Origin of the sequence: Salipiger bermudensis (assembly GCF_017309175.1) — a bacterium.
Lineage (GTDB): Bacteria > Pseudomonadota > Alphaproteobacteria > Rhodobacterales > Rhodobacteraceae > Salipiger > Salipiger bermudensis.
In genome coordinates this window covers 338,836-386,593 of record NZ_JAEKJV010000003.1, presented here as the reverse complement: position 1 = coordinate 386,593, position 47,758 = coordinate 338,836, and the positions used below count along the sequence as shown (strand labels likewise).

The window sequence follows — 47,758 nt, the reverse complement described above, 5'->3', positions numbered from 1 at the left end:
CATCGTCGCGATCAACAAGGACGAAGAGGCGCCGATCTTCCAGGTCGCCGATTTCGGCCTCGTGGCGGACCTCTTCGAAGCGGTGCCGGCGCTGACCGAAAAGGTCTGAGCCCCGCGCCGGAGACAGCGAAAGGCCCGTCGGAAACGGCGGGCCTCTTTCGTTGCAGGGGCGTGGCGAAAGGCTTTGCCACGCCCTCGAGGCAGACGCGCCGGCCCCTCAGGCCCCGGCGCGCAGCCCGAGGATCAGGCCTTGTGCAGGATCACCGGCACGCTCTCCCAGGTGTCGTGAAGGTTGTCATGCGGGCGCTGTGGCGGGTTGTCCGGGTCAAGCTCGGCCCCGAGCTCATACATCGCCTTGAGCAGCCGCACCGCGGTGCCGTGGGTGCCGTGCTTGGCGTCGCCCTTGTTCATGATCCCGGTCACCAGGTTCTGGCCGATGCAGGAATGCTTGCCGATGCCGAAGGTCATGCCCCAGGCCTTCTTGCCCTTGGGCACTTCGCGATGGATGTTGAAATAGCGACCGTCCTCGCCGAAGGCCTCGACATTGGCCACCGGAGCATGGATCGCCACCATCTCGCCCGATGCAACCTTGCGGCCGGTGCTCAGCTCGACATCCTTGGTCGCCTTGCGGAAGCGCGCGGGCGTGGTCTGGTGCAGGCGGAAGGCCTCGGCGATGGCCCGGTGCAACCACTCCGGATCCGTGAGATTGGGACGGTCCTCCGGGTGTTCCTTGATCCACTCGTCGATATGCACGAAGGCATGCGGAAGCATGTGGCTGGTGGTCTTGATCGAGCCGGTGAGGAACTGCGCGCAGTGCCGCCAGACATAGGGGACGCGCTTGTCATCGTCCGGGCGCGACAGGTCTTCGGCAAGGCAAAGCGACATCAGCACGTCCCGCGGCAGGTCGGCGGCCTCGATCTCGCCCGCCTTGTGCTGCTTGGCCAGCGCGATGCGGCGGTCGAGCGAGGCCTGCATCCACTCATCGGCCAGCGCCTGCAGCGCGTCCTTGCCCTTCTGGATGATGGCGCCGGGATTGGTGGCCGAGGAATAGCTCGCCGTCGTGGCGGCGCTCACCGCCAGCACCATGTCGCGGAAGCGCTCGGTCGCTTCCTTGCTGTCAACGCCGTCGACGCCGGTCACCCGGGCCGAAATCCGCGTCAGCGCGGCGTGGATCAGCGGCACCACGTCGGCGCGCACCTTGCCGTCCTCGCCGCGGGTCGAGGTCATCTCGGCGATCGAGTCCTGGATCGCCGGCTCGACCAGCTGAAGCTCGTAATAGGCCACCGCCTGCCGCGACATCAGCGGCGCGAACAGGCGGGTCAGCTCGGAATGCTGCTCCCCCTCGGCCATGATCAGCGTGTCCTCGAGGAAGATGAAGCGCTCGTCGGCGCCGGCCATCACGAAGTCCTGCGACTTCATGATTTCCTCGATCTCGTCGTAGGTATCGATGCGTTGAAGCTTGTTCACGAAGTCCGGCACCGCCGGATCCATCACGGGCTGCATGGGCTTTCTCCTCCTTCGGGGTCGCGGCGGGCCCTGCCGGGCGGCGCGCGATCGGCTGATGATGGCGGCAGCGCAGGCCCCTCTCCCGCTCTGCCAACAGCAAAACGCTATCCCACCCCCCGTAAGCTGGAAACGGGGCCCGCCACCGCCATAGGCCGAAGCTTGGGCGGCCATCCACTTCTGCCTCCCTGTCGCCCGGGGCCGCTTGGTGTGATCATCGTGGCGACCCGTTTCAAACGCCATCGGAAGGACAAGAGATGAGCAAAGCCACCGTTTACGATGCGGTTCCCGTGTTCGGGCGCCTGCGCGACACCGTTCTCTACGACGACGTCTGGAACCAGCCCGAGCTGAACAAGCGCGACCGCAGCCTCGTGACCTGCGCGGTGCTCGCGGCGCTTGGCAAGAATGCCGAACTCGAGCATCACATGAAGCTCGCCGTCGAGAACGGCGTGGCGGTGGACGAGCTGCGCGGGCTGGTGGTGCAGGTCGCCTTCTACGCCGGCTGGCCCTGCGGCGTGAACGCCGCGAAATCCGGCATGGCGCTGTTCGAGGCAAACCCGCCAAAGGTCTGATGCCACCGCGCGCAGCCATGACTCTCCCGCAATGCCGCGTTGCAGCATCAAGGGTGGTTCGGGCGGGGTGGGTCTCCTAAATTGGGATCAAGCAACATTATGCACGATTCAGGAGACCCGAGATGGACCACGCAAAGAACGCCAAAGTCATCGCCGAAGCCCAAGCCTACCGCAGCGCCGTGATCCGCGACTTCTTCGCGAAGCTGTTCGGCGGCCAGGAACACGGTCACGCCGTCCACCACTAAGCCCGACGCCGCGGGATCATCTCCCGCTGCAAGCCGGCACGAAATCGCCCCACAGCCTGACCGGCTGCGGGGCGTTTCTCGTTTCGGGGCCTGTGTTTTCGAGCGGCGCAAACTGGGCGCGGGCGCCCGGCGCGCCGGCTCAGGCGCCGGCCAGCAGCAGCGCCGTCACCTCCGAGGCCGGGCGGTCGGGCTTCATCTCCTCGACCATCGCCCAGAGCCGGTCGGCCTGGTCCTTACCGATGAAGGCCACCGTCAGGTCGTCGAGCTTGGTCATGTGCTCTTCGGGCGTGAACGGCTTCTTGGGCGAGCCTTTCGATTGCTCTTCGAAGATGTGCTGGCTGGTGCCATCCTTGAAATGCACCGTCACGTCGGCAACGAAATACGGGTAGCTCGCGTCGAGCTCGGGGCTGATCTCGATCTTCACCTTCTCGAGCATGTCGCGCACTTCCGAGCCGGAACCGAGATCGATCTCGCCGTCGAGGATCGCCTTGTGCGCGGTGAACCCGTTGCCCTTGCCCAGCACCGACAGCGCCATCTGCGCCGGCAGTGAATACTGCACCTCCTCGATGTTTCGAGGGGTGTAGATGTTCACGTTGCGGGTGCCGACGATGCTGTTGACCATGGTCTGCACCTTGGCATCGATGCGCTCGATCTCCCCGGCACGGTCGCGCACATGCTCCATCGCCTCGATGTAGGAGAAGGTGCAGGCACAGCAGCAATAGGCCTTGTAGGACAGGCCCGGCATGAAGTTCGGCGTCTCTGGCAGGAAATCGGCAATGGCCTCATCGCCCACGGTCTTGTCGCAGAACATCTTGTAGAGGCCGCGGTTTCCGGTGAGGAAGTTGCGCGGCCCGGTGATACCGGCGCGGGCCAGCTCGGCGGATTCGATGCCGTTGCGCACGCAGATCCCTGCATGCACCCGCTTGATCGAGCCACCGCTCGAGGCGTATTCCGTCGGCCCCGACGCGTGGCTGAGCGCGATGGCGAGCGCATGGAAGGTCTCTTCCTCGTCGAGACCGTACATCTTGGCCGCCAGTGCCGCGATGCCGAAGCCACCCCAGATCGCGTGCGGCTGCCAGCCCTCGTTGAGCACCGCCGGCGAGCCCCATTTACCGATCCGCACATAGGTCTCGTAGCCGACCACGAGCGCGGTGATCACCGTCTTCAGATCGGCCCCCATCTCTTCGCCCATGGCGAAGGCGGCGGGCACCACGGCGCAGCCCGGATGGGCGTTGCCGAAGAAATCGTCATACTCGAAGCCGTGGCCATAGGTTGCGTTGAGATAGGCCGCATCGACCGCTGCCGCCTTGGTCTCGCCGTCGCCGACGATGGTGGCCTTGCCGGGGCGCGGATCGCGGAACGCCCGGGCCTTTTGCGACCAGGGCAGCTGCGAGGCCCCGATCTGGATCGCGAACTGGTCGCGCGTCAGCATCTTGAGCGCCGCAAGGGTCGCGTCGTCGATATCCTCGTAGCTGAAATTCACCACGAATTTCGCCACCGCCCGTTCCAGCGTCAGTGTGTCGCCGTCCATGAACCCCTCCCGTTCCTGTCTCTGTTCCGTGCGCGCACCCGCGCCTTGCTGCGTGCAGACTGGCACCGGCGGCGGCAATGTTCCATCATGTCCGGGCCGGTTTACCGGCTCTCCCGGTTTGATCCGACGGCACCCATAGGCAATGACTGGTGGTTCAGTTGGACCGGACCCACGTCAACCATAGACCTCTCGCATCCCCGCCTCGGGAAAGGCCGTGTCGAAGCGCGCGCAGTAGTGCGAAACGATCTCGCGCAGTTCCGTCTCGCCGGTCTCGCGCATCAGCGCCACCGGCGGCCTTCCAAAGCGCAGCGCGAGCCTCGCGCCGGTGTCGATGTCCTCGGGGCTGGCCACGTCCTCGGCCAGTTCCTCGAGCACCGGCAGGAACAGGGCCGCGCGCAAACGATCCGCGATCAGCCGCGCCAGCGCCGCATCGGGGGCCTCGGGCGCCTCGTCGATCTGCCAGGCGTCCCCCGCCTCCCCCACTGCGATGAGCCCCGCCGCCGGGGCATAGCTCGGCCCCAGCGCGCCGAGATTGCGCACGGCGTTGAGATTGATCCGGGGCTTGATGATGTTCATCACCGCAAAGGGCCCGATGGCGAGGTCGAACACCTCGCGGGCCACCATGTCGATCTGCCCGGGGCTGGCCAGCCCCTCGTCGGCGATGCGCACGGCCTCGTTGGTGTAGGGGCAGAAGAACCGGTTGACCGCGAAACCGTTGGCATCGCGGCAGGTCAGCGGCGTCTTGCCCATCGCGGCGACGTAGTCCAGCGCCAGCGCGAGACTGTCCTCAGACGTCGCCGCGCCGCGTACCACCTCGACCAGCGGGTTGATGTCGGCCGGGCTGAAGAAATGCAGCCCGAGGAACCGCCCGGGATCAGGCAGGCAGCCGGCCAGATCGCTCACCCGCAGCGCGCTGGTGTTGGTCGCGACAACCGCCTCGTCGCCGAGATGCGGCGCAAGCCGGGTCAGCAGCCCGGTCTTCACCTCGAGATCCTCGAACACCGCCTCGATCACAAGCGCCGCACCGGCCACCGCCTCCATGCTTGTCGAGAGGCTCAGCGCCGCCCGGCTGGCCTCGGCGCTCTCTGCGCTCATCCGGCCCTTCTCGACCATGCGCGCGAACGCCTTGCCGATCCGCGCCACGGCGGCGGCAAGCGCCGTTTCGGTGGTGTCGATCAGGGTCACCCGACAACCGCCCGCAAGCGCGCTGATGGCGATCCCACCCCCCATCGTACCGGCCCCGATGATGGCAACGGTCCTGCTCATGGCACATCCCTCCTTGTGACAGCGACAAACGCCCCTCGGCGAGGGCCGAAGGCTCAGAGCCTTCTTAGACACCTATGCCCGACTTTAGGACATCATGAGCCCCCGCCCCTCGACCCAGACTATGGTTCAGATAGGAAAACCCGGTGCGGTGCGCAAAATATCCCGTGTTCAGAGGCCGGTTCTGGCATCGTGACGTCACGCCTCACACTAGGTCGTCACTTGGATCTAGGAGACCATACATGAACGGTGTTAGAGGATAGGACCCTCACCCCTCAGAGAATCCGGGAGGCCCAATGCCATCGCACAACCTCAAGCAGGGCCCGGTCACGCTCTATGCGCAGCTCGCGAATATCCTGCGCGACCGCATCCATACCGGCGTCTGGCGGCAGGACGACCCGGTCCCGACGCTCGACGAGCTGACCGAGGAGTTCAGCCTCGCCCGGGTGACAGTGCGGCAAGCGATCCAGTTGCTGGTGCAGGAAGGCCTGCTGTCGAGCCATCGCGGCAAGCGCACCTACGTCACTTGGAAAGCCCCCGAGATGTCGGACCAGCCGATCTTTTCCTCGATCGGCTCGATTGACGACACGCCGGAAACCTACACCGTCGACCGGCTCGAGTATGACGAGTTCGACCAGTTGCCGCCGCGCCTGCTCGAGGAGGGGATCGACGCGGGCCCCTATGTGCGGATCCGCAAGCGCGATCTCTACAAGGGCATCCCCTATGCCTGTTCCGAGACCTATGTCCGCCTCGCCCTCTACCGGCAGTTTCCGCCGGGCGGCGAGACCGTGTCCAAGATCACCCGGCTGGTGCGCGACGCGACGCGGCCACGGCAGATCACCGGCTCCGAGCTGATCCGTGTCTCGATGCCGACCGAGGACGAAAGCCAGCAATTGCAATGTCTACGGACCGCGCCCGTGGCACGGATCAGCCGCGTTCTGCTGGATGCCGACAAGACTGTCGCGCTGTTCGGGAACTACACCTACCGCGAGCGGGAATTCTGCCTGACGCGCGACATCACCGGGCTCTTGCGGGAATGATCGCGGCAAGGCCGGTCTTGGTAATCCGCTAGTATCGTCTCGCATCCTTCTTCGGTCAACCGTCGCCCCTCAGATCCATCCGGCGCCTATGGCAGCCCAAGTCCCGCCGACCACGCCGCGCCATTGTGCAAGGCGATCGAAGCGCGCCAAGCTGCGGCAATCCCGCGACCCACGCGCCGGCCCGGCGATCCCGGAGGCGCGCCTTGTCCTGCCCGACCGGAGACCCCATGACCAAAGACATCGTGATCCTGAGCGCCGCCCGCACCGCCATCGGCACCTTTGGAGGCTCGCTTTCCGGCATCGCGCCCTGCGACCTTGCCACGACCATCGCGACCGAGGCGATTGCGCGCTCCAGCCTCGAGGGTGCCGCCATCGGCCAGACCGTGATGGGCAACGTGATCCACACCGAGCCGCGCGACATGTACCTGTCGCGGGTGGCGGCCATCGGTGCGGGCGTTCCCGAGACCAGCCCGGCCCTCACGCTCAACCGGCTCTGCGGCAGCGGGCTGCAGGCGGTGGTCTCGGCCAGCGAGGCGATCATGCTCGGCCATTGCGATGCCGCCCTCGCCGGAGGCGCCGAGAACATGAGCCGCGCCGGCCACCTGATGTCGGCCCGGTTCGGCGCACGGATGGGCGAGGTCACCGCGACCGACATGATGATCGGCGCGCTCACCGACCCGTTCGGCAACGGCCACATGGGCATCACCGCCGAAAACGTGGCCGAGCGCGACGGCGTCTCGCGCAGCGAACAGGACGCCACCGCCGCCGAGTCGCATCGCCGCGCGGCGCAGGCCCAGTCCGAAGGCCGGTTCGACGACCAGATCCTGCCGCTCGAGGTGCGTAAGGGCCGCAAGACCGAGCGCTTCGCCCGCGACGAGATGGTCCGGACCGATGCCAGCGCCGAGGATCTCGCCCGTCTCCGCCCCGCCTTCCGCAAGGACGGCTCGGTGACCGCCGGCAACGCCAGCGGCATCAACGACGGCGCCGCCGCGCTGGTGCTTTCGAGCGCCGCGCTTGCCGCGAAGAAGGGCCTCGCGCCGATGGCCCGCATCGTGGCCTCGGGGCTTGGCGGCGTGGCCCCGTCGCTCATGGGGCTCGGACCGGTCCCCGCGACCGAGCAGGCGCTTGGCCGGGCCGGCCTTTCGGTCGCAGATCTCGACGTGATCGAGAGCAACGAGGCCTTCGCGGCGCAGGCCTGCGCGGTCAGCAAGACGCTTGGTCTCGATCCCGCCAAGGTCAATCCGAACGGCGGCGCCATCGCCCTCGGCCATCCCATCGGTGCCTCCGGCGCGATCATCCTCACCAAGCTTCTCTACGAGCTTGCGCGCACCGGCGGTCGCTACGGCCTTGCCACGATGTGCATCGGCGGCGGGCAGGGGATCGCGCTGATCGTCGAGAACCTGCGGCGCTGAGCCGCCTCACCCTCGCGCATGTCGGGCCGGAGCGCCCCGGCCGCATCGCGCATAATCTAATCACACAGGAGCGCCGCTATGAAGAGCGCGCTGCCCGGCGCTAGAGGCACAGACCGCCGCGCACCAGAACCAGAGACAGCGCCTGCTCGGGCCGTTGCGTGCCCAGCCTGCGGCACGCGCGATCCAGCAGCAAGGAGACCTCGGACTGCGGGCGCAGAAGGCGGTCGGCGATCTGCTCGCTGTTGAGGCCCTGCCCCAGATAGCAGAGAACATCGCGCTCGGGATCGCTCAGGCGCGACCACGGCGCGTCGAAGGCGCGGTCCTCGGCATAGACGAGTCCGGGCGAGCGCATTGCCATGGAGAGGATCGCGGAGACGGCGGAGAACGCCCGCTCCGTGCCCCGGCCGAACAGCTCGGCGGGATGTGCGTCGCAGGCCAGCGCGAAGGTCTGCTCGCTCGCCTCCTCGATCCAGGTGTGGTTGAGGTAGTGCCGAAACCCGTGCTCGAGCAGCATCGCATATAGGTCACGGGCGCGAGGATCGGTCTCGGTCCGAAGCGCCGCAGCAACGTCGATCCTAGGCGCCACCCGCCCGGCAATCGCGCCCGCCTGGATGGGGTCGACCTCGTAGAGCCTGGCGTCACTGAAGGCCTCGAGAAACGAGGCATCCATGGAGCTTCGGACCCAGGCAACGTGGCGGCTGTCGCGCATCACCGCACCGCAGGTCAGGGCGCGGGCGCCGATCCTGTTGGCAACCCCGGCGGCAGCGTCCCAAGTCTGATCCGGCCCCTCCGCCTCGGTGAGCCGTGAGACCGTATCCATCAGCAGATCTGCGTATCGCGTCGTCATCCTCCCCTCCGCGAAAGCGCTTCGTGTCGGATATCTATGAGCCGGAATGCGCGCGCATGCCAGCCACGTCGCAGCGTCCGGTTCAGCCATTTTCGGAGTGTGATCGACGCGGGTCACCGCGCCCGGGCAGGCCCTTGGCCCACGCCGGTCCCGCCGAACCGATCTGCAACCGCGCGCATGCGGCTACGGGTCTTCGCCTGCCCCGGTCTTCTCCTGCAACTCCAGCGCCCGCCGCGCCCCAGCCCGAAAGGTGATCCGCCCTCAGCATCTCGCGCAGCAAGGCCCCCCTCCCGGCGAAGCAACGTGTCGGGAATGCGGGCGTGTTCTTCGACCGCGCGGCAGACACCGTGACGGTCGACGGAGAGCTCGCCGACGTGCCCGAGTTCGCCGGCCTTGGACGGCTGGGCGACGGCGACGGCGTCGAGATCGGCGCGCGCGGTGCCCGACCTGTGCGAGATGACGCTGGCGGCCAACGCCTGCGCCATGCTGCCAGACCGTCCCGACCTGCACTGCCCCATCGCCCGCATCGACGAGGTCGCGACGATCCTGTGCGAGACCTCCGAGGGCGGCATCCTGTCCCGCGCCGGGGTGCTCAAGGCCGGGGCCAAGGTGGCAATGATGACCCGCGGCTTGTCGCCCAAGCGCCTGACGGACGCGCAGGTCTCTGCGCTGATCACCAAGTTCGACCTGGACTGGTAGGGCTGGCGGACGGTGCTGCGGCGCCTGCACGACCCGCGGGCCGGCCCCGGCTCGCGTCCGGGCAGGGTAGGAAGCCGCAGCCGTTTCCACCCGGGCATGGCTCCAGCCAGTGATGGTGCCGCGCAAGCGCTGTCAGGCCGCCGGCGCCATCACGTCGTGCACGGCCCGCACCAGCCACGGGATATCCTTCGGCCCAAGACGCGCCACGTTGACCCGACCACCCTTCACCACGTGAATGCCGTGTTCGCGGGTCAGCGCCGCCTCCTGAGTGTCGGTCAGCGGCAGCAGCGAGAACATCCCCGACTGCCGCCCGAGATAGGCGAGCTCGTCGCAGCCGAAGCCCTCCTGCTCGGTCCGCACCAGCGCAGCACGCACCTGCGCCACGCGCGCACGCATCTGGTCCAGCTCGCGGAGCCAGAGCGCCTTCAGCTCCGGGTCCTGCAGGATCGTGCGCACCACCGATGGCCCGTGATCCGGGGCATGGGAGGCACCCGAGCGGACGATGGCCGTCACCGCTCGGTGCACTCGTGCCCGGTCGCCGCTGCGGGTCTTCACGAAGAGCGCCCCGGCGCGGTCGCGGTAGATGCCGAAGGTCTTCGACAGTGTGATGCAGAAGATGCACTCGTCGAAGCGCTCGACGATGCGGCGGGCCATGGCGCAATCGGCCTCGAAGCCGCCGGCAAAGCCGAGATAGGCCAGATCGAGCCACGGCACGAGGCCGCGCGCCTCGAGCGTGTCGAGCAGCGCCTCGACCTGTTCGGGCGTCATGTCGGCACCGGTCGGGTTGTGGCACACGCCCTGCATCAGGAAAACATCCCCGGGCCGGGCCGCCTGAAGGCCGTCGAGCATCTGCTCGAAGGTGATCTCGCGCCGGAGCGGATCGTAGTAGGGCACGTCGGCAAAGCGCGCCCCGGCGGCGCTGAGGATCGGAACGTAGTTGCCGTAGGTCGGGCGCTGCATCCAGACCGTGGGCCTGGCCGGCATCTGTGCCAGCAGATCCGACATCACCCGCAGCGCCACCGCACCGCCTGCGGTCTGCGCCGCGACCCAGCCCTCGTCAAACCGCGGGCCCATCAGCGCGTGGCCCAGCACGGCGCAGTACTCGGCATCGCCTGTCAGCGCGAGATAGGACTTGCTGGCCTGCGTCTCGACCAGCTGCCGCTCCGCCTGCTTGACCGCCTGCATCACCGGGGTCTGGCCGGCGGCGTCCTGATAGATCCCCACCGTCAGGTTGAGCTTGTCGCTGCGCGGATCCTGCGCAAAGTACTCGGCCCCGATCATGATGGGGTCGACGGGGTAGTCCCCGACCGTCTCGAACATCTCTCACTCTCCTCCCGACGGCCCTTGCCGGCCGCCCTCTTCCCTGCCGGGGTCGCATCCCCGCGCGCAGACATCGCATTTGACAGCTGCCCTGCAAAGGCAGGTGGCCTGCCTCAGAACCGGGTGATCACCGTGGCGCCGACCGACCGGAAGCTGTCCATCGCCATCAGCGCCGCCGGCGCCTCGGCGAGGCTGATACGCTCGCCAACCAGCCGTGCCGGATCGAGCTTGCCGCTGGCAACCATGTCGAGCATCGCACCGTAGCGATGCGCCTGCATCCCGTGCGAACCCAGCAGCTCGATCTCCTGCCCGACGATCTTGGGCATCGGCACCTGCGGCGCCGCGTGCTCTCCCAGCATCAGCCCGACCTGCACGTGCTTGCCACGCGGCCGCAGGCACAGGATCGAGTTGGTCATGGTGACCGGATGACCGAGCGCATCGAGCGAGACATGCGCGCCGCCCCGGGTGATCTCGCGGATCGCGCCAGGCACATCTGCTTCGTGCCCATCGATTGCCGCGACTGCGCCGATCTCCTTCGCCAGCGCGAGCTTCACCGGATCGAGATCGACGCCGATCACGTTGGCACCGGCGGCGGCGGCGATCATCACCGCCGAAAGGCCGACGCCGCCGCAGCCATGCACGGCGACCCACTGCCCGGCCCGCACCTTGCCCTGATCGATCACCGCCCGGAACGAGGTGGCAAAGCGGCATCCGAGGCTCGCCGCTGTGTCGAAGCCCATGCCCTCGGGCAGCGCCACGAGGTTGAGATCGGCCTGATGGATCGGAACGTATTCCGCAAACGACCCCCAATGGGTAAAGCCGGGCTGTTCCTGATGCAGGCAGACCTGCTGCTGACCGGCATGGCACTCTGAACAGCTGCCGCAGCCGCAGATGAACGGCACCGTGACCTTGTCGCCGATCTTCCAGTTGCGGACATCCTTGCCCACCGCCGCGACCTCGCCGGCCAGCTCGTGCCCTGGCACGTGCGGCAGCTCGATGTCGCTGTCATGCCCCATCCAGCCATGCCAGTCGCTGCGGCAGACGCCGGTTGCCGCGACCTTCAGGACGACGCCGTGCGCATCCGGTACGGGATCCGGCACGGTGACCAGCGTGGGCGCTTCTTGGAATGTCTCGAACAGGACGGCTTTCATGGCAGGGTCTTTCCGTTTCGGCTTTGAGCGTAGGAGATCATAACCACGGGTATGGAAATAGCTCTGCCAATCTTCTTGAGATCCGGCTATTTCGAGAAAGAGTCTTCCCCCGAAGCCCGCAATTCGAGAGCTTTCTGCCCATGCCCGAGATCGACGCCGCGAGCGCCCGCATCCTCACCCTGCTGCAGGAGGATGGGCGGATGACCAATGCCCGCCTCGCCGACACGCTCGGGATGAGCGAGACCCCGTGCTGGCGGCGGCTCAAGCGGCTCGAGGAAAGCGGCGTCATCGAAGGCTACCAAGCCAACCTGAATCGGCGGAAGCTGGGGCTCGGCGTCATGGCCTTCGTGCAGCTGCGCTGCTCCGAGCACGATCAGGCGGCCACCGCCGAGTTTCAGCGCCTCGTCGAGACCACGCCGAACATCCTAGCCTGCCACAACACCACCGGTGCCGACGATTTCCTGCTGATCGTGGTCGCCCGAGATCTCGACGATTACAGCGGCTTCGTTGATGGCACGTTGCGGCGGCTGCCGGGGGTCACGAGCATTCGCTCGAACCTGTCGCTGAAGGAGATGAAGGCTTCGAGCAAGCTGCCGGTGTTGCCTCCCTCATGAAAGCGCGGGCCGTAGCGTTCGCTTTGCATCCGCCGCCAAGCCCCGCCATAGCTGCGCCATCCCGCGGGCGAAGGCCCGACGCCTGCAAGGAGAAGCCCGGATGACCATCCGTCCCGACCGCCCTTTGGGGGTCATACCGCCGCAAACTCTCGCCAGCCACTCGGGGCTCGACCTGTTTGCCAAGATGATCGCCGGAGATCTGCCCTCCCCGCCGGTCTGTGCGGTGTCGAACCAGTGGATCACCGCCGTGGAGAAAGGCCGTGTCACCTGGACCTGCTCGCCGCCACCGAACTTCATCAACCCGATGGGTGGCGTGCATGGCGGCTGGGCGATGACAGTGCTCGACAGCACATTGGCCTGCGCGGTGCATTCCGGGCTGCCGGCGGGCCGCGGCTATACCACCGTCGAGGTCAAGACCAACCTCACCCGAGCGCCGAAGGTGGGCGAGACCTATACCTGTGTGGGCGAGCTCATCACCCTCGGCCGCAGCATCGGCACCTCCGAGGCCAAGCTGATCGACGCCGAGGGCCGCGTGGTCGCCTTCGGCACCACCACCTGCCTTATCATGGAGCTGCCGGGGTGACGCGCAGCCCCGCTCGCGCCCGGATCCTGCAACGCACCGACCACCAACCCCCCGCCTTTCTTTTCTTGGCGCAGATCCCTGGAACAGGGCAGCGACCGGGCTGTCTTCGGCAGAGTCGTGCCAGCGAGAAAGACGATATCAGGTGGACCACAGATCGTGCAGGCCTGCCCCCAATCGTTGAAAATCCACCCAATTGTTGACAAACCTGCGGCGCATTGCGCCTCTGCCCCCGCCAAGCTTGTGCGGTTTTTCCGCCAGTATTATAGATTGATCCGACACCTCAAAAATTTCTCAAGGTGGCACTGGCGACTCGCTTGCTCCTTAATTTCGACAATTCTTGTTCGCGAAAGTAACCCATTTCATGTCCACGTCCTCGTCGAGCTATCGCCCTGAAATCGATGGAATGCGCGCGATCGCCGTAAGCGCGGTGATCCTTTACCACCTCAAGATCCAGACCTCCGAAGGCACGTTTCTTCCCGGTGGCTTCCTGGGTGTGGACCTGTTCTTCGTTCTCTCGGGCTTTCTGATCAGCGGCATCATGCTGGATGAGTTCAGCCGCACCGGCGGCATCAGCGTGAAGCAGTTCTACCTGCGCCGCGCACGGCGAATCCTGCCGGCCCTGCTGCTTGTCATGCTCGCCAGCCTGCCCGTCGCGTGGTTTCTTCTGCTACCCAGCGAGCTCGACCGGTTTTCGCTGTCGCTCGTCGCGGCACTCGGCTTCGTGAGCAATGGCTTCTGGTTCTTCGAACTCAGTGAGTATGGCGCGCAATCGGGACTGCTCCAGCCGTTCCTGCACACCTGGAGCCTCGCGATCGAGGAACAGTTCTACCTTCTGTTTCCGCCCTTCCTGATCTTGCTGCTGCCCCGCGTGAAGATGAGGCCCCTGCTCTGGATCCTCGTGGCGATGATGATTGCAGGGTTCGCGGTCGCCGCCATCACCACGGTGCTGCACCCGGCCTTTTCGTTCTACACGCCGACAAGCCGGGCATGGGAGATGCTTGCAGGGGCTGTCCTGGCGGTTCTGGTGCGCGAAATCGGCCCTGCCACCCGCTGGCGGATCTCGCGGGTCATTCCCGCAGTGTCGCTCGTGGTGCTGATCGGCGCCTTCGTCACCCAGGATCTGGTCAGCATGCAGCATCCCGGCCTCGGAACGGTGCCCGTCATTCTTGCGACCTGCGGCCTGATCTGGTGCGCCGACCGGAACGAGCCGGTGACGCGCCTGCTCTCGCTCTCCCCCTTGGTCTGGGTCGGCAAGCTGTCCTACTCGCTCTATCTCTGGCATTTCCCGATCTTCGCCTTCGGACGGATCATGTCGATCGACAAGCCGACGCCAACCGAAATGATCGCCTGGACCGCGCTGACCTTCGCGCTCTCGGCGATCGGGTACTACCTTGTCGAGCGGCCCTTCCGGTTCCAGGTGCCCTGGCGGCCCTTCGCGCTCAGCGCCGCCGCGGCGCTGGTGCCTGTCGCCGCGATCACGATCTTCAGCGTGACGACGGACGGCTCGCAATCGGGCCGCACGCAAGCGCTCGCAAAGCTCTATGGTCCGGCGGAGAGCGACAACGCCACCCTCGCTGCGGCGAGCTGGCAGCTGCTGAACAAGCGCTTCCCCGATGAAGAGATCGGGGCATGGAACGCGCTGAGGCCTTCTGAGTCAGGCAGCAAGGAGTTGTGGTTCGAGAGCGCAGGATCGGCGAACGTGCTGATCATCGGCGACAGTCTGTCGAAGGATGTCTACAACGCGCTGACGCTCAATGCCGAGCGTTTCCCGAATTATGAATTCGCCCGCTTCAATCTTCACCGAAGCAGTCTCGACGAAGATCTGAGCCTCCTGCGCGATACGCCGAACTTCGAGGCCGCCGACGTGATCATGGTCGCGCCGAACTACTATCGTGAGTTCCGCACCGCCCTACAGACCATCCTCGAGGCGGTGAACCACGATGGCAAAACGGTTCTGGTGCTCGGGAATACCGCCAAGTTCGACGCCGGCGGACCGCGCCCGCTGTTCGACTGGTTCCTGATGAAGACACAGGAGACCTCGGCGCTCACCGAGCTGAATGCCCTTGCCACGCAGTATGAAGACCGTCGCGCCCAGGATCAGAACAGCGCGATCCGCGAAATCGCCGAGGCCGCCGGGGCAACCTACCTGTCGCGCCGCCGACTGGTCTGCCCCGACGAGGCAAGCTGCACGCTGGTGACCAAGACGGGCCGAAAGACGATGTACGACGATCTTCACTGGACGCTGGAAGGCGCCGCTCTCTTCGGTCAACGCGCCGCCTCGGCTGGCTGGCTGCGCGAGATAGAGGCGCGCGCCATCAACGACTGAGCCTGGAGCATCGCGGCGCCGCACGCCCGGCCCCGTCGCATCGCATCGTCCGCTGCGCCGCCTCCAAATAGAGCCCCCCGGGCATCGGGTCGCAGCCGTCCAGCCTGCGAAATGTGACGACGTGTTGTCCGACGGTGTCCTGCTGCCCACCGGGGCCGGCCGCGGGTCATCAGCTTGCCGCAGCGATCCATCGGTCACAGCGCGAAGCGGGCGCCAGCACCAGGCCGGAAAACCACCACAGCGTGATACATGATGCCCCAGAGCAACCATAATGCGTCAACTGGCGCCACATTGTTGACAAGATTGACCTTGATCGAATCACGCTAATCACGAAAACTCTACCGAAATTTCTTCATTTTTTATCGCGCCATTTCGACTGCGAGGTTTATTTCGATGCCCATTTTCACCGGCACGTCCAACGACGACACCCTTCCCGGCTCCAACAGCGACGACACCATCAACGGTCTCGCCGGAAATGACATCATCAACGCTCTGGATGGCAACGACTCGGTCGAAGCAGGCGCCGGGAACGACTCCGTCGAGGGCGACGCCGGAAATGACACGCTGATCGGCGATTCCGGGGTCGACATCCTGCATGGCGGCGATGGCGACGACAGCATCGATGGCGGCACCGAGGGAGACACGCTCTACGGGGATGATGGCAACGACACCATCCTCGGCGGCGACGGCAACGATTACTCCTACGACAGCAACCGCGACAGCGGCGACGACAGCATCGACATGGGCGCTGGCGACGACACACTCTACGACGCCGAGGGAAACAACACGATCCTCGGCGGCGACGGCAATGACCGGCTCTGGTACGTCTCGGGCGAGAGCATCGACGGTGGCACGGGCGATGACTCGATCCGCTACTACAACTATCACAACGACGCCGTGAACGCCCGCAACGTCACCGTCGAGGGCGGCGATGGCAACGACACGATCCAGGACAGCGGCAGCTACGACTACAACAACGGCAACCTGAGCTATGACCTGCGCGGCGGGGCCGGCAACGACATCGTGCGCGGCTCAAGCTACGGCGACACCATCGACGGTGGCGCCGACGACGACTCGCTGGCCGGCAATAGTGGCAACGACAGTATGACCGGCGGCACCGGCGACGACACGCTATCGGGCGGCAATGACGACGACACGCTCGAGGGCGAGGCCGGAGACGATATCCTTCAGGGCGACCGTGGCGATGATCTCCTCGACGGCGGCTCGGGCGGCGAGACCAACGGCGACGTCGCTCAGTTCACCGGGGTACGGGCGAACTACCTCATTCTCGACAATGGCGGCGGCACGTTGCGGGTGGTCGACCGCGCCGGCACCTATGGCGACGACACGGTCTCGAATGTCGAGACCCTGCGCTTCTCGGACGGCGATATCGCGGTCTCGGCCCTGACCCTGGGCGCCGCCAGCACCGGCACCGCCGGCGGGGACAGCCTCGACGGTACCTCGGGCGACGATTCCATCGACGGTCTCGCAGGCGACGACACGATCAACGGGCTGGGCGGCAACGACTCCCTGAACGGCGACGCAGATGCGGACTCGATCTCCGGCGGCGATGGCTCGGATATCGTCAACGGCGGCGACGGCGACGACACGCTCGAAGGCGACGCGGGCACGGACTCCCTGTTCGGCGGCGCAGGCGATGACAGTGTCGTCGGTGGCACCGAGGACGACACGCTCTATGGCGACGACGGCAATGACACGCTCGAAGGCGGCGACGGCAACGACTACTCCTACGACAGCACGCGTGATACAGGCGATGACAGCATCGACATGGGTGCCGGCGACGACACCGTCTACGACGCCGAGGGCAACAACACGATCCTCGGCGGCGACGGCAATGACCGCTTGTGGTACGTCTCGGGCGAGAGCATCGACGGTGGCACGGGCGACGACTCGATCCGCTACTACAACTATCACAACGACGCCGTGAACGCCCGCAACGTCACCATCGAGGGCGGCGATGGCAACGACACGATCCAGGACAGCGGCAGCTACGACTACAACAACGGCAACCTGAGCTACGACCTGCGTGGCGGGGCCGGCAACGACACCGTGCGCGGCTCAAGCTACGGCGACACCATCGACGGTGGCGCAGACGACGACTCGCTGGCCGGCAATAGTGGCAACGACAGCATGACCGGCGGCACCGGCAACGACTCGATGTCGGGCGGCAATGACGACGACACGCTCGAGGGCGGCGATGGTGACGACACGCTGCTCGGTGACAACGGCAACGACTCGCTGCTCGGTGGCGCCGGGCTCGACGAGCTCTATGGCGGCAACGGCGACGACACCATCGACGGCGGCACCCCCGGCGGCGGCGGCGACATCGCATACTTCAACTCCGCCCGCGCGGGCTTTACCATCACCACCGGTGCGCTCGGCGAGGCGACGGTGGTCGGGGAAGGCACCGACATCATCACCGGCGTCTCGATCCTGCGCTTCACCGATCAGGACGTGGTGATCGGCACGAATCCGGGCACCAACTTCACCGGCACCAGCGGCGCTGACACCTTCGAAGGCGGTGAGGGCGACGATACCGCCACGGGCCTTGGCGGCAACGACACGTTCAACGGCAACGGCGGCAATGACTCGCTGCTGGGCGGCGCGGATTCGGATGAGCTCGGCGGTGGCCTCGGGAACGACTTCCTCAGCGGCGGCACCGAGAATGACACGCTCTACGGCGACGATGGCGACGACACGCTCGAAGGCGGCGACGGCGACGATTACTCCTACAACAGCGGTCGCGACAGCGGCGATGACAGCATCGACATGGGCGCGGGCGACGACACCGTCTATGACGCCGACGGCAACAACACGGTCCTCGGCGGCGATGGCAACGACCGTCTCTGGTACGTCTCGGGCGAGAGCATCGACGGTGGCACCGGCGATGACTCGATCCGCTATTACAACTATCACAACGATGCCGTGAACGCCCGCAACGTGACCGTCGAGGGCGGCGATGGCAACGACACGATCCAGGATCACGGCAGCTACGACTACAACAACGGCAACCTGAGCTATGACCTGCGCGGCGGGGCCGGCAACGATATCGTGCGCGGCTCAAACTACGGCGACACCATCGACGGCGGTGCCGACGACGACTCTCTGGCCGGGAACAATGGCAACGACAGCATGACCGGCGGCACCGGCAACGACTCGATGTCGGGCGGCAGGGGCGACGATACGCTCGAAGGCGGGGATGGTGACGACACGCTTGTGGGCGATCAGGGCAATGACAGCCTCGACGGCGGCTCCGGCGGGGAAACCTCCGGTGACGTTGCACAGTTCTCCGGAGACCGGTCCAACTACCTCATACTCGACAATGGCGGCGGCACCCTCAGGGTCGTCGACCGCACCGGAACCTACGGCGACGACACGGTCTCGAATGTCGAGACCCTGCGTTTCGGCGATGGCGATGTCGCCGTGTCGGGCCTGACGCTCGGCACCATCGTGACCGGCACACCCGGCGCCGACAGCCTCGACGGCACCGCCGGCGACGACTCCATCGATGCGCTGGCCGGCGATGACACCGTGAACGGCCTCGCGGGCAACGACTCGATCAATGGCGACGAGGATGCGGACTCGATCTCTGGCGGAGACGGGGCGGATATCGTCAACGGCAATGACGGCGACGACACGCTTGAAGGCGACGCGGGCACGGACTCACTTTTCGGCGGCGCGGGCGATGACAGTGTCGTCGGGGGCAGCGACGACGACACGCTCTATGGCGACGATGGCAACGACACGCTCGAGGGCGGCGACGGCAACGATTACTCCTACGACGGCAACCGCGACAGCGGCGACGACAGCATCGACATGGGCGCCGGTGACGACACCATCCTGGACCAGGAGGGCAACAACACCGTCCTCGCCGGCGACGGCAATGACCGCTTGTGGTACGTCTCGGGCGAGAGCATCGACGGTGGCACCGGCGATGACTCGATCCGCTATTACAACTACCACAACGATGCCGTGAACGCCCGCAACGTGACCGTCGAGGGCGGCGATGGCAACGACACCATCCAGGATCACGGCAGCTACGACTACAACAACGGCAACCTGAGCTACGACCTGCGTGGCGGGGCCGGCAACGACACCGTGCGCGGCTCAGGCTACGGCGACACCATCGACGGCGGTGCCGATGACGACTCTCTGGCCGGGAACAACGGGGACGATACGATCTTCGGCGGCACGGGCGACGACTCGCTCGAGGGCAACAACGGCAACGACTCCCTGCTCGGCGGTGATGGGGACGACATCTTCCACCAGAACGCCTATAGCGGTACCGGCGACGACACCATCGACGGCGGCGACGACAACTCCGGCTCGGGCAGCGATGGCGACGTGGCGGTCTACCGCGGCAACCGCGGCGACTATTCCATCGTCGGCACCGCGACCGGCCTTCAGGTCATCAATCTGACGGGCAACGGCGACGGCACCGACGTGGTCTACAATGTCGAGCGCCTGCGCTTCGCCGATGGCGACGTCGTGGTGGCCAACGGGCTGACCGGATCGCTGGTCACCGGCTCGCCGGGCGATGACAGCCTCGTCGGCACGATCCTCAACGACACCATCGAGGGCTATGCCGGCAACGACACCATCGTGGCGCTGGCCGGCGAGGACGATATCGACGCCGGTGACGGCGACGATACGATCGACGCCGGAGAGCAGAACGACACCGTCGACGCAGGCGCAGGCGACGACACCATCCGCGGCGGCGGCGGCGATGACAGCATCGACGGCGGCACCGGCACCGACACTGCGGTGTTCTCTGGCGATCTTGCGGATTATACGATCACCGGAGACGGCTCAGCCTCGACGGTGACGGGGCCTGACGGCACCGACGTGCTGACCAATGTCCGTGTGCTGCAGTTCGACGATCAGAGCTACGCCTTCAACAATGCGCCGCAGCCGGTCAGCGACAGCGTCGCCACCAATGAAGACTCCTTCATCGACATCCCGCTGGCCGATCTGCTGATCAACGACAGCGATCCCGACGGCGACCCGCTGTCGATCACCGGCGTGCAGAACGCGACCAATGGCACATTGCTGCTCTTCGCCAGCTTCGTGCGCTTCACCCCGGCGAGCAACTTCAACGGCACCGCCAATTTCGAGGTGATCGTCAGCGACGGGTTCGAGACCGCCACCTCCACGGTGACGGTCGCGGTGGCGGCGGTCAACGACCTCCCGACGGTCGCCAACGACAGCGCGACGACCAACGAGGACACGGCGGTAAACATCGACGTGCTGGCCAATGACAGCGATGTCGAGGACGGCACCGCCCTCACCGTGACCGCCGTCGGCACCACCGGCGCCGGCGTGGCGGTGATCGAGAGCGACAACACCGTCACCTTCACCCCCAACGCCGATTTCAATGGCACCGCGAGCTTCAGCTACACCGTCGAGGACAGCGACGGCGGCTCGCGCAGTGGCACCGTATTCGTCACTGTCAGCCCGGTGAATGACGCTCCCGTCGCCACCGACGACAGCGGCTCGACCGCCGCCGCGACCCCGGTGAGCGTCGACGTGCTGGCCAATGACAGCGACGTCGACGGCGATCCGGTGATGCTCGACAGCGTCGGAACGGCCTCTAACGGAACCGTGAGCATCGACGATATGGGCACGCCCGGAGATGCCAGCGACGACCGCGTCGTCTACACGCCCGATGGCGGCTTCTCGGGAAGTGACAGCTTCACCTACACGATCAGCGACGGCAATGGCGGGACAGACACCGCAACCGTGACCGTGTCCGTGTCCGGCCCGTCGAACAGCGCCCCGGTCGCCGGGGACGACAGCGTCAACCGCAACGAGGACAGCGGCACGCAGAACATCGACGTAACCGGCAATGACAGCGACCCCGACGGCGACAGCCTGACCTACTCGCTGGTCTCGGGCGTCAGCAACGGCACGCTTACCCCGGTCTCGAACGGCGTCTGGGCCTATGCCCCGCAGACCAATTTCAACGGAACCGACAGCTTCACCTACGAGGTTTCCGACGGCAACGGCGGCACCGATCAGGCCACCGTCACCATCACGGTTGCCCCTGTGAACGACGATCCCGTCGCGATCGACGATGCGGTTGTCACCACCGAGGACAACGCGGTCAACGTCGCGGTGCTGTCCAATGACAGCGACGTGGATGGCGACACGCTCAGCGTGGCCTCGGCCACCAATGGCAGCAACGGCACCACCACCGTCGAGGCCGACGGCACCATCACCTACACGCCCGACGCCGATTTCAACGGCACCGACAGCTTCACCTACACGGTGAGCGACGGCAATGGCGGCACCGACACGGCGGCTGTGGCGGTCACGGTCAGCCCGGTCAACGATGCCCCCGACGCCATAGACGACGTCGCCGCCACAAGCGTCGACACGGCGGTGAATATCGGCGTTCTGGGCAATGACGGCGACGTGGACGGCGACACGCTCAGCGTGGCCTCGGCAACGAATGGCAGCAACGGCTCCACCACCGTCGAGGCCGACGGCACCATCACCTACACCCCGAATGCCAGCTTCACCGGCTCCGACAGCTTCACGTACACGGTGAGCGACGGCAATGGCGGCACGGACACCGCGACGGTCGATGTCAGCGTCTCGGCGCTGGCGGATATCGTCTCGACCTTCGACACGGACCTGGAAGGCTGGACCGTCACCGGCGACGTCACCGGCCTGCAATGGGTCGCCTCGGGCGGCAACCCCGACGGCCATATCGAGGCCACGGACCTCGCGACCGGGCCCTACTGGTACTGGGTCGCCCCCGCCGCCTATCTTGGCGATCGGAGCGCCTATTCCGGCGGCACGCTGAGCTTCGACCTGCGCAGCACCGGCAGCGGAGGGGCCGCGAACGGCGCCGGCGACCTGGTCCTGAGCGGGGCCGGCCTGACGCTGGTGCTCGACATTGGCGCCGCTGACGGCAACTGGGGCAGCTTCAGCGCCTTCATGGACACCCGCTCCGACTGGCGGTTGAACTCCGAGAGCGGCAGCGTGGCGACACAGGCGCAGATCGACGCCGTCATGGCGGACTTGCAGAGCCTGCACATCCGCGGCGAATACCTCAATGGCGTCGATGTCGGCAGCCTGGACAACGTCGTCCTGGCTCTGCCAGCGCCCAATACCGCGCCCGTGGCAGGGAACGATCTCTACAGCGTCAGCGAGGATACCAACGGATCGGCCAATGCCGCCCTTGGCGTGCTGCAAAACGACAGCGACGCAGATGGCGATCCGCTCACCGTCTCGCTGGTCTCGGATGTCAGCAACGGGACGCTGACGCTCAACTCCGACGGCAGCTTCAGCTATCGGGGCAATGCCGACTTCAACGGAACCGACAGCTTCACCTACGAGGTGTCGGACGGTCGTGGCGGCACCGATCAGGCGACGGCGCAGATCACTGTCTTTCCGGTGAACGACGATCCGGTCGCGGCGGACGATGCCGTGGTGACCGCAGAGGACAACGCGGTCAACGTCGCGGTGCTGTCCAATGACAGCGACGTGGATGGCGACACGCTCAGCGTGGCCTCGGCCACCAATGGCAGCAACGGCACCACAACCGTCGAGGCCGATGGCACCATCACCTACACCCCCGACGCCAATTTCAACGGCACCGACAGCTTCACCTATACGATCAGCGACGGCAATGGCGGCACCGACACCGCCGCGGTCGCAGTGACCGTGACCTCGGTGAACAACGCCCCGGTTGCGGTGGACGATGCCGTGGTGACCGCAGAGGACAACGCGGTCAACGTCGTGGTGCTGTCCAATGACAGCGACGTGGATGGCGACACGCTCAGCGTGGCCTCGGCCACCAATGGCAGCAACGGCACCACAACCGTCGAGGCCGATGGCACCATCACCTACACCCCCGACGCCAATTTCAACGGCACCGACAGCTTCACTTATACGATCAGCGACGGCAATGGCGGCACCGACACCGCCGCGGTCGCGGTGACCGTGACCTCGGTCGATGATGCGCCGGTGGCGGTCGATGACAGCTATTCCACCGGTTTCGAGACCGTGCTCAACGTTCCCGCGGCAGGTGTGCTCGACAACGACTTCGACATCGACGGCGATCCGCTGATCCTCGCGACCTTCGCGCAGGCGACGAACGGCTTCGCGTTGCTGTTCGCCGACGGCAGCTTCACCTACACGCCCGACGCCGGGTTCTCCGGACTCGACAGTTTCGAGTATGATCTCGCTGACGGCCAAGGCGGGATCGTCACCGCGACGGTTGAAATCACCGTGGCGGGCCCGGTCTCGAGCTTCTCTATCGGCGACATCACCGTCGACGAGGGCGCGGGCACTGCGACCTTCACCGTCACACGCAGCGGCGATACCAGCGTGGAGAGCGATGTCCTGACCGTGGGCTTCGCCGATGGCAGCGCGACGGACCCGGCGGATTACACTGCTGGCCTGTTCCTGCCCTTCACCTTCGCCGCGGGCCAGACCACCACGACGGTCTCGACCGGCATCGTCGACGACGCCATCGTCGAGGGTGACGAGAGCTTCTTCCTGCAGCTGCGTGACGCCAACACGACGGCGCTGCTGGCCTCGGGCCAGGCGACGATCACCGATAACGATGTGGCCAATTCCCCGCCCGACGCGGTCGATGAAGCTGCCGTTGTCTTCGAGGACACCACGCTTACCGGATCGGTGGCCGGCAACGACAGCGACCCGGACGGCGACAGCCTGACCTACGCGCTGGTCAGCGACGTCTCGAACGGCAGCCTGACGCTGCAGTCCGACGGCACGATCTCCTATACCCCGGATGCCGACTACAACGGGCCGGACAGCTTTACCTACGAGGCGTCGGACGGCAATGGCGGCACCGATCAGGCGACGGTCAGCCTTAATGTCATCGCCGTGAACGATGCGCCGGTCGCGGTCGATGATACAGGCTCGGTCTCCGAGGACGGCCCGGCGGCCAATCTCGGCTCGCCGCTGGTGAACGATACCGACGTGGATCTCGATACGATCTCCATCGTTGCGTTTGCCGGGGTCGCCAGCACCGACGCGGGCTTCTTCGACACGCCGGTGCTGCTGCCCTCAGGGGCCACGGTGACCTTGAACAGCGCGACGGGCGAGTTCAGCTACGACCCGAACGGCGCCTTCGAAGATCTCGCGGTGGGGGCGTCCACCACCGACAGCTTCACCTACACGATCAGCGACGGCAACGGCGGCACCGACACGGCCACTGTCACCGTCACCATCGACGGGGCAAATGACGCCCCGGTCTATGGCGACTTCGGCGTCACCACGAACGAGGATACCGGCGTGGTAGTGCCCTTCGAGACCGCTACCGACGTGGATGGCGACAGCCTGACCTACAGCGTGCAGACCGGCCCGACGAACGGGACGGCGACGTTCAACGCCCTGGGCGAGCTGATCTACACCCCTGCTCCCGACTTTTTCGGCAGCGACAGCTTCACGCTGCTCGTAGATGACGGAAATGGCGGGACGGACACAGCGGTGGTCAATGTCACGGTCGATCCGGTCAACGACGCCCCGATCGCCGTTGACGACAGCGAGTTCACGGTGGCCGGCGCGCCGATGGGCATCGACGTCCTCGACAACGACAGCGATCCGGATGGCGATACGCTCTACATCGACAGTGTCACCCAGGGCAGCAACGGCACCGTAACCACCGATGACAACCTGACGCCGGGCGATCCCAGCGACGATACGGTCGTCTACACCCCCGATGCCGGCTTCACCGGAACCGACAGCTTCACCTACACCATTCGCGACGGCAACGGCGGCACCGCCACCGCGACCGTGACGATGGACGTCAATGCAACGGCAACGGGCGGCGTCGATGTCTCTGGCGGCAGCGGCAGCGACGGTCTGACCGGCAGCGACGGCGATGACACAATCAACGGCTTCGGCGGAGACGACATCATCTTCGGCGGCGACGGAGACGACGAGGTCAAGGGCGGCTCCGGAGAGGACTCGGTCAAGGGCAACGATGGCGACGACCGCATCCTCGCCGGCGCGGGCGACGACACCGTGATCGGCGGTGCTGGCGACGACACCCTCGCTGGTGGCGGCGGCAACGACCTGCTCAATGGCAATGTCGGCAACGACAAGCTGCTCGGCGGCACCGGCGATGACAGCCTCTTCGGCGGCGCTGGCGACGATACTGCGTCCGGTGGAACCGGGGCCGATGTCGTGAGAGGCAACGCCGGCAACGACCTGCTGCGCGGCAATGGCGGCAACGACACCATCTTCGGTGGCGATGACGACGACATCGTCCTGGGCGGTTCCGGCGACGACCTCATCAAGGGTCAATCCGGCGAAGACCGCCTGTTCGGCAATGCCGGGAACGACACCATCATCGGCGGGGACGGCAACGACACGATCTTTGGCGGCGCTGGCGACGACTTGCTGGTCGGCGGGTTCGGAAGCGATGAGTTCCGCTTCAAGTCGGGAAGCACCGGAGCCTCGCGGATCTCCGACTTCGATATGGCTCAGGACCAGATCAACGCGGGCGGCGTCGCGCTCGCCAGCGTCGTCGCGGTCGGCTCGGATGCGCTGGCCACGCTCGACAATGGCGGCACCATCCTGTTCTCGGGGCTCACGGTGCTCGAGGTCGAGTCGCTGTTCTGATCATCGAGGCGGGCCCCGGAAAACCGGGGCCCGCCTTCTCTGCACCCTCGCCGACCGGCCAGAGGCGCAGCCCTATCTCCTTACAGGCAAAACTCCCTGATCCCGAGCCGCGTTGCGCAGCAGGCCCAGATGTCCGCTGCCGTGAATTCGGCCTGCGCGAACGCAAAAACAACTTTGCCGAGCATATAACATCAAAGTGATATGCCAGTGCGTGCACCCTCCGCAGTGCCGTCACATGTGCCCGCTTCGCCTAGGAATGCGTCGAACATCGGCAACACATGGCCGCGAACCGGTCGCGTTCATTGTGGTTCGAGCCAAATCGCTCAAGGTTGTGTTAGGGAGGTTCAGCCATACAAAATGCGGGGCAGGCGCGCATGACGGTCAATTTCGAAAACTACAAGCTCATCGTCGATGAAGAGTTTGACGGGGCGAAAGAGGATCTGAACCTTCACGACGGGATCAGCGGCCTCTGGTCCACGGATATGGAAAAGGGCAACCGGGTCCACAACAGCAAGTTCTCGCTGTTTGGTGATCCCGACCTCACCGATGCCGAGGGCAACAACCTCGGACTCGATCCCTTCACCGTCGAGGACGGCGTCCTCAGCATCAACGTCTCGCGCATCGATCCGGCCAAGCAGGACGACATCCAGGCGGCGCTCGACGCGAGCCCATATGTCATGGCCGGCGCGCAGAATGCCTCGGACATAGAGTATCTCACCGGGATGCTGAGCTTGCACCAAAGCTGGGCCGAGAGCTATGGATATTACGAGGTGCGCGTGAAGATGCCCGCCGGCACCGGGCATCTCTCGGCGCCCTGGCTCACCAGCGCCCACGAAGGCTGGCCGCCAGAAATCAACATGGAAGCGCTGGGGCGCTACGACGGCACCAATGGCCGGGGCATCGACGATGCGATCTGGACCAACGTGCTCTTCAACGACTACGGCATCGGGGAAGAGGCTGATCAGGCGGTGCATGACAGCACCACCGATATCACCAACGTCTATGGCGAGCAGTGGGAAAGCGCCAATCAGGCGATGCTTGAGAAGTTCGGCTGGGGCGAGACCCGCTCCTCGCCGGGAGAGGCGCTCCACGATCCCGACAACAACGAGAAATACGTCTACAAGCGCCTGGTGGAGCTCGACGAGGTCACCGGCGAGGATGTCGACATCCACGAAGAGTTCTACACCTACGGCATAGAGTGGACGCCGGACCACATCTCGTTCCTGTTTGGCACCGACTCCTCGAACATGCACGAGATCTTCCGGACCCAGACCCCTGATGATGTCACCACCGACATGTATTTCGTGCTCTGGAACCAGTTCGGCGGCAGCTTCGCCTGGAACCCGGATGACGACCACAACGCCCCCTTCGAAAGCAGCCTCGACGTCGACTACATCAAGGTCTATGCGCTGAAACCGGATGACGAGACGGTCCCGGATGCTGCGGATGTCTACATCTATGGTCAAGACGAGGCGCAGACACGCACCCTGACCGACGCGGGCAACCATCAGAGCCGCGACCTGACCGGTGACGACGTGCTGACAGGAAACGCGCTCGATAACGTCATCTACGGCGGCAGCGGGTTTGACCAGTTCACCGGCGGCGCGGGCGCCGATACCTTCCGCGTGATCCACGGCGAGGGCAACAAGATCATCACCGACTTCGATCCGGGCGAAGGCGACACCCTCGTGCTCGAAGGCTTCAACTTCGCCGACAGCGCCGCCGCGCTGGCGACGCTGACCCAAGTCGGCACCGACGCGTGGCTGATCAACGGCGCCTACCCCTTTGCGCCGCAGACCATCATCTTCGAGAACACCGATATCGCCAGCATCACCGAAGCATCGGTGCGCGTGGTCGCGCCGCAGAGCAAGGGCCATGATTATGCGTCGCGCATCCGCCAGCTCACCGCGGAATCCTACCTCGGAACCGACGGAGAGGACTATCTCAGCGCGCAGATCCAGCATGCCGGCGCCCTCGCGGTGCTGCGCGCCCAAGAGCTGGCAGGCGGGCTTGGAGACGACACCTACGAACTGAACGGCGCGACCTATATCCGCGAGCAAGCCGATGCGGGCGTGGACACGGTCCTCGTTCGCGACAGGGTGCTCAACAAGACCTACAGGACCGACGATGCGAACGGCGATCTGGTCTACAGCCTGTTCGACATCGACGCCTACACGCTGGGTGCCAATCTCGAGAATGCCAAGCTCTATGACGATACCGTGGACGTGGCGCTCTACGGCAATGCGCTTGGCAACCGGCTGACCGGCAACGCGCTCGGCACAACCTTCTACGGCGGACTGGGGGATGACCATCTCGAGCTAGGCGGCGGCGCGGACCTTGTGGGCTACCGCGCCGGCGACGGGCACGACACCATCCTCTCCTTCGGCAGCGATGACACGCTCTCGCTTCTCGGCACCGGCTTTGCCTCCGCGGCCGAGGCGCTTGCCGCGTTCGAACAGAAGGGCCGAGATGCCGTTCTTGAGTTCGACGCGGACAACAGCATCACGCTGCGGGACGTGACCGTGTCGGAGCTCTTGGCAAGTAATATCGCGTTGCCCGTCGAAGACCCCTTCGACGTCGCCGCGGGAGAGCTCGAGCCGGCCGACGACTACGAGGAGGTGTCCGCGCCAAAGGCGAACGGCAACCTCGTGGCCGGGGACGCGCCCTCGCGGATCACCGGCGGCGCCGATGGCGATGGCATCTACGGCAACCGCCACGGCGACATTCTCAGCGGACTCGGCGGCGATGACGTGATCGAGGGCCGCAACGGCGACGACTGGATGTTCGGCGGAACCGGCGATGACAAGCTGCGCGGCGGCAAGGGCGACGATCTGATCTTTGCCGAGAACGGCAACGACCGTCTCGAGGGCGGCGCGGGGCATGACATCCTGCTGGCCGGCGCCGGGCGGGACTACGCCGTCGGCGGCGGCGGCAATGACTTGGTGTATGGCGGGGCCGGAAACGATTACCTGAACGGCAATTCCGGCGACGATGTCCTCGACGGCGGCCGCGACAATGACAAGCTCTACGGCTCGTCGGGCAAGGACACGCTCGATGGCGGTCACGGCATGGACAAGCTGAAGGGCGGCCTCGATGCCGACGTGTTCGTCTTTCAGACGAGCATCTATGCCCGCGACTGGGAGGTCGTGGCCCGCAACCGCGCGAGCCAGAGAGACCATGACGCCGCGGTGACCGCAGCCGAGGAGAGTGGCGAGGATGCGCCCGACGCCGCGTCCTGGGAGTACGAGTTTCTCGGCGCCGACACGGTGATCGATTTCCTGCCGGGCGAGGACAGAATCGACCTTTCGGGGCTGGTCGCGGCGCTCGAGGTCGAGGGGGCGAGCCAGAGCGAGCTGGCCGAGATATTCGTCCGCGACCACCTCATCCTTAGCGAGAAGAACAATGACCTGCTTTTGTCGGTCGACCGTGACGGTCCCATGACCGACGACCCAAAGCTGATCGTGAACTTCGCCCGGCTGCGGAATGTCGACATCGCCGACTTCGATCTCGATCGGGACCTCATCCTGACCGCCGATCACGCGTTGCTCTCGGTCTGAGCGGGCCCCTGCCCCGTGCGCCCCTCGGCGCCGGTGGCCGGGGCCACGAGGGCTTGGCCCCGGACGCGCTAGTCGGACAGCCAGTTCCGCTCGGCCGCGAGGGCGCCGAAATGCCGGGCGCCCTCGAGCGTCCAGTGGCTGTAGTCATAGAGCGCCTTGCGCCCGTCCGGCGTCATCAGCGCACAGCTTTCCTCGGCATCGCTGCACAACAGGTCGCGGCGCGAAAGATAGGGCACGCCCTTTTCCTCTGCGACAGCGCGCACCGACGCGTTGATCTCTTCGCCGCGGGCAATTTCATAGTTGTGGCCGAGGTGGTTGACCACCTCCGCGTCCGGCGTTGCCTGCTCGCGCCGCACGTACCAGTCGAACACCGGCAGCCCGTTCTCGAGCCGGTACTCGACGGTGTTTCCCACCAGCGCCACGCGCTTGCCCGCCCCGCCGATCGCGTCGATCAGCGCGCCAAGGCGCGACATGGTGATCTCGGTATAGCGCGGCGCGATCAGCACCAGGTCGCTGGCCTCGAAATTCGGCGACGCCAGCAGCGTCTCGATCTGGCTCTGCGGGAAGTCGTCCCCGAGGCCGAACCGGGCAAACTCGTGATCGGGGAACAGATCTCCGTTGAGGTAAAGCGCGTTGAACATGTCCTTGCTGTGCGAGTTGCCAAGGATCAGCACATGGGTCTTGTCGGAATCGCGGAACCACAGGTTCTCGGCCTCGGACCGGGATGGCCCATGCGCATTGTCGGCCGTCACGACCTCGTCCCCGGCGATGTCGTCGAGAACCGACCAGGATGCGTTCTTGAGCGCCTCGTTGTCGTAATCGTTGTCACCGTAGATCGCGGCGAGATCGCCCAGCCGGTTCGCAAAGCCATTCTGAACCAGCGTCGTTGCCGAGAACACCAGAACCGCGGCAAGACACGCCGTCATGGTCGATACGAAGAGCCGTGGCGAGGCACGGAACCGCAGCGGTTTCTCGACCAGAAGATAGCCGAGCCACGACAACAGGATCGTCAGCGCGAGCCAGACCAGCATCTCGAGTCCCGGCGCCTCGCCCATGGAATTGAGCCGCCCGAAGGCGAAGATCGGGAAATGCCAGAGATACAGCGAATAGGACAGTTTGCCGACCATAACGAAGGGGCGCGTCGACAGCAGGCGCGTTACCGGCTCTCGCGGGTCCGCGAACCAGATCATCGCGCAGGTCGCGAGGATGACCGGGATGGTCATGTAGCCGGGATGCGAGATGTCGCTGAGCTTGAGGCTCCAGAGTGACGCGAGCAGCGTCAGCAGCGCGAGGGACGGAATCACCCGCGCGGCTTTCGAGCCGCGCAAAGCGTCTGGGTCGCGCAGCGACATGTAGGCCAGAAGCGAGCCGCCGAGCATTTCCCACGCCCGGCTGGCCGGTGAGAAAAACGAGAATTCGCGCACAAATGCGGTGCTCACTTGCGAGATCACGAAACTCAGGATCATGAACGCAACAATGATCACACCGATGCGGTGCCGACCGAGCCACCGGTAGAGCACCAGCAGCGCCACCGGGAACACGAGATAGAACTGCTCCTCGATGGCCAGGCTCCAGGTGTGCAGGAAGGGCTGCAGCAGACCGGACTGGGCGCCGTAATCGTTGAGCTCGAAGAACCAGAAGAAATTGCTGTAGAACCCGAGTGCCGCGAACAGCGACTTGGCAAAGCGCTCCATCTCGGTCGGCAACAGGATCGCCCACGCGACCGGGATCGTCGCCAGCATCACCAGAAGCAGCGGTGGCAGGATGCGCCGGGCACGGCGCCAGTAGAACTGCACCACGTCAAAACGATCCGCCTCGTCAAACTCGATCAGGATGATCTTGGTGATGAGATAGCCGGATAGAACGAAGAACAGGTCCACCCCGAGATAGCCGCCGGCAAGAAGGCTTCCGTCGCCGAAAGGGATCTTGAGGTGATAGAGAATGACCGCGCTGACCGCGATCGCGCGCATGCCATCGATTTCCGGGCGATATCCGAGTTTCATCTGAGACCTATCTCTCGTCTTGTCTGGGGGCGGCGGGCGGCAAGCATGAGGGATCAGCGCGCGTTGAGCTTGGGAAACGGTCCGGGCTCGGTGCCGCTGATGCCGAGGAAGGCCAGCAGCCGTCCAGTGTCCGGCTCCGAGGTCGGGTCAATCACCAGAAGATCATCCGGGCGGCTGTCGAAGTACGAGATGATCTCGGCGTTGCGACGGGTGTAGATCTCCTTCAGGAAGTCGCGATCAAAGGCGAGATCCCAGCGCGTGACGCTCTTGCCGTCTTCGTAGACGGTCAGCAGCCGGCGCAGCACGTCGTAGACGTAACCCTTTTCGAGATACAGGTTGCGATCCCGAAACATCGCCTCGCTCGGCGCCTCATCGACCGGGACCTCGAACTCGTCGCGGTAATAGCGGATGTAGCTCTCGACCCATTTCTCCGGGTCGCGCAGCGTCAGGATGAACTTGGAGCCGGGAAACATCGCATCGCAAGCGATATAGGTCCGGTTCTGCGAGAACGGCAGATCCTGGAACGCGTCGTATTCCTCGACAAAGCCCTTCAGCAGATCGAGCCGCTTGTAGTCGAGCACCGGGCGCAGCAGCACCTCCTGATCGACCTGCTTGGGCAGGCGGAACCCGTGTTCGCGCAGCACCGCCTCGACGGTCGTCGTCGCGGTCTTGTTGAAGCCGATGCAGAACAGCTTCGTGAACCCGGTGTCCGCGCGTGACGGGGTCGAAAGCTCTTCGTAGGGCTTGAGCCGCACGATCTTGTAGCCGATCGCCTTGAACGGGGTCTGCAGGACCTTCTTGATGAGGGAGTCGCCCTGATATGCCATGCTCATCCTGTCCTTCTTCCAAATCCGTCTCAAAAATCGTGTTCAGTTCGATCCGCAGTGTGCGGATCACGGGCCGCGCAGCCGCGCGGACGGGTAGATCAGCCTGCCTGCCCCCTGCCGAGCGCGGCGCGGGCGGTGCGCATGTCCTCGCGGGCGCTGACGACAAGCATCACGACCATGACCATCGCGAAGTCGTGGCCCCGATAAAGCGCCGGCCCGAGGAACGACGTCGCGACCAAGGTGAGCAGCAGCACGATTCCGATCGCCGCCGCCACCGATCCGGTGAGCGACAGAAGGGCGGCGAGCCGGTAGAGGCCGGCACCGATCAAGCCGGCGACCGCCAGCAGCCCCAGCGGCCCCGTCGAGACGAGGATCTCCAGCGCGAAATTGTGGAACGAGCTGCTGGTGATGGCCCCGGCATGCTGCGTCGCCAGGCGCAGGACCGAGAATTCCGAGGCCTTCCAGAACGCCCCGAACCCGACGCCAAGTACGGGATGCTCGCCGATCACCTCGCCGGCCACCTCCCAGATTTCCGTGCGGCCGGTCAGCGTCGCGTCCTTGCCGACGGCGTTGAGCACGAAGGTCACCGGATCGTAACCAAGCACCGTCAGCACCAGCGGCGCGATGGCAAAGATCACCATCGCCCCCACGAAGAGCAGGACGACCACCATCGGCGGTGTCCGGTCCCGGCACAGGAAGAAAAGCACATAGGCCATTGCGGGCAGCAGAAGCAGCGCCGTCGCCGACTGCGACAGCGCCAGCGACATCAGCACCATCGCCATGGCGAGCAGCAGCCAGCGTTTCGAGACCCGCGAAATGGTCCGCGTCGGCATCAGCCACAGCGCGAGGATGGCCAGCGCGGCAATCAGCACCCGCAGGCCAAGCATGCTCTTGTGCGAGAAGATCCCCGCCAGACCGCCAGCGCGGGTGAAGGCCGGCCACGGGAAAATCCCGGTCGCCCAGTGCAGCAGCGACAGGGCCGCGGCCACCGAGAGGATGACAGCGACCGCGCGGATGATCAGCGTGAGCGAATAGCGCCAGCCGAGGAAGGTCGCGATGATGCATGTCATCAGCAGCTGGATGCCGCCCACGAGGCTCTCGGACGGGGCCGACGACCATAGCACCGAGGACAGGCAAATGAACGGGTAGACGAAGACGATCTTGTTGCCAGCGGCCAGCGCCAAGAATTGCGGAAAGATCATCCCGATACGCAGCAAGGTCAGCCCGTAGCACAGCAGCCAGCTCAGGGTCTGCACGGGCCCGAGCTTGACCAGCATGTCGGAGCTGGCGGCGATGGTCAGAACCAGCAAGGTCGAATCGATCAGCGCCCAGAGCTGTTCTCCCGGGCGGGTGTCATCAGGTGCGCCGTAGGTGATCTGCTCGGTGGCCGCCATATCGGTCGCTCAGCGCAGACTGCGCGCGTGTTCAAAGATCTCGAGATCCGGGGCACAGAGCGCGCGGAGGGCCTCCATCTCGGCTTGGGGAATGTCGGGCTTGCGGTCAGGTGCCGAGTTCAGCTGCGACATCCGGAGCGACACCCCGAAGATCTCGCGGTAGCGCGAGAAGAAACTCTCGATGTCGTCCAGGAAGCCGATCAGGGCGAATTTCTCCACGCGCGACTTGGCGAGCTCGATCGCCGCCGGGAGGTCTGCGTCGGGAATATCGTTGCGGCTCGCGAGATAGCGCAGAAAGACCCTGGCATGCCGCTTCGCGACATCGCTGGCGAGATACTCGTCCATACCGCCGGCCACGACCCCGGTGCGCTGCGCCATGCGGAAGTTGGAGACCGTGCGCGCCACCGGGTCGCGCATCATGGTGACGTATTTGTAGGTGTCTCCGAAATGCCGTTCGGCCTTGTCGGACCAGAAGACATGGCCGTGGATCAGCATGGTGTCCCACGCCATGTGCTGCAGCATCATGGTTTCGCGCAGGTCGAAGACCATCTGCCCGGTGTCGAGATCCTCGTGGCAGAGAAAGGCGTCATCCTTGTCGAAGGCCTCGATCGCAAGCGCCCGCCGGGTTGAGACCGCATCGATCACGCCGATGCGCTGGTTCACCGGCACCGTGGCGTACATCGCTTCCGACAGGGAGGTCCCGCCACATTTGGGAAGGTGCAGGTAGACGCTGCGATGTTTCGGCGCGGCGCCGGGAAAGGAACGTCGTCCGCGACCGGAGGCGATGGCCAACCGTCTGGTCATGCGTTCCCTGAAAGGAGCCTTGCGCGCCATATACCGCTCTCCTGTTCCTGTGATGCGTGCCCGCCAATTCGGGCCACAGGTTTTTCTATGCTCAAAATGTCCGCGCTGTCATGACGACCGTACGCGGGCTCCTTCTACAGGATAACTGCGCGTAAATGATGTGCAAATTTCGCCCAATAAGGAAACAGTCCGTGCAACTGTAGCACCCGAGGCACGGATCGGCCGCGGCCTGGGCGCGAAGGGCGTATCACATGAAAAAACACCCCCGGAAAACCCGGGGGTGTCGAAATTTTGGCCTGACGATCTTCGAAATCAGAAGATGTCGTCGTAGTCAGCTCCGCTCACACCAATCATGTTGATGAAGCCGCCGTTGTCGAGCTCGACAAGGATACCGTTCGAGGTCTCGGTGTAGCCGGTCGCGGTAACACCGCCTTCGAGACGCACGGAGTCGCCTTCGGCCATGTCGAAATCCACGATCTTGGTGGTGCCGGTGGACACCGTGGTGAAGGCGAACGTGTCAGCGCCGTCGGCACCAACCATGATGTCGTCGCCCGGGCCGCCGTAGAGAACGTCGTCGCCCGTGCCGCCATTCAGCACGTCGTCGCCTTCGCCACCGCCGAGGGTGTCGTTGCCTGCACCGCCTGCAAGGGTGTCATTGCCCTCGCCGCCGGCCATGGCGTCGTCGCCCCAGCCACCTTTCAGACGGTCGTTACCGACGCCGCCCTTGATGTAGTCGTCGCCGCCTGCGCCGTTAATAAAGTCGTCGCCGCCTGCGCCATTGATGAAGGTATCGCCGTTCGAGTCGATGATCGACTCATTTCCGTTAGACAAAATGCTCATCGGAATCATCCTTTTTTGAACCAATTAACAATTTTGAGCATACATCCGCCCCAAATTTGCCGCAATCAAAAACCCGCGACGACTTACAATAACTTGATGGAACTAAATTAACACAACCTTATCAATATCTTGAAGTTCTCATGCCTATTTTGAAAGCATTCCAAATCAGACACAGTCCGCCCAGTTTTTGCCCCACTTTCCCTCAATAGGAGAAATTTCGATCGTCACGCCACCCAAGGTGAAATCGGCGTCGGATTCGACCTCTCGGGGATCACTGCTTCCCCACACATCAGGCTGCGAAGGAGCCTGCAGCCGCCGTCAGCGCCAGCCGCTCAGAGACAATCCGGAAATCTCGCGAAAGCGCGCGCTGTCGTCGTCAAGGTCACTCTGCATCCGGACCTTGAGATCTTCGGAAAAGCCGGGGGGCACACGCGCCTTCTGAAACGCGAGCCCGCCGCGGATTCGGTTGCGCAGATCCCGGCTCATCAGGCCCGCCAAGCGTCGGCCGAGCGCGCTGCTCGCGAACCGCAGCACGAAACCCGGCACACGCGACAGCTCGGCGCTGTCGTTCTGCTTGCCGAGATCCTCGATCTGCATCCGCGACACGCCGACATGGTCCGTGACCTTGTTCATGACGGCCTGAGGGTCGCGCCGGAGTTCGTCGAAATCGAGAAACAGGAACGCCTCTTTCGGGAAGAACCGCAGATACTCCTCGACCTGACGCGCGTAGTGGCTCGAGTCGAGGATATGCGCATACTGGCGGCTGTCCTCGAAGCCCTGCAGGTCGCTCTCCAGCCCCTCCATGATGAAGCTGTGCCGGAACTGCGATTCCGCCCGGGAGACAGGTTCGCGCACGATGTAGATCAGCTTCACGTCCGGGCAGGTCTCGGAGATGCGTTGCGCGACGCCGGGAAAATCCTTGCATTTCGTGTAATTCGGGCTCGCCTCGCCGCGTACGCGATCGGCATGGGTGAACTGGTTGGAATACCAGCCAAGGCCCTTGCCCCAGTTCTTCTCGGCGACGAAGAAGTCGGTCTCCTTGTCCCGCGACATGTCGATCTCGGGATGCAGGGCGAGATAGCGATAGAGCGTCGTCGTGCCACATTTCATGGCACCGATGATGATGAAGTCGGGAAGCAGTTTGGCGTCGGTCGACAAGAGGCTGTATCTCCCTTCGGTGCCCTCAGGCGGCTGCCTGGCGGGGGGAACGGTTCTTGAAATATTTCATCAGCGGCTTTTCCGCAAAGACGTGCACGAGCGCTCCGGCGACCGTGACGATCGCGGTGATCAGCGCAAGCATCGCCAGCGGCGGCAGCACAAGATGCAGCCCGGCGGCGAGCAGCCCGACGGCTGCGATGTTCATCACCGGCAGATGCACGAGATAGATGGCGTAGGATGCATCGCCGATGAACGTCAGCCAGCGTGGCGCCGGGAGCCCGCCCTGCGCCAGCCCGATCACGATCAGCAACGCGCCAAGCCCGTAGCCCAGCGGCTGCAGGCTCTCGGGGCCCATCACCCCAAGGACGGTTTCCGAGAGGCCGATGCCGAGAAACAGGGCGCACCCGGTCCAGAATGCCAGCAGCGCCGATGACCGCGACAGATGCGTATAGGCGTAGGCCGCCACGATCCCGAAGAGGAACAGCAGGTTGTGCGGCTTGAGCAGGAAAGAGAGCGGGAAGCTCATGTCGTGAGACCAAGGCAGCGCCAGAACGCAGGCCAGCATCCAAGCACCGAACACGATGCGCCCGATGCGGAGGTTCAGGATAATCCCGGAAAAGATGATGTAGAACAGCATCTCGTGCTGCAGCGTCCAGGCAACCTGCATGATCGGACCGTCCTCGGACGGGATCAGGAGAAGCGACTGGAGGATGGCCAGCGGATCACGTGCATGATCCGGCCCCCGTCCGGGAGACACGAAGTAGATTGCCAGAAGAAAGGCCATCACAAGCCAGTAGATAGGATAGATCCGCACGACCCGCTTGCGCATGAAGACCAGTGCCTTGCTCGGCTGGCCAAAGTCGCGGCGATGGACCAGCACCATGATGAAGCCGGACAGCACGAAGAAAAACTCCACCCCGGCATAACCGAAGTTGAAGGCCGCGCCTGCGCCCTCGCCGGCATAGAACTTGCTCGGCAGAAGAAAAACGTTGGCATGAAAGATCGCGACCATCACTGCCGCGACCGCACGCCCGCACTGCAAACCAGCTAGCATCTCGTCAACTCCCCACTCGCGCTGTCATCAGCCCTGCACCCCGTAAAGGCTCTTCTCGGGCAGCTTCAGGCAGCCCGCGCAGATCCCGGCATGCATGGTTCCCCGCATCAGCCAGAACGTCCGGCGCTCGGGGTTCGCCAGTGCAAAGCCGGCGCGAAGAAAGCAGTATCCAGCCTTCACCGAGCTAGAGCCGAACAGCCCCAAGCGCTGCCGGAGGCTGTCGGCGGAGGCTGAGTAGCTCTGCCCGATCCGGAAGCGTCGGCGCAGAAGCCATTTCACCGAAAGCCGCGCCGCGGGGACATCCTCGCGCACGATGGCGCTGTCGGCGATGGCATACTCTGCCCCGAACTGGCGCAGCCGGAAGAAGAACTCCGTGTCCTCGCCGCCGGATTTGCCACGCTCGAGCGCGAAGCGCTCGTCCCGCCACGGCGCGTCACCCCAGCGCAGCAAGGCGTTGCAGGTGTGCCCGGTCTCGATCACCCCGGCGCGCGGCGCCGCGACCTGCGAATGGAAATCGCCCCGGACGATCCAGTCGGGCGCGTCGTCGTCATAGCGCGCATAGCTCGGACCGAACACCGCGTCGGCCCCGGTCTCGCGCTGACGCTTGACCAGTTCGACCAGCCAGTCGGGCTCGACCACCTCGTCATCGTCGAGAAAGGCGACCCACTCGGTCGTCGCCGCGTCAAGGCCGGCATTGCGCGCGATCGAGATGTTGGCACCCGGCTGGTGCACGTAACGCACCGGTAGGCTCATCGCGGCGGCGGTGCCGTCCACCCTCTCCTGTGCCGACGGCGTGTCGTCGTTGTCGATGACGACGATGGAGACGGTGCACCCCTCGGGGCGCTGCATCGCCTCAAGCGACTGCAGCGTGGTGGCGATATGGCTGCGCCGGAAGGTACAGATGGTGATCGTGATGTTCACTTCGCCCCCCTCCCTCTGAGGATCAGCTGCGTCAGAAACCCGGCGCCAAAGCAATTGTGCATGAGAAATAGCGCCGGCGCAGCCCAGAGCGCGCAGGCACTGCGGTGTTTCACCGCGAGGCTCACCGCGGTTGCCGCCAGCATGAGCAGGTAGATCACCGGCAGCAGCAGGATCGGCGGAAACACGACCGAGAGCAGCACCGACAGCAGGTTCACCGCGGTGACCGCCGGCGGGATCAACTGCCGCAGCCGCGGTTTCAGCCGGTGCTTGAGCACGTTCTGACCGCGCCCGAGCCCGTACCGCCAGTATTGCCTGGCCAGCTTGCGCAGCGAGTCGCGGGCGAGATAGTCGAGGCGGATATCGGCATCGAGCCAGATCTTGCCCCCGGCCAGCCCGATGCGGTGATCGAGCTCGGCATCCTCGTTGGCGACGAAACCGGTGTCGTAGCCGCCCGTCCTGCGCCACATGTCTAGCCTGAACCCGGCGTGATGGCCGTGATCGACATAGCCCGACACGGCCCCGCCGCGATGCCCCGAGCCGCCGGAGCCGAGCTTGGTGTCACTGGCCCAGGCCACGCCCTTCTGCACGCAGCTCAGCCCAATCGTGTCCATGACCGTCGCCAGGGCCGCCACGTCGCGGGCAAGAAGGCTGTCCGCCACGGCAAGCACATAGCCGTCGGGGTAGCGCGAGTGGGCGTCGACCCGCACGAGGATCTCGTGCTGCGGCTCTGCGCAGCGCTCGACCACGAGGTTCACCGCCGCCGATTGCAGCCGCGCGGGATTGTCGATGAGGACCACGTTGGGGCGGCGCTGCGCGTAGTCGGCGACAATCGCGCGGGTGGCGTCGGTGCTGCCGCCATCGGCGACCACGATCTTCACGCCAGCCATCTCCGGCCGATCGCGATGCAGCGCGTCGAGCGTGGCCTCGATATGCGTCGCCTCATTCAGCGTGGGGATCGCGACGAGGATGGTCGCCGGGTCGGCGCCTGTCCGTGTCGCTGTTGCGTCGAGCATGTCTTCCATCCCTGTCCCCTACCCCGCGCGCTCGCGGACGGTGTCGATCACCTCGGCGATGTCCGTCGGCGACTGCACGAAATCCACGGCCGGCCGGTCGAGCAGCTCCTGGCCGCGGGCCGCGATCTCCTCGTGCGTCAGCCCTGTCAAAAGCGCGATCAGATCGGCGGCCTCAGGCGCGTCGATCACCCAGCCCAGCCGGTCGTCGGCGACCCGCCGCGCGGTTTCGGTTCCGGCGACGGCGATGCTCGGGCAACCAGCCCAGCTTGCCTCGTAGATGCGGTTGGGCAGCAGCCAGTCGGAATTGTTGCCCCGCTGCCAGAGATCCTGCGACCAGACCACGTCGACGCCTTCGTAGATCTCGGGCAGGTCCTGCGGGTATTCGTAGGCGCCGTGGAAAACCATGTTGGGATGCGCCGCGATCACCTCGTCGAAATCCGGAAGAACGTGGCGGTGCACGACGCCATGAATATGGATCTCGACGCCCGGCCCCAAGCGCGCGGCGACCTCGGAGAGCAGCGCCAGACTCGGCGCACAGCGTATGGTCCCGACCCAGCCAACGCGGAGCGGACGGTCCGCGTCCGGCGCCCCGCGCGAAACCGGGCGCCCGGGCAGCGCAGATCCTGCGGCAAGCTTGTTCTCCCAGAGCGCCCAAGGCCCGTCATACCCCTGCACTGGCTCGAAGAAATTCCGCATGAAGCCCGGTGAGGAGACCACCAGCATCTGGATGCGCCGGAGCAGGAACTGCTCGGCGGCGCGCATCGCGTCTGCCTTGCGGCCCTCGCGGCAGAGCGCCCCATTGATGTCGAGGCACTCGTAGATCAGCGGCACGTCCGAGGCGCCCGCCATCGCGCGCGCCGCCCAGGCAATCGCCAGCATGTCGAGATTGCGCGCGATAATGACATCGGCCCCCTTCAGCATCTCGCGATGCCCGGTCATCTTGACGATGGATCGGGCCACGACCACCGCGCGCTTCGGCAGGTTCTCGTTGCTGGTCATGAACAGGTGGGTGTTCGGCCAGTCCGGCTCGAAATCCATGTTCATGTTGTCGCGGCGCATGGTGAAGCTGTGCACGTCGTGCCCGAGGGCGATGAGCGCCCGGATACGGCGGATCTGCGAGATCTCGCCGACGTCGAAGCCAAACACCACGATCCGGGCCCCACGCTTGGCTGGCTGGATCTCAGCGGCTTGCAACCTGCTGCCTCCTGTTCCGGTTCAGTAAGAGATTGGACAGCCCGATCTGCAAGGGCCGCTCCATGTAGAGATACAGCACGTTGCCAAGCAGCGCCGACAGGCCAAGCACGACGACGACGAAAGCCATGGCCGTTCCAGGCCCGTGCAAGTCGGGCATGGCGACCCAGACAACCTGCATCGGCACCACAACAAAGAGATGAAACAGGTAAATCGCGTAGCTGGCATCGCCGAGACGCTCGAGCACGGGAAGCTGTGGCACCCGCCCCGCAAGCCCCGCCACGCCCGAGACCAGCAGGATGCCCGGACCGCCAAAGCCGATGGTGCGGCTCCAGTAGTCGGTCGGGTCCACCTGCGGACCGAGCACGAGGAACGCCACCGCCGCGATCGCGATCAGCAGGCCGTTGCGCAGAACACCTCCCGGGGCGCTTTGCCAGATACGGGCCACCACGACGCCCCCGAGGAACTCGAGCAGAAGCGGACTGGTGTAGGTGATCGTGATGGCATCCGCAGGCTTCGCCGCGTACCCAACGGCCACCAGCGCAAACAGCAAACCTGTCAGGACGAAGAACCGGGCACTCTTGGCCACGAGCAGCGTGGCCGCGAAGAGAATGTAGAAGAACATCTCGTAGTTGAGAGTCCAACCCGGCACGAGCACCGGCCAGATGCGCGCGGGCTGGGTCGCGTTGAAATGCGGCACGAAGGCCAGCGACTTGAGGATATGCGGCGTGCTCAGCTCGACCCAGGCCGAGCCGATCACGAGGCTGACGAGCACGAAGCAGATCGTGGCGATCCAGTAAGGCGGCGCGACCCGGATCAAGCGCCGGACGAGGAAGCCGCCCGGCTCGGTCTCTTTCTTCTGGCTGATGCTCCACATGATGAAGCCACTGATCACGAAGAACAGATCGACGCCGCCATGCCCAAGCAACAGCACATGATAGAGCGGCTCCGGCAGGTCGGCTTCGACACGCTTGCCCGCGTGCAGAGCGACCACCGAAAGCGCCGCAAAGGCGCGCAGGTACTGGATGCCGTAGATCTTGTTCATAAACTCTCTACGCTATGCGGGGCGGGGCCGGTCCGGGGCATTGGACCGCGCCCCCGATCAATAGTATTCGTAGGATCCGTCGCGGTTGTAGGACTTGTAGCGCCGCAGGTTGGCACGGGTGAAAAGCAGACCCATCAGGTTCTTCCGGCGCAGGCCGGAGTGCTCGAGCGCTGAACTCACCTGCTTGCGGGCCGTCCAGCCCCAGCGCACGACATAAATGATCTTGTCGCAGTTCGATGCCAGCATGGGCGTCAGGCTCGCACCGCTCACCGGAGGAAGGTCGACCACCACGTAGTCGAAATACCGGCGCAGGAACCGCAGCACGTTGGCGATCTCTTCAAGCTCTCTCGGTCCATATTGGATCGTCGAGCCTTCGCGGCTGTTGCCGAACACTGCCAGCCCAGGGAACTCGTCGATACCCTCGGCGTGAGATAGCCCTTCGGCCGGGTTCTCCATGAGTTTAGTCAAATTGTTGCTCTCGGGCAGCATCTTGCCGAGATAGGAGGTGATCTCGCCGGCGATCAGGTCGAGATCGACGATGGCCACCTTGTTGGTGTTCGCGGCGAGATAGGAGGCGAAGTTGAAGGCGGTCGTGGTCTTGCCCTCGTCCCGCACCGTCGAGGTGAAGCCGATGACCACGCCCTCTGCGCTGTCGCTCTTCCGTTCCATCGCCTCGCGCACCATGATCGCGCGCATCGTCGTCGCGGTGACGGAACGGGGATTGTCCATCGCAAAGCGCAAACGCTTGGCATTCGAGGGCAGCATCCGCCAGCGCGGGCTTCGATCGGGCGGCGTGAGCCAGCCACCGCCGCGTGCCTCCTTGCGCTCGGTCGTGAAATTCGGGACCACACCGATGAACGGCAGGTTGAAGCGCTTCGAGAGGCTGCCCTGCGACCGAAAGCTGTTGTCCAGCGCCTCGATCGCGAGCACCACACCGATCGACAGCAGGAGACCCGCGAAGGCGGCAAGCACCACGATCCGCTTCGAGCGCGGTCCGGACTTCGTGTCCGGCGGCACCGCCCAGGCGATGACGCGCGCGGGGGTCGCGTCGAAGGTCAGAAGCTGCGAGGTGCTGTTGTACTGCTCAAGCATCCGCTCATAGAGCTCTCGCTTGGCCTCGGCCTCGCGCTCGAGGCTGCGCAGCGCAACGGTCTTTTCCATCACACTGCTGTAATCGGCATTCATCTCGCCGATCATCTCGCGCGTTGCCGAGAGTTGCCCGGCCAGCGCCCGCTCACGCGCGCGCAGCTGTTCGAGGATCGAGCGGTATTCCTGGACGATCAGCGAGCGGGTCTGCTCCATCGCGCGGCGGGTGTTCACCACGACCGGCGCGGATTCGTCATAAGTGAGAAGCGCCTCCTGCTCGGCCTGCAAAAGCTCGGCATAGCGCGCCTCGAACTCGGTGACCGCTTCGGTGCGTTCTTCCGGCGCCAGCTGGATCGCTTCGATCTCGCCGCTCTCGATCTGGTCCTCGAGCTGGTCGGCCTGAACCTTCGCCGTCACCGCCTGCCCCTGCAGCTCGACAAGCTGTTCGTTCGCGGCGTTGAGTGCGATCTCGATCGGAAGGAACTCGCCCTCGGGCACCATGAGCTGGTTCTCGCGGCGATAGGACGCCACTGCACGCTCGGAGGCCTGAACGCCCGCTGCAAGTTCCTCGATCCGGGATGACAGCCAGACCTGCGTACGCTCGACATTGGCCGTCTGCTGACGGCTCGACAGCCGAAGATACTCACGCATCAGGGCATTCACCGCCCTGGGCGCCATCTCGATGCTCTGCGAGGTGTAGCGAACGTCGATGACGAAGCTCTCGCCCGAGCGTTCGACCGCAAGCCCCTGAACGAAATTCCGCCGCGCGATCTCGAGCAGGCGTTCCTGCTGCATGTCTTCCGGAAGCATCGCCACGGTCGCATCGCCATCGCCGTCGTCGCCAATGCGGAACACGCCCTTGATCCATCCCAAGAGCGCCGACGGCTCAGAGGCCCTTGGCTCCCCGAGGCCCAGCTCGCGCACCGTCGCGGCGGTGACCTCGCGCGAGCCCAGAACGCGCAGTTCGCTGTCCACGGTCAGGGCGTCCGACAGCAGCAGACCGGGCGCGATATCGCTATCGCCGTCCGGTGACTGCCCGACGCGCGGATCGATCAGGATCGCGCCGTTCGCGGTGTAGGTCGGGCTGGCGTTCGAGACCATGATCAGGGCAAGGACGACCGCCGAAGCGACACCGACCACCAGGACAGCCCAGTGGCGGCGAAAGCGCATCATCAGATCGCGCAGTGTCTCCCCGACATCGACGGAGGGGAACAGCTGATCACGGTCTGTCTTGTGCGACATCAGGTCCGTGTCACGGTCCATATTCATTCGGCTTGCCCTGTCGCATTCACAATAACTCTTCCAAAAGTTGCGGCACCGAAGAGCACCCTCACCAAAAGAGGGCAGCTTTTTTACCGCACCGCAGCATTCTTGATAACCGACGCCAGTAACAAGCCCAAGGCCTTGGCCGTCAATCGTTAAATACAGATCAGTGTGTCGCCATTTTGCCGACGGTCTGACAAATGGGCCTTATTGCCCTCTCAAGCGCTGAAAAATCGCGATTATGGAGGTTTCGGTCCCGGCCGAAGACTTCGCCACCGACCGCAGGATCAGCTGTTGGACGGCATAGCTGAGCGAGGCCCCGAGCGCCGCGCCACTGGCGCCGCCAAGCACCCCGCCCAGAGCCGTCGCCCCGACCATGATCCCGGTGCTGAGCCCGGCCACCCAGAAGATCACGTCCTGACGCCCGGTGACGTTCAGCACGATCTGCGCCGGCCCGAACACCGCATCCGAGGCCGGGATGATCAGCAGGATCAACAACGGCGCAAGCGAGGCGCGGTATTCCGGCCCGAAGAGCTCGAGCGCCATGCCGCCGAACACGGCAATCACCGCCGCACCGGCGACCAGTCCGGCGATCTTGAGGCGCGCCGCGTTATCCAGAAGCTCGGCCACGCGATCCGCATCCTTGGCATGCAGCGCACGGGACAGCTGCGGGCTCGTCGAGATGTCGACCGCCTTCATGGCGAAATAGACGAAGGCCATGATCGACAGCGCAAGCGCGAGGTAGCCGACCTGCGCCGGGGCCAGGACGAGCCCTGCGGCCGCCACGACCACGTGCTTGAGATTGTCGCGCAGCATCAGAAGCGGTGCCATCATGGCGCCGGTGGCAAACCACTTGCGGGCCTCGTCATACTGCTTTGGCACGCCCGCGGCGAAACCGAAGGTCTTGCGCAGGAGCAACGCCTGTACCAGCGCGGTGACGGCAAAGGCCGCAAGAAACAGCAGCATGTAGACGGTCAATCCTGGCCGCGCACCGCTGAGCCAGATCAGTGCCACCAGGAGGAAGATCACCGCCGGCCGCACCAGCATGATCGGAACCCCGCCGCGCAGCACCTGCCCGAGCGCCGTGGCATGGCGCCCGTAGACCCGCGTCATCGCCACCACCGGCGCCGCGACAACGGTCACGGCAACGACACCGAGCATGGCTTCGTCGCTCCCGAAGGCCCCGGCCCACCACGCCAGCGCGGCGACAATGGCCGATGCCAGCGTCAGCCCGAGGATGGTCATCCGGTTGAGGCGGATGAAGCCCGCCGCACGCCCCGACTGGCCGGTCTCGCGATACTGCACCAGATACTTGATCGAGCCGGATTCGAGGTTCAGCGCCAGGAACACCGACAGCAGCATGATCCAGGCAAAGGCGGACATGATTAGACCGAACTCGGTCGGCGTGGTGATACGGGCGAGGATCAGCGTGTAGCCAAGGGTGAGCACATTGCCCAGCACGCGGGCACCAACCAGCGATAGTGCCTTTTGCAGCGTCCCGCCGCGCCGCGACCGCCCACCTGCCGTCGCGGCCTCCGGGTTCCCCACGGGAGCGTGTCTTGACCCGTTGCGCCGAATCCTGAACAACAAATCCAATCCTCCAAAAAGAGCGTGATCGAAAATTCGCAAGATCCCGCACGGGATTAACCCGCTCCGTGCGCTATACCAATTCGACCATTCTGCAAACGCAGAAATCATTCGGCCCTCTGCTTTTTACAGCCCTGTCTTCAGGAGCCCACCACATGCGTATTCACTGTGCAGCCCTCGCACTTCTTCTCGCCCCCGGCACATTGCTTGCCGGCCCGGATCTGTCCGGCACGATTTCCATACTAGACGAAACCTTCGACGGCCCTCTGAACCGCTATGACGGGCGGTCGGGCCTCTGGTCGACACTGCCGCGACGGGGAAACCTGATGACCAACGCAGCGGAAACCGTGTTCATCGACCACGGCGTGCTCGGCGAGGAGGCGGACGCGGTGCTTCCGAAGGTGCACGAGATCACCCCGGAGGGCCTGGCCCTGCGCACGGTGGCAATCCCGGATGACGTGCTACCGGCGCTGCGCGATTACATGAAGGCGACCCGGCAGGGCAATCAGGCCGACAAGATCCGTTTCGGCACCGGGGAGATCACCACCGCGCACACCTGGTCCCAGACCTATGGCTATTTCGAGATCGAGGCCCGCATCCCGCGCGGGCGCGGCCGCTGGCCGGCCTTCTGGCTGACCTATGCGGGGCTTGGCTGGCCCCCGGAAATCGACTTCTTCGAAGCTTACGGAGAAGGCATCGGCCGGCCGACCAAGAAAGACGGGCGTTTCAACACCTCGGTCCATTTCGACGCCCGCGGCGAAGGCCGCGAAGAGATCTACAGCACCGATATCGAAAACCCCTACGCGGACCCCGGCACCGATCCGAAACCGAACGAGCGCCCGCGCGGCGACCGATCGGTCTACACCTTCAACAAGTACCAGGACTCGGCCGAGTACGGGGCCGATATCTACAGCGATTTCCATATCTTCGCTGGCACCTGGACGCCCGAGAAAGTGACGTTCTACTTCGGCAAGGACCGCGACTCGCTGCGCGAGATCTACACCGCCCCGACCGCGGAAGACGTACACTCGCCGATGTTCCTGATCGCCAATGACCAGTTCACCGCAAGGGGTGGGTGGTGGCCGGCTCCGGAGGAAACGCTCGAGCAGGTGCTGGCGCCCGAGAACGCCTACATGATCCGGCGAATCCGGGTTCGGGCCTTCGAACCCGAGCTCCAACTCGACATGGCGGCGGGCACGTCGGCCTATGACGACCGCGACAGCGTCATTCTCGATACGCCGGGCGACGACACCATCGCACCGGCAGCAGGATTCGACGTGATCACCCTGACCGGCGGCGCCGATCTCATCCACCTGCAGCGCGGCAAATCCAACAAGATCATCCGCGGCTTCGACGCCGACGACCGCATCATCTTCGACAGCTACCCGTTCGTCGATGCCGAGGATGTCATGACCCGTCTGACGCAGGTCGGAGCGGATGTCTGGCTTCCGAGCGGTGCTGATCCGGGCTGGCCGTCGACGGTGATCTTCCGGGATCGCGACGTGGCCGATTTCAGCGCCGATCAGTTCGAGAGCCGCTGGCCGGTGTCGCTCGACCTCTGGCGCGCCGAGGCCAAGCGCAGCCGGCGCCCGGAGTTCGATATTGACGGCGACGGCCGCCTCACCGGAGGCCCCGACGGCAGCTGGCTCAACGACCAGGGCCGCGCCATCGAGATAACCGGCGGGCCGGGGCATGACCGTTTCGTGATCGCCAGCCGCGAGAGCAACGTGGTCGAGCCGTCCGCGGGAAGCATCGACCGTATCGACACCATGATCCCGCTCGATCTGCCAGCCAATGTCGAGCACGGCGTCGCCCGCCGCCCCGACGCGCTGCTCAGGGGTGGTCCCGGGAACGATCGGCTCGAGGCCGCCTCTCCCCGCGCCCTTCTGCAGGGCGATGAAGGCGACGATCTCTTTGTCATCGCACCGAATGCCACCAACGTGACCATCCGCCTCCGTGCCGGCGACGGGCACGACCGGATCCGGGGCGCCGCCTCGCAGGCGCTTCTCGCGATGGGCCCGGACCTGCTCGCGCGGCGCTCCGAGTGGCGTCTGACCGAGGTGCCCGAAGGGACCCTCCTCACCCTGGGTGAGGATCAGAGCCTCCTGATCGAAGGCCTGGACGAGACAGCCGTGCAGGCAATTCTACCCGCAACGGACTGACGACACGATCCGGCCGCGCCCGGGCACGTTGTTCCCGGTTCCACGATGCGGCCGGCGGAAGGCGCGCGAACAGCGCGACGCAAACAGAAAGGCCCCGGACTGCGCCGGGGCCTTTCCTTTCGGG

30 protein-coding genes and 1 pseudogene are annotated in these 47,758 nt (G+C 65.2%); 12 read left to right on the top strand and 19 right to left on the bottom strand.

Annotated features, from left to right (window positions below; all coding sequences use genetic code 11):
- Window positions 1–109: pseudogene (locus JF542_RS06530) on the top strand (electron transfer flavoprotein subunit alpha/FixB family protein); the annotation flags it as partial.
- A gap of 134 nt (window positions 110–243) precedes the next feature.
- On the opposite strand, the gene JF542_RS06525 reads toward JF542_RS06530, so the two are convergent.
- The gene (locus JF542_RS06525) at window positions 244–1,503 is read right to left on the bottom strand and encodes a cytochrome P450 (RefSeq protein ID WP_207075191.1); all 1,260 of its coding nucleotides are present in this window, start codon (window positions 1,501–1,503) and stop codon (window positions 244–246) included.
- Window positions 1,504–1,760: 257 nt separating this feature from the next.
- On the opposite strand from JF542_RS06525, the gene JF542_RS06520 reads away from it, so the two are divergent.
- Window positions 1,761–2,075, top strand: coding sequence for a carboxymuconolactone decarboxylase family protein (locus JF542_RS06520; protein ID WP_207075190.1), 315 nt, complete (start codon window positions 1,761–1,763; stop codon window positions 2,073–2,075).
- A gap of 122 nt (window positions 2,076–2,197) precedes the next feature.
- Window positions 2,198–2,320: a hypothetical protein gene (locus JF542_RS24515; protein WP_277988577.1), complete on the top strand. Its 123-nt coding sequence runs from the start codon at window positions 2,198–2,200 to the stop codon at window positions 2,318–2,320.
- A gap of 139 nt (window positions 2,321–2,459) precedes the next feature.
- On the opposite strand, the gene JF542_RS06515 is transcribed toward JF542_RS24515, so the two are convergent.
- Both JF542_RS06515 and JF542_RS06510 read right to left on the bottom strand, forming a co-directional pair.
- Window positions 2,460–3,851, bottom strand: coding sequence for an MmgE/PrpD family protein (locus JF542_RS06515; protein WP_207075189.1), 1,392 nt, complete (start codon window positions 3,849–3,851; stop codon window positions 2,460–2,462).
- Between the two features lie 174 nt (window positions 3,852–4,025).
- The gene (locus tag JF542_RS06510; protein ID WP_207075188.1) at window positions 4,026–5,117 is read right to left on the bottom strand and encodes a 3-hydroxyacyl-CoA dehydrogenase family protein; all 1,092 of its coding nucleotides are present in this window, start codon (window positions 5,115–5,117) and stop codon (window positions 4,026–4,028) included.
- A gap of 293 nt (window positions 5,118–5,410) precedes the next feature.
- Between JF542_RS06510 and JF542_RS06505 the strand changes: the two genes are divergently transcribed.
- Both JF542_RS06505 and bktB read left to right on the top strand, forming a co-directional pair.
- Window positions 5,411–6,154 carry a GntR family transcriptional regulator gene (locus JF542_RS06505; protein WP_207075187.1) on the top strand — a complete coding sequence of 248 codons (744 nt, stop codon included), beginning with the start codon at window positions 5,411–5,413 and terminating at the stop codon, window positions 6,152–6,154.
- 227 nt (window positions 6,155–6,381) lie between these two features.
- A complete protein-coding gene (gene bktB, locus JF542_RS06500; protein ID WP_207075186.1) occupies window positions 6,382–7,566 on the top strand; it encodes a beta-ketothiolase BktB in 1,185 nt (394 codons plus the stop codon).
- Between the two features lie 100 nt (window positions 7,567–7,666).
- Here bktB and JF542_RS06495 read toward each other — a convergent pair whose 3' ends face one another.
- Window positions 7,667–8,413 (bottom strand): helix-turn-helix transcriptional regulator, encoded by a 747-nt coding sequence (locus tag JF542_RS06495; protein WP_050768477.1) that lies wholly within the window; start codon window positions 8,411–8,413, stop codon window positions 7,667–7,669.
- 438 nt (window positions 8,414–8,851) lie between these two features.
- Here JF542_RS06495 and JF542_RS06490 point away from each other — a divergent pair, with 438 nt between their 5' ends.
- On the top strand, window positions 8,852–9,112 hold the full coding sequence (locus JF542_RS06490; RefSeq protein WP_207075185.1) for a hypothetical protein: 261 nt from the start codon (window positions 8,852–8,854) through the stop codon (window positions 9,110–9,112).
- A 132-nt stretch (window positions 9,113–9,244) separates the two neighbouring features.
- Here the strand turns inward: JF542_RS06490 and JF542_RS06485 are convergent, their stop codons facing one another.
- The gene (locus JF542_RS06485; RefSeq protein WP_207075184.1) at window positions 9,245–10,432 is read right to left on the bottom strand and encodes an aromatic amino acid transaminase; all 1,188 of its coding nucleotides are present in this window, start codon (window positions 10,430–10,432) and stop codon (window positions 9,245–9,247) included.
- Between the two features lie 113 nt (window positions 10,433–10,545).
- Entirely contained in the window at window positions 10,546–11,583 is a 1,038-nt protein-coding gene (locus tag JF542_RS06480; protein WP_207075183.1) for a zinc-dependent alcohol dehydrogenase family protein, read from the bottom strand.
- A gap of 140 nt (window positions 11,584–11,723) precedes the next feature.
- Between JF542_RS06480 and JF542_RS06475 the strand changes: the two genes are divergently transcribed.
- The 5 genes from JF542_RS06475 to JF542_RS06455 all read left to right on the top strand — a co-directional run bounded on the left by JF542_RS06475 (window position 11,724) and on the right by JF542_RS06455 (window position 29,286).
- Window positions 11,724–12,197: an Lrp/AsnC family transcriptional regulator gene (locus tag JF542_RS06475; RefSeq protein ID WP_207075182.1), complete on the top strand. Its 474-nt coding sequence runs from the start codon at window positions 11,724–11,726 to the stop codon at window positions 12,195–12,197.
- 100 nt (window positions 12,198–12,297) lie between these two features.
- Window positions 12,298–12,780, top strand: a complete 483-nt coding sequence (locus tag JF542_RS06470; RefSeq protein ID WP_040545706.1) for a PaaI family thioesterase — start codon at window positions 12,298–12,300, stop codon at window positions 12,778–12,780.
- 361 nt (window positions 12,781–13,141) lie between these two features.
- Complete coding sequence (locus JF542_RS06465) at window positions 13,142–15,106, top strand: acyltransferase family protein (protein ID WP_207075181.1); 1,965 nt, start codon at window positions 13,142–13,144, stop codon at window positions 15,104–15,106.
- 393 nt (window positions 15,107–15,499) lie between these two features.
- Window positions 15,500–25,729, top strand: coding sequence for an Ig-like domain-containing protein (locus JF542_RS06460; RefSeq protein ID WP_207075180.1), 10,230 nt, complete (start codon window positions 15,500–15,502; stop codon window positions 25,727–25,729).
- Window positions 25,730–26,103: 374 nt separating this feature from the next.
- Window positions 26,104–29,286, top strand: a complete 3,183-nt coding sequence (locus tag JF542_RS06455; RefSeq protein WP_207075179.1) for a family 16 glycosylhydrolase — start codon at window positions 26,104–26,106, stop codon at window positions 29,284–29,286.
- 68 nt (window positions 29,287–29,354) lie between these two features.
- Here JF542_RS06455 and JF542_RS06450 read toward each other — a convergent pair whose 3' ends face one another.
- The 13 genes from JF542_RS06450 to JF542_RS06390 form a co-directional block, all read right to left on the bottom strand.
- Window positions 29,355–31,289 carry an acyltransferase family protein gene (locus tag JF542_RS06450; RefSeq protein WP_207075178.1) on the bottom strand — a complete coding sequence of 645 codons (1,935 nt, stop codon included), beginning with the start codon at window positions 31,287–31,289 and terminating at the stop codon, window positions 29,355–29,357.
- A gap of 53 nt (window positions 31,290–31,342) precedes the next feature.
- Window positions 31,343–32,122, bottom strand: coding sequence for a sulfotransferase (locus JF542_RS06445; protein WP_207075177.1), 780 nt, complete (start codon window positions 32,120–32,122; stop codon window positions 31,343–31,345).
- Between the two features lie 92 nt (window positions 32,123–32,214).
- A complete protein-coding gene (locus JF542_RS06440; RefSeq protein WP_007802561.1) occupies window positions 32,215–33,510 on the bottom strand; it encodes an O-antigen ligase family protein in 1,296 nt (431 codons plus the stop codon).
- 9 nt (window positions 33,511–33,519) lie between these two features.
- Window positions 33,520–34,314 (bottom strand): sulfotransferase family 2 domain-containing protein, encoded by a 795-nt coding sequence (locus JF542_RS06435; protein WP_207075176.1) that lies wholly within the window; start codon window positions 34,312–34,314, stop codon window positions 33,520–33,522.
- A 312-nt stretch (window positions 34,315–34,626) separates the two neighbouring features.
- Window positions 34,627–35,154: a calcium-binding protein gene (locus tag JF542_RS06430; RefSeq protein ID WP_207075175.1), complete on the bottom strand. Its 528-nt coding sequence runs from the start codon at window positions 35,152–35,154 to the stop codon at window positions 34,627–34,629.
- Between the two features lie 318 nt (window positions 35,155–35,472).
- Window positions 35,473–36,312 (bottom strand): sulfotransferase family protein, encoded by an 840-nt coding sequence (locus JF542_RS06425; RefSeq protein WP_207075174.1) that lies wholly within the window; start codon window positions 36,310–36,312, stop codon window positions 35,473–35,475.
- A gap of 25 nt (window positions 36,313–36,337) precedes the next feature.
- Window positions 36,338–37,366: an acyltransferase family protein gene (locus JF542_RS06420; RefSeq protein ID WP_207075173.1), complete on the bottom strand. Its 1,029-nt coding sequence runs from the start codon at window positions 37,364–37,366 to the stop codon at window positions 36,338–36,340.
- A 27-nt stretch (window positions 37,367–37,393) separates the two neighbouring features.
- Window positions 37,394–38,287, bottom strand: coding sequence for a glycosyltransferase (locus JF542_RS06415; RefSeq protein ID WP_207075172.1), 894 nt, complete (start codon window positions 38,285–38,287; stop codon window positions 37,394–37,396).
- The gene (locus JF542_RS06410) at window positions 38,284–39,300 is read right to left on the bottom strand and encodes a glycosyltransferase family 2 protein (protein WP_242533611.1); all 1,017 of its coding nucleotides are present in this window, start codon (window positions 39,298–39,300) and stop codon (window positions 38,284–38,286) included. The genes JF542_RS06415 and JF542_RS06410 overlap by 4 nt, the downstream gene beginning before the upstream one ends.
- 18 nt (window positions 39,301–39,318) lie before the next feature.
- Window positions 39,319–40,494: a glycosyltransferase gene (locus JF542_RS06405; protein WP_207075170.1), complete on the bottom strand. Its 1,176-nt coding sequence runs from the start codon at window positions 40,492–40,494 to the stop codon at window positions 39,319–39,321.
- Window positions 40,481–41,536, bottom strand: coding sequence for an acyltransferase family protein (locus tag JF542_RS06400; protein ID WP_207075169.1), 1,056 nt, complete (start codon window positions 41,534–41,536; stop codon window positions 40,481–40,483). The genes JF542_RS06405 and JF542_RS06400 overlap by 14 nt, the downstream gene beginning before the upstream one ends.
- Window positions 41,537–41,593: 57 nt before the next feature.
- A complete protein-coding gene (locus JF542_RS06395; protein WP_207075168.1) occupies window positions 41,594–43,885 on the bottom strand; it encodes a GumC family protein in 2,292 nt (763 codons plus the stop codon).
- A 207-nt stretch (window positions 43,886–44,092) separates the two neighbouring features.
- On the bottom strand, window positions 44,093–45,433 hold the full coding sequence (locus JF542_RS06390) for an oligosaccharide flippase family protein (RefSeq protein WP_207075167.1): 1,341 nt from the start codon (window positions 45,431–45,433) through the stop codon (window positions 44,093–44,095).
- Between the two features lie 194 nt (window positions 45,434–45,627).
- Between JF542_RS06390 and JF542_RS06385 the strand changes: the two genes are divergently transcribed.
- Window positions 45,628–47,634: a glycoside hydrolase family 16 protein gene (locus JF542_RS06385; protein ID WP_207075166.1), complete on the top strand. Its 2,007-nt coding sequence runs from the start codon at window positions 45,628–45,630 to the stop codon at window positions 47,632–47,634.
- Window positions 47,635–47,758 lie beyond the last annotated feature (124 nt).

Excerpts from the sequence above, each read along its gene's own strand:
- JF542_RS06525 (WP_207075191.1), bottom strand. The coding sequence starts at position 1,503 with ATGCAGCCCGTGATGGATCCGGCGGTGCCGGACTTCGTGAACAAGCTT.
- JF542_RS06520 (WP_207075190.1), top strand. The coding sequence starts at position 1,761 with ATGAGCAAAGCCACCGTTTACGATGCGGTTCCCGTGTTCGGGCGCCTG.
- JF542_RS24515 (WP_277988577.1), top strand. The coding sequence starts at position 2,198 with ATGGACCACGCAAAGAACGCCAAAGTCATCGCCGAAGCCCAAGCCTAC.
- JF542_RS06515 (WP_207075189.1), bottom strand. The coding sequence starts at position 3,851 with ATGGACGGCGACACACTGACGCTGGAACGGGCGGTGGCGAAATTCGTG.
- JF542_RS06510 (WP_207075188.1), bottom strand. The coding sequence starts at position 5,117 with ATGAGCAGGACCGTTGCCATCATCGGGGCCGGTACGATGGGGGGTGGG.
- JF542_RS06505 (WP_207075187.1), top strand. The coding sequence starts at position 5,411 with ATGCCATCGCACAACCTCAAGCAGGGCCCGGTCACGCTCTATGCGCAG.
- bktB (WP_207075186.1), top strand. The coding sequence starts at position 6,382 with ATGACCAAAGACATCGTGATCCTGAGCGCCGCCCGCACCGCCATCGGC.
- JF542_RS06495 (WP_050768477.1), bottom strand. The coding sequence starts at position 8,413 with ATGACGACGCGATACGCAGATCTGCTGATGGATACGGTCTCACGGCTC.
- JF542_RS06485 (WP_207075184.1), bottom strand. The coding sequence starts at position 10,432 with ATGTTCGAGACGGTCGGGGACTACCCCGTCGACCCCATCATGATCGGG.
- JF542_RS06480 (WP_207075183.1), bottom strand. The coding sequence starts at position 11,583 with ATGAAAGCCGTCCTGTTCGAGACATTCCAAGAAGCGCCCACGCTGGTC.
- JF542_RS06475 (WP_207075182.1), top strand. The coding sequence starts at position 11,724 with ATGCCCGAGATCGACGCCGCGAGCGCCCGCATCCTCACCCTGCTGCAG.
- JF542_RS06470 (WP_040545706.1), top strand. The coding sequence starts at position 12,298 with ATGACCATCCGTCCCGACCGCCCTTTGGGGGTCATACCGCCGCAAACT.
- JF542_RS06465 (WP_207075181.1), top strand. The coding sequence starts at position 13,142 with ATGTCCACGTCCTCGTCGAGCTATCGCCCTGAAATCGATGGAATGCGC.
- JF542_RS06460 (WP_207075180.1), top strand. The coding sequence starts at position 15,500 with ATGCCCATTTTCACCGGCACGTCCAACGACGACACCCTTCCCGGCTCC.
- JF542_RS06455 (WP_207075179.1), top strand. The coding sequence starts at position 26,104 with ATGACGGTCAATTTCGAAAACTACAAGCTCATCGTCGATGAAGAGTTT.
- JF542_RS06450 (WP_207075178.1), bottom strand. The coding sequence starts at position 31,289 with ATGAAACTCGGATATCGCCCGGAAATCGATGGCATGCGCGCGATCGCG.
- JF542_RS06445 (WP_207075177.1), bottom strand. The coding sequence starts at position 32,122 with ATGAGCATGGCATATCAGGGCGACTCCCTCATCAAGAAGGTCCTGCAG.
- JF542_RS06440 (WP_007802561.1), bottom strand. The coding sequence starts at position 33,510 with ATGGCGGCCACCGAGCAGATCACCTACGGCGCACCTGATGACACCCGC.
- JF542_RS06435 (WP_207075176.1), bottom strand. The coding sequence starts at position 34,314 with ATGACCAGACGGTTGGCCATCGCCTCCGGTCGCGGACGACGTTCCTTT.
- JF542_RS06430 (WP_207075175.1), bottom strand. The coding sequence starts at position 35,154 with ATGAGCATTTTGTCTAACGGAAATGAGTCGATCATCGACTCGAACGGC.
- JF542_RS06420 (WP_207075173.1), bottom strand. The coding sequence starts at position 37,366 with ATGCTAGCTGGTTTGCAGTGCGGGCGTGCGGTCGCGGCAGTGATGGTC.
- JF542_RS06410 (WP_242533611.1), bottom strand. The coding sequence starts at position 39,300 with ATGCTCGACGCAACAGCGACACGGACAGGCGCCGACCCGGCGACCATC.
- JF542_RS06400 (WP_207075169.1), bottom strand. The coding sequence starts at position 41,536 with ATGAACAAGATCTACGGCATCCAGTACCTGCGCGCCTTTGCGGCGCTT.
- JF542_RS06395 (WP_207075168.1), bottom strand. The coding sequence starts at position 43,885 with ATGGACCGTGACACGGACCTGATGTCGCACAAGACAGACCGTGATCAG.
- JF542_RS06385 (WP_207075166.1), top strand. The coding sequence starts at position 45,628 with ATGCGTATTCACTGTGCAGCCCTCGCACTTCTTCTCGCCCCCGGCACA.